Source organism: Paractinoplanes rhizophilus (assembly GCF_042664765.1).
Classification (GTDB): Bacteria; Actinomycetota; Actinomycetes; order Mycobacteriales; family Micromonosporaceae; genus Actinoplanes; species Actinoplanes rhizophilus.
This window is the reverse complement of sequence record NZ_JBHTBJ010000051.1, coordinates 1-48,644: the sequence shown is the minus strand read 5'-3', so window position 1 is coordinate 48,644 and position 48,644 is coordinate 1. Positions and strand designations below refer to the sequence as shown.

The window sequence follows — 48,644 nt, the reverse complement described above, 5'->3', positions numbered from 1 at the left end:
CTCGATCATCCAGTCTAGACACCTGAATGATCACCAGAAGGCCGCGTTCTTCTACGTACCCGCCAGAACCGGCGTGACTACCCTACAACCGACTATCCGGTCATACCTCGATCTTGCGAAAGCCCTGCCCTCTTTGCCGGGGCCGCGCCGGTGCCGTTGAAGCCGATATGGCCGACTCCAAGAGGACGCCCAAAATCACCAGCCATTGTCGTCGGTAATTCACCGGAGAAGGCCGACTGCCCTATCCATGAAAAGCGATAGACATCCGCTTGCGGACGGTGGGCCTACGCGGATTCGCCGGACCCGCTGTGGGCCGCTCGGTGTTGCTGGTGGACTTCCTCGGTGGTGACGCTGCTTACTGCGTCGGTCGCCGTCTTGCCTGCCGCTCCGCGCGGGGCTAACGTCGACCCTGAGATAAGTAACCACTTACTTACGTGGAGGGCTCGATGAGCACGCTGCAGGAACTGGGCAAGGAGAAGTGGCTGCTGCTGGAGACGCGCAAGCGGGACGGCACCTGGGTCGGCACGCCGGTGAACCTCGTGGTGGAGGACGGCCGCGGGTTCTTCAAGACCTACGTCCCGTCGGGGAAGGTCAAGCGGCTGCGGAACTTCCCGGAGGTGCGGATCGCGCCGTCCACCTATCGCGGGCGGGTCAAGGGCGCGCGCGTGGCGGGTCGGGCGACGCCGCTGGGCGGGGAGAGCCCCGAGGCAGCCCGGGCGGCGGAGTTGCTCGCTCGCAAGCATCCGCTGCTGCAGGGGCGGCTGGTGCCGGCCTACCACAAGCGCAAGGGGTTGAAGACGGTGTTCTACGAGCTGGCGCTGGAGCAGAGCTGACTTCGATCATGGCGGCCGCCATGGATCTGTTTATGCGCGACGAAGCTCAAGTCTGCCAGCGCTTCGCGGGTGGAACTTGTGCGCGGATTGCGGGGCGAGTGCTGCTGGCTCGCGGTGGCGGGCGCGCGCGGCGTCAAGCCCCGACGCCCGCCCTTCGCCGTATCAGCTGTTGAGGGCTCGGGTGATTGCGGCAGCGTCGAAATGGGCGGGGTCGAACTCGGCCGCCGACTCCAAGCCGAGCCACTCCAAGCGTTCCTCGTGCTCGGGGTGCGTAGGGTCGGCGAGGATTTCGACCAGCTCGTCGTAGCCCCACACCCCGCCGCAATCCTCGGGTGGAGCGGCGCGCCGCCCGCCGGTGCACCTCGGGTACGGGACGGCCGCTCGGTCCAGCACCTTCTCCACCGTGATCTCGTGGCTCCAGCTGTCGCCGAAGTCGTACGTGTAATGGAATTTGTCGCCGGCCGCCGGTGCCACCTGTTCCAGGGTGACCGGCGCCTCGGATCGGTGGCCCAGCTCCCGGTCGGCGATGCCGAAATCCCCGTACGCGGTCTCGAAGACGTGCATGTGCGCGTCCTCCCAGCCGAACGCCGTCTGAATGATGTCGTGCAGCCGGGCCAGGCTGGTGTCGGCGGGGAGTTCCAGGCGGCGCCAGATCGGTGGTTTCGTGTTCTTGAGGGCGACCTTGACCTGGTAGATCGGCGCCGGGCCGCTCGACTTCTTTCGTTTTGCGGGCAGCTTGGGCGTGGCGGCTCGGCCCCCGCGCCCAAGGGCCGGGAGTTGCTTCAGCAAGTCCAGCACGTCCAGCGGAGAGGACGCGTCCTCATGCGAGGCCGGTGGCCGCGGCGGGGTGGGCAGCGTGCGCATCCGGGCGCGCAGCAGAACCGCCAGCTGGTGATAGCCGGGCGTCTGCTCGTCCTCCTCTTCCAGCGCCTCCGGGCCCAGGTCCGCGTCGTGCACCGCGCGGGCGTCGAGGGCGCGTTCGACTTCCCAGCGGAACTCGGCCGGGTCGAGGTCTTCCGCTCGGATCTTCAGGCCGTTGCGGCTGCCGTCCTTCTGGATGGTGTCGAGGACGTCGTCCAGAAGCTCGGCGGGGAAGAGCGCGATGTTGGCCGCGGCGTGGCAGTCGGTGTGGTCGGCGTGCAGGAAGAAGCCGTGCGGGCGCCCGGCGCGCTCGAAGGTGCAGACGAGCATGGAGGCGGTGTCGCCGGCGTCCGCGAACCGGCGGCTCAGGCCGATCCGTACGGGTTCGCCGAGCTCGCGCGCCCAGGCCGGCGCCGGAACGCCGTCGCTCATCAGCTTCGCGGCGGCGTCGGCGGCCGCCGTGCCGTCGTCCAGCGCGCCGAGTGCGAGCAGCGCGGCCAGGGCCGGCCGGTCGCCATGCGCCGCCACGGCCGGCACGATGCCGTCGGCGAATGCCTCGGCGAAGCGGTCACCCGCAACACTGCCCGCGGAGAGGAACAGCGCTCCGAACAGTTCCGCCTCGAGCGGATCGTCCGCGTCGAGGAGGTCGGCGCCGCCCTGGACTATGCCGTCGATCAGCTCCTGCGGGTCCAGGTCCAGGTCTTCGCCCGAGCAGGCCGGGCAGTCGCAGGGGTCGGGCGGCAGCGGCGGCGCCACGCGCAGGATTCGCTGGCCAGTTTGCCGGGACTTGCCGCGTTTGCGGCCGCGACTCACGGGACTCATCGGCACATGCTCCACCGGGGACGCGCATCGTTGCAAATCGGCAGGGTAGGGTCGTAAGTGAATACTTACTTCGGGATCGAGGAGCGGGACTGAGCACCAAGGACACGATCGTGGCGGCCGCCATGGACCTCTTCGGGCGCCAGGGCTATCACGCCACGACGATCGCGCAGATCGAGGCGGCGGCCGGGCTGTCGGCCGGCGCGGGCGGCCTGTACCGGCATTTCAAGAGCAAGCGGGCCGTCCTCGAGGAGGGCCTGGAGCGGCAGGCCACGGCGGGCCGGCGGCTGTTGTCGTACCTGGACGGCGACGCGCTGCCGGACGGGCGGCGGGAGCGCTTCCTCGCGGTGGCCCGGGCCGGGCTGGCCCGGCTCGAGGAGGAACGCGATGTCAACCGGCTGCTGCTGCGCGACCTGGCGGCCTTTCCCGATCTGCTCGACCTGGTGCGCGAGCGCGAACTGCTGCGGATGCACCAGGCGGTGACCGCCTTCCTGCGGGCGGAGCTGCCGGACGAGCAGGACCCGCAGGCGGTTGCGGCCGTCGTGATGGCCGCGGTGAGTCATTACTGGATCATGGCTGACGTGTACGGCGGGAATCACCCGCACGAGGTCGATACTGAGCGTTTCCTGAGGGCCCTCGTGCGTCTTGTCGTACCCGAGGAGCAGGATGTGCCTACGAAAAGGTAGGCCACTGGAGGGGGAGTGTCGTGCGCGCTGTGTATCGGGTTCTCGCCATGCTGATCGCGATCGGTGTGGTGGTCCAGGCGGCGGCGATCGCCTACGCCCTGTTCGACATCCTGCACAAGACCGACGACGGTCAGGTCTTCACCAAGGACTCGGACAACGCCGGCATCGTCGTGCACGCGGTGGTCGGCGAGATGATCGTCCCGCTGATCTGCCTGCTGCTGCTGATCGTGTCGTTCTTCGCCGGCATCCCGGGCGGGGTCAAGTGGGCCGCGATCACGTTCGGCGTGATGGTGCTGCAGATCGTGCTCGCGTTCGTCGGGTTCCCGGTGCCGATCCTCGGCACGCTGCACGCGATCAACGCGTTCGTCCTGGCCGCGGTCGCCTCGATCGCGATGCGGCAGTCCCGGGTCGCCGGCACGCCACAGGCGAGCACGCCCGTCGCGGCCTGACCCGTGCGGCAATCTGTCAAGATCGCCATCGCCGTGGGAGCGACGGTGGCGATCCTCGGACCCCTGGGCTATTTCTGGCAGCAGAGCCTGATCCCGTCCACGTACGACATGGCGTCGATGGGCTTCCCCGACTACGGGGGCGGCCAGCAGGCCGGGCACGCGCACGGCGCGGGCGGGCTCGACGTCGCCACGCTGAAGGGCCCCTCGACCGGCGACCCCGACGTCACGGTGACCCTGACGGCCCGCGCCGAGAAGGGGAAATACACGCTCAACGGCGTGACGCCCGGCCCCGAGATCCGCGCCCAGAAGGGCCAGCTCGTCCAGGTGACGCTGGTCAACGACAACATCCCGGTCGGCATCACGCTGCACTGGCACGGCGTCGACGTGCCGAACGCGGAGGACGGCGTCGCCGGCATCACGCAGGACGCGGTGCCGCCCGGGAAGAGCTACGTCTACCGGTTCGTGGCGCAGGACGCCGGGACGTTCTGGTATCACTCCCATCAGGTGTCGCACGAGCAGGTGCGGCTCGGGTTGTTCGGCCCGCTGGTGGTCACCGAGCCGGTCTTCAGCGACGGCATCGACCAGGTCGCCCAGGTGCACACCTACGACGGCCGCCGGACGATCAACGGCGCGGCGGGGGAGTCGGCGCTGCCGGCCCACGCGGGCCAGGTGGTGCGCGCCCGGGTGATCAACACCGATGCCGGGCCGCTGCGGGCCTGGGTTTCCGGGGCGCCGTACCGGGTCGTGGCCATCGACGGGCGCGACGTGAGCGGCCCCACCGATATTTCGGGCAAATCCGTTACGGTCACGGCGGGCGGGCGGGTCGATCTCAGCTTCACCATGCCGGCCTCGGGCGCCGCGCGCGTCGACGTCGGCGCGGGGGTGGCGCTGGTCGCCGGCGGGCTCGCGGCCGGCAAGGAGCCGGCCGAGGTCGTCGACTTTCTTTCGTACGGCAAGAACGCGCCGCTCGGGTTCGATCCGGCCAGGGCCACGCGTAACTTCGACTACCGCATCGGGCGCCGCATCGGGTTCCTCGACGGCAAGCCCGGCTTCTGGTGGTCGATCAACGGGCACCTCTACCCGGACGTGCCGATGTTCATGGTCAGCACCGGCGACGTCGTGCGGATGACCATCGCCAACAGCAGCGGCGAGGTCCACCCGATGCACCTGCACGGACATCACGCGGTGGTGCTGAGCCGCAACGGGGTGGCCGCGAGCGGGAGCCCGTGGTGGATCGACTCGCTCGACGTGGGCGACGGGGACACGTACGAGATCGCCTTCGTGGCCGACAACCCCGGCATCTGGGTCGACCACTGCCACAACCTCAAGCACGCGGTCGACGGGCTGCTGGCCCACCTGGCGTACACGAACGTCTCCACCCCGTTCCGCATCGGCGGCGCGGCCGGCAACGCCCCCGAGTAACGGCTCGCTGCTTCCTGTGGGTGAGCAGAGCAAAGCAGTGACACCCGTCGCTGCTTCCTGTGGGTGAGCAGAGCAAAGCGCGGCTACCCCGTGAGCCGGTCGCCGCCGGTGACGGAACCGGGCGTCGGCCTTCACGGCTCAGAGGTACATGCCCGTCGCGGGGCTCGTGGTGGGAACCGTGACGGGCTGGGCGCCGGTGCGCAGCGCGTACAGCTCGGCCAGCGTCGCCCCCTCGGGCCCGATGCCGCGCGCCGAGCCCAGCCACGCGGTCGCCTCGGCGTAGGGCAGCCGCCCCACCTCGATGCTCGCCAGGCAGCGCCCCGGCCGGATCACCGCCGGGTGCAGCGACGCCAGGTCCTCGTTCGTCGTGATCGCGATCAGCGCGTTGCGGCCCTGGCCGAGCAGGCCGTCGGTCAGGTTGAGCAGGCGCGACAGCGACTGGCCCGCGCTCGCCTTGGCCTCGCCGCTGACCAGCTCGTCGCAATCCTCGAGCATCAGCAGGCGCCAGCGCGGCTCATCCTCGTCGCCGCCGCCGAGCGCCACGCTCATCAGGTAGGCCGGGTCGCTGAACAGCCGCTCGGGGTCCAGCACGCAGTCGACCTGGCACCACGAGCGCCACTGCTGCGCGAGCGCCCGCAGCGCCGTCGTCTTGCCCGTGCCCGGCTCGCCGTGCAGCAGCAGGAGCCGCCCGTTCACCACGCTGCCGTCGAGCGCCATCAGCCGCTCGAGCGTCTGCGCGACCGGCCGCGCGTAGTTCCCGCGGATCTTCTCCCAGGGCGCCGCGTCGATCTCTCGCTGCACACGTCGCGGTCCGTGCGGACCGAAATGCCAGAAGCCGATGGGTACGGAGTCGTTAGCGGGCGCCTGCTCCTCCACCGCGTCGGCCGTCGCCTTGTCCAGCACGGACTCGGCCAGCTCGGCCGTCACCGCCGTCACCGTGACCCGCGCGCGCCGGCTCTGCCGCCAGCGCGTGACGTGCAGCGTCCAGCCGTCGCCCACGCAGAGCCGCCCCTGCCCGTCATCCTCGACGGCGTCCCGCACCACGCGGGCGTCGTCGGTGCTCAGCGCGGCGTCGGCCAGGACGTTCTCGAGATACTTGCTGCGCCCGAACGGTTCCCGCCCGGTCACGAACGCGTCCAGCGCGAGCAGGTCGACGACATCCACCAGCCGGTCGCCGTCGTCGACGGACCCGGACAGCGGCAGCGTCATCGAAGCCGGCGGCACGGCCGCCTGCTCGACCGCGCGCCCGGCATGCCGGTCGACGGACTGATGGGGAGTGCGCATGGTGCCATGATCGGCCATCGATGCCCGTGGGGCAGCCGATTTTCCCGAGGTTTGCCCAAATCGGGAGCCGGCGGGCCCCGCGATCAGCCGGCAGTCTCCAATCGCTCGGCGAAGGCCATCAGATCGCGCCGCTCGATGGCGGCGGCCATCAGGTCGGGGAAGGCGTCGGGCGTACAGGCGAAGGCCGGCACCCCCAGCGCGGCCAGCGCCGCCGCGTTCTCGTGGTCGTAGGCCGGCGCACCCTCGTCGGAAAGCGCCAGCAGCACGACCACCTGGACGCCGGCCGCGGTCATCTCGGCCACCCGGCGCAGCATCTGCTCGCGGACGCCGCCCTCGTACAGGTCGCTGATCAGCACGAAGATGCTGTCCCGCGGCCGGGTGATCAGCTGCTGGCTGTAGGCGATGGCGCGGTTGATGTCGGTGCCGCCGCCGAGCTGCGTGCCGAACAGCACCTCGACCGGATCGCTGAGCTGCTCGGTGAGGTCGACCACGGCGGTGTCGAAGACGACCAGCGACGTCCGCAGCGACCGCATCGAGGCGAGCACGGCCGCGAACACGCCGGAGAACACCACGGACGACGCCATCGATCCGGACTGATCGACGCAGAGCACGACGTCGCGCTGCACGGCGGTGGTTCGCCGGCCGTAGCCGACGAGCCGCTCGGGGATGACCGTACCCAGCGAGGCCTGGTAGTGCTTGAGGTTGGCCCGGATCGTCCGGTCCCAGTCGATGTCCGCGTGGCGCGGCCGGTTGATGCGCGAGGCTCGGTTGAGCGCGCCGCTGACCGCCGCCCGCGTCTTCTGGGAGATGCGCTTCTCGAGCTGCTCGACGACCGTCCGCACCACCGCGCGGGCGGCCTCCTTGGTCTTGGCCGGCATCACGCGGTTGAGCGACAGCAGCGTCCCCACCAGGTGCACGTCGGGCTCGACGGCGGCCAGCATCTCGGGCTCGAGCAACAGCCGGGTCAGGTCGAGCCGCTCGATCGCGTCGGACTGCATGACCTGTACGACGGTGCTCGGGAAGTACTTGCGGATGTCGCCGAGCCAGCGCGCCACCTTGGGCGCGGACCCGCCGAGCCCGGCCGATCGCTTGCTGCCGGCTTCACTGTCACCCGGGCCGGCAGAGTCGTAGAGGGCAGCCATCGCGGCATCCATCTGCCCGTCGCGGCCTTCGGCCTTGCCGAGCGCCTCCTCGGCCGGCCCGCCGAGCACCATCCGCCAGCGCCGCGCCCGCTCCCGCGCCGGCTCGTGGGCGGGCGCCGATTGGTGGGTGGGGGCGGGCTCGGATGACATATCCGGAAAGTCGGTCACAGGTCCCTCCCCAGCAACGCACCCAGCGTCGGCAACACCAGGTCGGCGCGTGCCTCATCGAAGCCGAGACCCGACACGCTTCCGCCCGAGCGGCCTCCGGCGATCTTCTCGCCGATCGCGCGCCGCTCGCCGGACTCGAAGGCCCCGAACGTCCGGCGCAGCAGCGGCAGCACGTTGTCGAAAGCGTCCGCGGGGATGTCGGCCAGCCATCCGTCGAGCAGGTCGAGCAGGGCGTCGTCGTGCACCAGCAGCAAGCCGCCGCCGGAGAGGAAGCCCTCGACCCAGGCGGCGCCGTGCGCGGGCGGCGTGCCCACGGTCAGCGGCAGCCGCAACCGTCGCCGTGCCTCGGCCGCGTCCAGCCGTCCGGCGTCGAGCAGAAGCCGGGTGAGCCGCCCGGCCAGCAGCCCGTGGAGGTCGCCGCGCCCGGCCAGCGAGGCGAGCGTGGCCAGCCACCGCGAGCGCAGGTCGTCACCGCCCGGCGCCCCGGCCGCGGAGCCCGGAGCGTCGTGGACGGGCCCGGCCGCGGCGTGCATGTCGTCGGCGAGGAGGCCGACCGCGGCGTGGACCCCGTCGATCCGGTCGCGCAGCAGCTTGGCCGCCTCGTCGGAGAGCGAACCCACCGCCGACGGCAGGCCCGCGCAGACCCGGGTCAGCAGGCTCGCGGTCACCGCCGCCAGCCCCTGCACGTCGGTCTTCCGCACGTCGCCGTAGCGCAGCGTGCGCGCCAGCGCCGGGATCGCCGCCATCAGGTGCCCGACGTCGGCGTCGAGCGCGGCGCGCACGTCCAGCGCCGCCAGCACCGGCCCGTACGCGTCCGCGAGGTCGGCCAGCAGGCACGTCTCGACCAGCGCGGTCACCTCGGCCAGGGTTTCCGCGTCGTCGGCCGCCTTGGCGATTTTCGCCGTCGCGGCCGACGCCACCGTGGTGCCGTACATGCTGCCCTCGACCAAGCGCACCGCAAACTCCGGCTGCCAGCGCAGCTTCCACTCCTCGCGGAACGTGCCCAGGCCCCGGCTGCCGGCCACCGGCTCGCCCCACGGCAGGTCGAGCGTGCGCAACCGGTGCAACAGGCGGCTGCGCTTGAGGTCGGTCTCCTTGCGCAGGTCGAGGTCGAGGGCACGCTCCAGCGCCTCGGGCTTGAGGCGTACGGTGCGCTGCTGCGCGGCCAGATCCTTCGCCAGCGGGAGGGCCGGCATCTCCTCGGGCACGCCGCCCAGCCGCTCGCCGACCACCAGGCGCTTGTTGATCAGCTCGACCCGCAGCGGCTCGGCGTCGCACATCACCGCCTCGGCCGCCTCGGTGACCTCGGCCAGGCCGGCGAGCGGCCGGCCGCGCATCGTGGCGAGCGCCTCGGCGAGCCGGGTCGCCTCGATGATGTGGGCCGACGACGTGGGCACGCCCTCGGCGCGCAGCACCCCGGCCGCGTCCACCAGCCAGCGCGGCACGACCTCGTCGGCCGAGGTGAACAGGTGGTGGTACCAGCCGGGGGAGCGCACCCCCGCGCCGTAGCCGGACCAGGACGCGAGCCGCCCGTAGGTCCACGGCACCCAGGTGAACGAGACCTTCGCCTTCTTGCGCCCCTTGAGCAGCGCCGCGTCGTCCTTGACCGGAACCTTGCGGGTCAGCGCGGGCACGTGCCACGCCCCGCAGACCACCGCTATCTCGTCGTGCGTCCTGCGGACCTCGCGCAGCACCGTACGCATGTGGGCCTCGCGCAGCAGATCGGACGGATCCTCGGGCGACTCCTCGCGGATCGCCGTCATCGCCTCGGCGATCGCCTCGAAGGCCGGCATCCCGCGATGCTCGACCACGTCCTCCCACCAGCGCTCGGGGTCGTCGTACCCGGCCGCGGCGGCCAGCTCGCCGATCGGATCGACCGGGCGCTGCGGCGGATCGGGAGCCGCGTCGGGCGCCTGTCCTGCCGCGGGAGACGCGGAGAACCGATAACCGAACGGCAGATCGAAGAACCGCACCGGAACCCCGGCGGACACCGCCCACTTCAGCGCCTGCCACTCCGGCGAGAAGACCGCGAACGGCCAGAAGGCCGCCTGCCGCGGATCGTCCGCCGCGTAGCCGAGGAGCGCGACCGGCGGTTCCAGCGACGGCGACGAGACCCACCGGACGAGATCGTCGGCCTCCGGCGGTCCCTCGATCAGCAGCACCGACGGCCGCTGCTCCGCCAGGGACGCCACCACCGCCCGCGCCGACCCCGGCCCGTGGTGGCGGATCCCGTAGATCCGTTCAGGCATCGCGGGCGGCCCGGTAGAAGTCGATCCAGTCGGGCCGCTCCCGGACGACGGTTTCCAGGTATTCGCGCCAGACCAGGCCGTCCGACACCGGGTCCTTCACCACGGCGCCGACTATCCCGGCCGCCACGTCGCCCGGGTGCAGGCTGCCGTCGCCGAAGTGCGCCGCGAGGGCCATCCCGTTGGTGATCACCGAGATCGCCTCGGCGGTGGACAGCGTGCCGGTGGGCGACTTGAGCTTGGTGCGCCCGTCCTCGGTGAGCCCGGTGCGCAGCTCGCGGAAGACCGTCACCACCCGGCGGATCTCCTCGAGCGCGGTCGGCACCGCCGGCAGGTCGAGCGACGCGCCGAGCTGCGCCACCCGCCGCGCCACGATCTCGACCTCCTCGTCGGCGGACGCCGGCATCGGCAGCACCACGGTGTTGAACCGCCGCCGCAGCGCGCTGGACAGCTCGTTCACCCCGCGGTCGCGGTCGTTGGCCGTGGCGATCAGGTTGAACCCGCGCTGCGCCTGCACCTCGGTGTTGAGCTCGGGGACCGGCAGCGTCTTTTCCGACAGGATGGTGATCAGCGCGTCCTGAACGTCGGACGGCACCCGGGTGAGCTCCTCGAGCCGCGCGATCGCGCCGGTGCGCATGGCCCGCATGATCGGGCTGGGCACGAGCGCCGCGTCGGTCGGCCCCTCGGCGATCAGGCGCGCGTAGTTCCACCCGTAGCGAATCGCCTCCTCCGCCGTGCCCGCGGTGCCCTGGACCAGCAGCTTGGAGTCGCCCGAGATGGCCGCGGCCAGATGCTCCGACACCCACGTCTTGGCCGTGCCCGGCACGCCGAGCAGCAGGAGCGCGCGGTCGGTGGCGAGGGTGGCCACCGCGACCTCGATGAGCCGGCGCGATCCCACGTACTTGGGCGTGATCTTGGCGCCGTCGCCGAGCAGGTAGGTCACCACGGCCTGCGGGGAGAGCCGCCAGCCGGGCGGCCGGGGCCGGTCGTCGTCGCGGGCGAGCTGGGCCAGCTCCTCGGCGTACTGGTCCTCGGCGTGCGGGCGCAGAGCGGTCACTCGAACTCCTGAAACATCTCGTGGCGGAAGGTCAGCGTGCGGGCGAGCTCGGCGACCGGCCGCACCCGCGACTGGTCGGCCGGCTCCTGGTCGAGCTGGGCGGCGAGGCGGCCGACGGGCTCGGCGTACGCCGGGGGCATCGCGGGCGCGGCCGCCCGGCACAGCTCGCCGAGCTGCCAGCTGTGGCGATCGGTACGGGCCCGGTGGGCGATCGTCTCGAGCACGGTGGCCGAGAGCTCGTCGGGCCACCGGCCGGGGAGGATGGAGAGCAGCCGGTGGGCCATCGGGTCCTCGCGGCGCAGCGCGTCGGCGGCGAGCCGGCCGAGCTCTTCGGCCGGGAGCACCAGGTGCAGATCCCACCGGATCGACTCGCGCAGCGCGCCGGCCGCCTCGCGCAGCAGCACGGTCGCCCAGGCGGGGTCGTTCTGCGCGATCGCGGCCTTGGCCCAGCCCTGGAGCAGCGCCGACTCCCAGTCGCTGCCGCGCGCGAGCCGCAGCATGGTCTCCGGCGCCGGCCACGCGTCGAGCGGAGCGCCGGCCAGGACCTCCTCCAGCAGCCACGCGCTGACGCCCAGCCCGCGCGCCGGGGTGGCGGCCACGCCGTCCCGGCGCAGGCCGGCATCGAGCTCCTCCGGCGGCGTCACCACCAGCCGGCCACCGGGGTCGAGACGCACGGCCTCGGCCGCCCGCGCGGCCATCCGCTTGCCGAGCGACGAGCCGGGCAGGCCGCGCAACAGGTCGAGGGCGGCCTCGCGCACCTCCTTGCGCCGGTCGTCGAGCGCCCGCTCGAGGAACGCGTCGTCGGCCGGCGAGAGGCCGGTGCCGAGCGCGGCGACGAAGCGGGCGCGGTCGTCGGAGGACTCCTGCTGCCAGGAGGACTCCAGCAGCGCGAGACCCTCGGCCGGGTCGGCCCGGCGCAGCTCGATCAGGTAACCCAGCCGCTCCCCGATGGTGCCGGCCTCCCACACGGAAGGAGATGAGGCCGAGGTGGGCGGCGCGACCGTCTCGTCGCGCAGCCAGCGCCAATCGGCGCGCATCCCGGCCAGCCAGGCGCCGCGCCGGCCGGCCACCCGGGCGATCGCCGGGCGGATCAGCGCGTTGCGCCGGCCGGCGTCGAGCAGGGCGGGCAGCGCGACCGGCGGCACGTGGCCGCCCTTGGCCGCGGCGGCGTCGAGCCACTGGGACAACAGCTCGGCGGCGACCTGGGCGCCGCCGGGCACGCCGCCGCCGAGGATGCGGATCAGCCGGGCGCCGGCGGCCGCGGGCAGCGGGGGAGTGGGCTCGGCCGGCCCGGCCGGCACCGGCGCGTGCCCGGCGGCCGGGGTCACGCCGGCCGGGTGCCGGGCGAGCGCGATCGCCGCGTCGGCCAGCAGCGACCCGGTCGGCCACGGTCGGCGGTTGGTGCCGACCAGCGCGGCGGCGAGCAGGTCGGGCGGGAGCTCGGGGTGGCGGGTCCCGCCGGCGTCGGGAATGGGGGCGGCGGCTCGTACGTAAAGGCCGTCGGCCCAGGCGGCGAGCGGGCGCAGGCCGGCCGGCGACCACTCGGCCGCCACCGTCGCCGGGGCCGCGCCGGCCGCCGCGAGCAGCCACCACGGCTCGCGGTGTCCGGAGGCCAGCGGCAGGGCCGCGCCCGACTCGTCGACCAGCCAGCCGTCGTCGCTCGGCGTGACCCCGGCGAGCAGGACCGGTGCGTCATAGCGCCAGGGCTCGGCCGCGACCGTAGTGGCCCAGCCGGCGAGCGCCTCGGCGAGCGGCACCGCGCCGTCGGGCGCCTGGAACGGCTCGGCCGCGCTGGCCCGCTCGGCCACCAGGGCGCGCAGCGGCGCGGCGCCCGGATAGAACGTCAGGTCGCCGCGGAACTCGGTGCCGGGCACGAGGTCGGCCACCATCGGCTGGCCGGGCGCGGCGAACGTCAGGACCAGCGCGAACCGGCCGGTCGCCGCGCCGCGCAACCACGTGCGCCGGGTGGTCAGCGCGCCGTCGTCGATCTCGACCTGGCCGAGCACCTGCCAGCGGTCGGTGACCCGGGGGCCGGCCAGCACGTCCTCGGTGGCGACCGGGAAGCCGATCCGGGAGCGCACCGTCGCCGCCAGGCCGGGCGGCAGGTCGGCGAGGCGCTCATGACCGTCGACCAGCAACCGCAGCAGCGCCATCTCGCCGAGCAGCCGGTCGGCCCAATGCGGCCCGGCCCCCTGGCCGAACGACCCGGCACCCGGGCCGAACGAATAGATCAGCGTGCCGAGCCGGCGCACCGCGCCCGCTGCCGCCGGCGCCTGCGCATCGACCAGCCGGGCCGCCATCGCGTCGAACGGCTGCGGCCCGCCGCGCTGCGCCCCCGCCAGCCCCTGCCGGATCTGGTCGTCGAGCCACCGGCTCAGCTCGGCCATGCCGCCGGCGACCCGCGCGGCCCGCTGCTCGGCGCGGCGCGCGGCGGCCTCGGGATCGGGCGCGGACGCCGGACGGGACCGGCCGGCCGGGGACTCGGCCTGCGATCGGGCCGCCCGCGCGGCCTGCCACTCGAGGGCGAAGGCCGGCGCCTCCGAAGCGGGCAGCTCGGCCGACGCCCACCGCATCATCAGGCCCAGCGCATGCTTGCACGGAATCTTGCGACTCGGACACGAGCACCGGAACGCCGGCCCGGAGAGGTCGACACACACCTGATAGCTGCGGCACAGTCCCCAAAGGACGTCGTCGAGCCGCCCGGCGGCCGACCACGAGCCGGCCAGGGCATGCGCGGCCCGCACCGACGCGGCGTCGGGGGCCAGCGCCTCGACCTGGGGAAGGGACCATCGCTCAACGGGCACGAGGAAACCCTAGACGCGCCGTACGACACTTTCGGGCCGGCGGGGTCGATGATGATCACGCGAAAACCGATGATCACACGGGGAAGGACGAGGGGACAGCATGAAGGCGGTCATCTTCGGCGCGACCGGCATGGTCGGCCAGGGCGTGCTCCGGGAGAGCCTGCTGGCCCCGGACGTCGAGGAGGTGCTCGCGATCGGCCGCAGCGCCACCGGCGTCCGTCACCCCAAGCTGCACGAGCGTCACGTGGAGGACTTCACCGCGATCGACGGCCTGACCGGATACGACGCCTGCTTCTACTGCCTCGGCGTCAGCTCGGTCGGCATGGACGAAGCGGCCTACACCGAGATCTCCTACACCTACCCGATGGCGGCGGCCCGCGCGGTCGACCACGACGCGTGCTTCATCTACGTCTCCGGGGCGGGCACGAGCGCGACCAGCCGGCAGATGTGGGCACGGGTCAAGGCTCGCACCGAGCGCGAGATCATCGAGCTTCTCCCCAACGGGTACGCCGTGCGCCCGGGCATCATTCAGCCCACCCACGGCGTACGATCGAAAACTCGCCTTTACAACGCCATCTATACGGCGACCGCGCCACTGATCCCGGTGCTGGAAAAGGTGGCGCCCAAATATGTCACCACCTCCGATCGGCTCAGCCACGCCATGTTGCAGGTGGCCCGGGTCGGCTTCCCCCGGCGCATTCTGGAGAACATAGACCTCAGATAGCCCCGTGCCCGGCCGGCACCGGCTCCCGCGGCGGCCCGGGCGGCGTCCCGTCCCCGAACGGCCGGCCGCCGAGCGACTCCCGCCCGTGCGGCTCGAGCCAGTTCCGCAGGTCGGGGCCGTCCGGCACGATCCCGGTCGGGTTGATGTCGCGATGCACCACGTAGTAGTGCTTCTTGATGTCCACGAAGTCGATGGTGTCCCCGAAGCCGGGCGTCTGGAACAGATCCCGCGCGTACGCCCACAGCACCGGCATCTCGCTCAGCTTGCTGCGGTTGCACTTGAAGTGGCCGTGGTAGACGGCGTCGAACCGGGCGAGCGTCGTGAAAAGCCGTACGTCCGCCTCGGTGATCGTGTCTCCCACCAGATATCGATGACTCTGCAGATGCGCGGACAGTTTGTCGAGGCGGCCGAACAGGCGCTGATAGGCCTGCGAGTAAGCCTCCTGGGTGCCCGCGAAACCGGCCCGGTAGACCCCGTTGTTCACATCCGCGAACACGAACCGGTTCACCTTGTCGATCTCGTCGCGCAGCGCGACCGGATACAGCTCCGGCGCGCCCGGCCGGTGATATTTGGCCCATTCCAGCGACAGGTCGATGGTGATCTGCGCGAAGTCGTTCGTCACCACCTGGCCGGTCGGCACGTCGACGATCGCCGGCACCGTGATCCCCTTCGGGTAATCCGGGAACCGCTTGAGGAACGCCTCCTGCAGCCGCTCGATGCCCAGCACCGGATCGCGCCCGTCCGGGTCGAGGTCGAAGGTCCAGCTCCGCTTGTCGTGGGTCGGCCCGGCGACGCCCATCGACAGCACGTCCTCGAGCCCGAGCAGCCGCCGCACGATGATCGCCCGGTTGGCCCACGGGCACGCCCGGCTCACGATCAGCCGATACCGGCCCGGTTCGACCGGATAGCCGTCCCGGCCGTCCGCGGTGATCCGGGTGGTGATGTATTGCTGGTCCCGCTCGAACTCGCCGGACGGATTCACATAGGCCATGCCGTCCAATCTGACAGAGTTGCCGCGTATCGGCCAAGATTCGCCGGACCCGGACCCGGACCCGGACCGCCCAGACGCCGGCTCAGGCGGACTCCCGCAGCACCAGCGTCGGCTCGTAGATCACCGACGAGACCCGCATCCCGGGATCGTCGATCCGGGCCAGCAGCAACCGGGCGGCCTCGGCCGCCATGTCCTCCAGCGGATGCCGCACGGTCGTCAACGCGGGCGTCGCCGCCACCGCCGCGCTGCTGTCGTCGAAGCCCACGATCGCGATGTCCCGCGGCACGTGGCGGCCCGCCTCCCGCAGCGCCAGCAGCGCGCCCACCGCCATCAGGTCGTTCGCCACGAACACGCCGTCCAGCTCGGGATGCGACTCCAGCAGCGACCGCATCGCCGCCTCGCCGCTCTCCTGCGTGAAGTTGCCGGCCACGATCGGCACCCAGCCGTGCCCGTGCTTGGCCATGGTGCGCCGGAACCCCGAGATCCGGTCGTGGCTGGCCGGCACCTCGGCCGGCCCCGAGATCATCGCGATCCGCTGGCGCCCGCGCCCGAGCAGGTGCTGGGCCGCGAGCGAGGCGCCCGTCTCGTTCGCCAGGTCCACGTAGTCGATCGGCACCGGCTCACCCGGCCGCCCGATCATCACCGCCGGCACGCCACCCTCGGTGAGCATCCGCGGCAACGGATCGACCGCCGGAAGCGACAGCACGATCGCCCCGTCGGCCTGCCCGTTGCGCAGATCGCCGACCAGCCGCCGGCGCCCCTCCTCGGTCCCGACGATCTGCAACGCCAGCTGCACGCCGGTCTGCCGCAGCACGCTCATCAGCCCGCCGACGACCCGCCCGAAGTAGGGATCGGCGAAGAACCGCCCCATGAACGGATCGTCGTCGTGCGTCTCGGAATCCGACACCACGAGCGCCACCGTCCCCGTGCGCCGCGTGACCAGCGACCGGGCCAGCCGGTTCGGCACGTATCCGGTCTGCCCCACCGCCTCCCACACGACCTCGTGCAGCTGCGGGTCGACGTTGCGAATCCCGTTGATCACCCGCGAAACCGTCGCCCGCGACACTCCGGCCACCCGCGCCACGTCCTCCAGCGTCGGCAGCCGTTCGCCAACGGGGGCGCGTCCGCGTTCCATGCCCGCCTTTATAGCACAGAGGGAAAGCGCTCTCCGACAACGTCACGCTGGTTGCCGATCACCCTCTTTTCACGGGTACGCGTCCACCCCGTCCCGCCACATTTCGCCCGTCCCCGCCGCGCCGCCGCGACCAAGTGCCACGCAGGGCCGTAGCGCGCCTCTCGCGCGAGGCGGCACGCACCCTCCCCGCACGCGCGACCCCTCCCCGCACGCGCGACCCCTCCCCGCACGCGCGATCTTGATGAGTTGGCGCGTCCCGCGAGCGCCAACTCATCAGGGCTCCCCGCGTGCCCGCAGGCTGGTGCGCGGCGCGCCTCGAGGCGGCGAGATCTTGATAAGTTGCCGCGCGCCGCGAGCGCCAACTCATCAAGGCTCCCCGCGTGCGCACAGGCTGGTGCTCTTTGCGGAGCCGGCCGATCGAGGTGACCCCTAGGCTCCCCGCGTGCGCGCAGGCTGGTGCGCGGGGCGCCTCGAGGCGGCGAGATCTTGATTACTTGGCGCGCGCCGCGAGCGCCAACTCATCAAGGCTCTCCGCGTGCGCGCAGGCTGGTGCGTGGCGCGCCTCCAGGCGGCGCGACCTTGATAAGTTGCCGCGTCCCGCGAGCGCCAACTCATCAAGGCTCCCCGCGTCCCCGCAGGCTGGTGCGTGGCGCGCCTCCAGGCGGCGAGATCTTGATTACTTGGCGCGTCCCGCGAGCGCCAACTCATCAAGGCTCCCCGCGTGCCCGCAGGCGGTGCGCGGCGCGCCTCGAGGCGGCGCAGGCTGATGCGCCGGGTGGCTCGCGGCGGGGCGGCCTTGATGATTTGGGGCGCGCGGCGCGCCGGAACTTATCAAGGTTGCGACGGGATCGGTGGTTCCGGAACCGTCCCGGCGCATTGACGTGCGTGACATCGGGGCGTAACACTCGGAAAGCGCTCTCCAACCCATGCCGCCCGATGTTCCCCGCACTGGGCGGGTGCTACCCCCATCCCCGTGGAGAACTCTGGAGATCTGAGTGAACAGTCCAGCGAAACGCAGACCGAAATCGCGCATCCTCCTCGCCTCGACCGCCGTGGCCGCGCTCGCCGCCGCCCTGGCGATCGCCGGCGTCCAGGCCGCCCACGCCGCCGACACCCTCCTCTCGCAGGGCCGGCCCGCGCTGGCCTCCTCGACCGAGAACGGCGGCGCTCCGGCGGCCGCCGCCGTCGACGGCAACAACAGCACCCGCTGGGGCAGCGCCTGGAGCGACCCGCAGTGGCTGCGCGTCGATCTCGGCGGCACCGCCACGATCACCTCCGTCCAGCTGCAGTGGGAGGCCGCGTACGCCAAGGCGTACCAAATCCAGACCTCGAGCGACGGCAGCACCTGGACCACCATCGCGGCCAAGAGCAATGGCGCCGGCGGCGCCGAGACGCTCACCGTGAGCGGCTCCGGCCGCTATGTCCGGATGTACGGCACCCAGCGTGGCACCGGCTACGGCTACTCCCTGTACGAGTTCAAGGTCTACGGCACCCTGGTCAACCCACCGGCGAGCGACGGGCCCGGCTACGTCATGGCCAACCCGCCGGTCACCGGGGTGATCCCGTCCACGGCCGTCCCGCCCGACACCAACCCGCCCACCACGCACCACGAGTTCCAGGCCAACTGCTCGGTGAGCCGCTCCAACCTCAACGATGACCCGATCGTGTTCCCGAACATGCCGGGCGCCTCCCATTCGCACACGTTCATGGGCAACGTGACCACCTACGCCGGCACCACCCTCAACAGCCTGCAAGCGGGCGGCACGTCGTGCATCACACCCGGTGACAAGACCGGTTACTGGATGCCGACCCTGCTCAACGGCACCGCGGCGGTGCAGCCGGTCGGCCGCCAGGTCATCTACTACAAGAGCGGCGTGATCGACTACCGCAGCGTCCGTCCGTTCCCGCCCGGCCTGCGCTACGTCGTCGGCAGCCCGGCCGCCACGATCGACGACTTCCGCAATTCCCCGGGCGCCGTCGAGGGCTTCGAGTGCGGCAACCTCTCGTTCAACTGGGACATCCCGGCGAACTGCGCGGCCGGCACCCAGCTGAACGTGCGCATGCAGGCCCCGAGCTGCTGGGACGGCCTGCACCTGGACACGCCCGACCACAAGTCCCACATGGCGTACCCGGTGCTGGGCGTCTGCCCGATGAGCCACCCGGTGGCCGTCCCGATGATCGAGTTCAAGATGGCGTGGCCGGTCAGCGGGAACATGGCCAACGTCCACTTCTCCAGCGGCCGCGGATTCAGCTTCCACTACGACGTCTTCAACGCCTGGGACGTCCGGACGCTGGCGGCGCTGACCACCCACTGCATCAACGGTGGCCTCCAGTGCGACCCGCGCGGTTTCGACCTCTACAAGCCGGACCGCGGCGCTGCCCTCAACGAGAATTACGAGCTCCCGTAACCGGCCGAAGAAAGGGCGCCGCCGGAATGCGGCGGCGCCCTTTTCGGACACGTGAAGATGCGTTTCCCGGAAAGGCGTTCAGGAAAGTTGTTTCACGGTGGCCAGCGCCACTTCGCGCGTGCGCAGCACCTGCAGAGCCAGCGAGCGGGTCTGCGGCTCCACCCCGGATTTGTCCTCGCTGCCGGCCAGGCTCTGGCTCTGCTCGAGGTGCGCCTGCATAGCCTTCAGCACGGTCTTGTCGAAGACCTTGCCGACCTGCGCCGACGCGTCGGTGACCTGCTGCGGCGTGACCATGCCGGGCATCGGCATGCCCTTGTGCGGGTTCACCGCGGGCAGGCCGGCCTGGTCGTGCAGCGCGCGCAGCTCGGTGAGCTCGGCCTGGGTGAACGCCGCCACCTGCGCCGCCAGGGCCTGCACGTCGGGGCTGCCGCTGCGCTGCGGCACCAGATCGAGCAGGGGGAGCAGCTCCTCGTCCATGGCGATGTTGATCTGGATCCAGGCGAGGTCGGTGCCGCCGAACTCGGCCGCCGTGGTCGCCGCGGGGGTGTCGACCGGCTCGGGGGCGGCGTTGCGGCAGCCCGCGAGTCCCAGCGCCAGCACGCCGGCGAGCAGGACCCCGGCAAACATTTTCACGCCGGAGAGTCTGACTTTTCCGAGCCGTCATTGTCAATGATTCGATATTGATGAATGGCAACGCTCCCGTAACAATATCGCGGTTCCGTGGGAGCGCTCTCCCCGCAATTCGGCGTCGATGCAATCACCGGGTCCGCGAGTTGCTACGATCGAGAGCGATGCCGCAGCAGCGGACATCCCGGACGAGTGCGTGTCGTACCCGGCTCTGACAAGACGACCGCCGAAGAGGTGACTCGTCATGGCCTGGGTCGTGCTCGTCCTGTCCGGCCTCATGGAAACCGCGTGGGCGGTCTCGCTCGAACGCAGCGCCGGCTTCTCCCGCCCGATCCCCAGCGTGACGTTCCTGGTGACGCTCGCGCTCAGCATGGCCGGCCTGGCCTACGCTCTGCGCACGATCCCGATCGGCACCGGTTACGCGGTGTGGGTGGGCATCGGCGCGGTCGGCACCGCCGTGTTCGGCATGCTCGTGCTGGGCGAGCCGGCCACGCTGCCGCGCCTGTTGTGCCTGCTGCTCGTCGTCGCCGGCGTGGTCGGCCTGAAGGTCTTCCACTGAACGGCCCCAGGGTCTCGCACTCAACGGCCGGTCACCGGAAGCGGCCCCGCATCCGGTGGATGCGGGGCCACCGGTCAGAGGGCCACGTCCACGAGGCCGCCCTTGGTGCCGCGGGCCTGCAACGCCAGCCGGGCCGCTCGGCCGGTCCGCACCACCGCGTCGTCCTGGTCGCCGGCGCGGGCCACGGCGGCCGAGCGCTTGGCCCGCTTGATCCCGTCCTTGTCCTGCTCGACGGCGCGAGCCGCGGCGTCGCGGGCGGCGGTGTCCGCGACGAGCCGCCGCTGATATTTGAGAAGTTCCACGCGGGCGTTGGAGCCAACAGCGCCGATAGCCATCTCCCATCCCCCTTTGCTTGGGTAGCGATTCCGTTGCCGGTCACTATCGGCAAGGTTGCCTGCCGCCTGCGAACTCTCCGCCGGGAATCGGGGCGGGGCGGAGACCTCACAGCTCGAGGTCGACCCCGACCGCGTAGTGATCGGACGGGTAGACCCCGCCGCACGGGCGGTCGCCGGCCACGAACGCCCCGCGTACCGGCACCTGCTGGCCGCGCCGCCCGGGTCGCGCCAGCACGTGATCGATCCGCCGGTCGAGCAGGTGCGGCGCGTCATCCGGCGCGTACGGCACGGCCGAATCGAACGTCACGGCGCCGGGATCGGCGCCGGCCGCCGACCACAGATCGACCATCGACTCCAGCAGGGGGGCCAGCGCCGGCTGGTCGGTGGTCGCGTTCAGATCGGCGAGCAGGAGTACGGGCAGAGCACCGTCGAGCCGTTCGTCGGCCGCTATCGCCGCCAATTCCCGGCATTGCGCCGATCGGTCCCCGGCGTACCGCTCGTCCGGTTCGCTGCCGGACACGATCACGTGCAGTCGCCCGCGCGGATGGTCGAGGGTAGCGAGCAGAGCGAGGGGAACGGGCCCGCCCTTCCCCGGATTCGGCAGCTCGTGCGATTCGATAGCCACGATCGGCCAGCGGCTCAGCAGTCCCACCCCGAATCCGATGCCGGGCTGCTCGGCGTACGCGATCGGGGGAACGGACGACGGCGCCCAAGCGGCATGCATGCCGCAAGGGCCTGCCAAGCGGTGGGGTTGATCGGTGCCGTCGCCCGACCAGCTCTCCACGAGGCCGAGCACATCCGGCCGGTACGCCTCGACGGTGGCGGAAATGCTCTGCTCGCGTTCCCGCCAGTTACCGCCGAACCGCCACCACACATTCCAGACCATCACCCGCATCGATGTGATTTTCTCAGGCGTTCTGCCAGAGCCCGATCAGGTTGCCCTCGGTGTCGTGGAAGTAGGCGCTGAATCCCATCGTGCCGACCGGCTGCCGGCCGATCGCCACCTTGCCGCCGAGCTTCTCGATCCGGGCGAGCGCGTCGTCGAGGTCGTCGACCCCGATGGTGATGACCGGCGCGGTGATCGGCCCCTGCCGGTGCAGCATGCCGCCATTGATGCCACCCGGCTCCTTCGGGCGGCCCTGCTCGTCGGTCTCGGTGGTGGCGACCATCGTGTATTGGTACTGCGGCATCGAGTCGAGCCGCCACCCGAACGCCTCGCGATAGAACGTCGTGGCCCGCTCGCCGTCGTCGAACGGCACCTCGAAATGAACGACCTTGTCCATGGCTTGGCCTCCCGTTTCGGTTGTCACCGGCAGACTAGGCCGCCCAATGCTGCGACAGAAGTGGCCGGGGCGCCCCTTCCCCACGAGGGGCGCCCCGGCGGGCATTCAGCCGCGGTAGACGCCGAACTCCCACAGGGAATAGCCGTAGGCCGTCGCCCGCGCGGTGCCGTTGACCCGGACGTAGCGGCCGGTGCCGGAGACGTTGAGGTCGTCGAAGCCGCCGTCGCCGGCGGCCGTCGAGTAGATCGTCGTCCAGTTCGACCCGTCGGTGGAGGTCTGCACCTGGTAGCCGGTGGCGTAGGCCGCCTCCCACGCCAGCTGCACGTGGTTGAAGGACTGCGTCGAACCGAGGTCGACCTGCAGCCACGCGGTGTCGACCCACTCGCTGGCCCAGCGCGTGCCGTAGTCGCCGTCGGTGGCGTACTGCGGCAGCTGCGGCCCGTTGGTCCCGGTCGGCTGGTACGTCGAGGCCGTGGTGGTCCGGCCCCGGGCGAGGTTGGTGCCCGGCACAGTGGGCGGCACTACCCGGATCGACCGCTGCTCGATGCCGACGTTGCCGTGGCCGTCGAAGGCGTACACGTACACCTTCCAGACGCCGGTGGATTGCGGCGCCCGCGCCGTGAACGAGCCGTTCCCGTTGTCGGTGAAGGAGACGTTCGTCAGGCCGGTCCCACCGCTGATGTACTTGTCGGAGTACATCAGGTTGTAGCGGATCAGGTCACCTTGCGGGTCCGAAGCGGCCACGTTGACGGTGAATGTCCCGCCGGCCGGCACCGCGGTCTGGCTCGACACCGACATCGAGGAGATGACCGGCGGCGTATTGGCCGGCGTCGGTCCCGAATAGGCCTGCGCGAGCGAGTAGTAGCCGAGGCGCCGCCAGCCGCCGGTGAACGTGTTCAGCCAGACCCCGCCGAAATCGTTCTCCAGTCCGTAGTGGAACTCCGTCACGCCGAGCGCCACACCCGGGTGCGCGTTGATGGCGGCGACGCTGTTCGCGTACCCGTCACGCTTTTGCACGTCGGTCGGCTCCGTCGGCACCCCGTTGACGTCGTTGGGCACCTCCCATTCGCCGGCCGGACCGCCCTCGGTGACGATGTACGGCTTGGTGTATCCGCCGGCCACCCAGTCGTTGTAGACGTTGCCGATCGCGCCGTACGAGTTGACCGCCAGCAGGTCCAGATCCGGCGCGTACTGCTTGTAGTACGGCCACGCGCCGGTATACGCGTCGGTCGACGTCACCGGGTGACTCGGGTCGGCCGCGTGGATCGCCTGCGCCACCTGGTTCACGAATTTCGCGTACCCCACCCGGCGTGCCTCGACCTCGGCCGCCGACAGGCCGTGGTCCTGCATGGTGAGGATGACCTCGTTGCCGACGTCCCACATCAGCACGCCCGGATTGTTCTTCAGCGCGTTGACCCGGTTCACGATCTCGGCCTTCACCGAGTTCAGGTACGCGGTGTCGTTCACGTAGTCGGCGCCCTGGTTGAGCCAATGCCCGACGACCACCTTGATGCCCTGCTGTGCCGCCCGGTTCAGCAGCGCGGGCGTGTTGGCGTCGTCCACTCCCCAGATCCGGATCGTGTTGACGCCCATGTTCTTCAGGTCGCGCATGTATCCGTCGGCGGCGGCCTGCGGCGGCCCGTAGGTCAGCCCCTTGAGCCGGTAGGGCGCGCCGTTGACCTGCAGCTGCCAGTTGCCCTGCGTGCCGGTCACCCGCACCACGCTCGGCCCGCCCGGCGTGGCCGGATCGGTCATCGCGGCCGGCGTGGTCCCGGTCGCCCGCGACACGCTCACCGAGTCCACGCTGAGCACGCCGCCCGAGGTCGTCTCCGCGGTCGGCGTGGCGCGCCCGGCGATCGCGTCCGGCAGTGACCCGCCGATCGCGAGGTCGAAGCGCAGGAAGAACCCGTGGTGGACGGCGGCGTTCCAGGCCGTGACGCCCACCTGAGACTCGCGGACCACCCAGGTCTGCCGTCCGTCCAGGTAGAACCGGATCTCCTCGTCGGTCTTCGTCCGGTCGATCACCTGCGCGTACTCGTGGTAGCCGGTCTGGCAGCCGGCGCAGCTCGCCAGCCCCGAGGCCCGCCCGTTGTACTCCGCGCACGGACCGTCGGGCGCCGTGCCGCAGTGCAGCGTCTGCGACAACTGGCTGCGGCCGTTGACGTCGGTCATGATGTCGGTCTCGCCGACGCCCGGCCAGTTGTTGTAGTTCCCGCGATAGGCCGCGCCGGTGGCCCGGAATCCCGGCCAATATCCCAGCCCGTTGGCGACGTCGGGCTGCTTGAGGACCGCGCTGAATTTCGTCAGTGTCCCGGCGAGCGGCTCGAAATCGGTGCGCTGGGTCTCGATCCGCCCCGACGTCCACCGGCCGGCGCCGTCGCGAATCGCCTTGATGTTCAGCTTTCCGGTGCCGTCGAGAGAGACGTTGGCCGTGCTCGCCGACGCCGTTTCCACCTCGCCGGTGCCCCAGTTCGCGGCGCCGCCCGGATACGACGTTCCCGTGCGCAGCAGCCAGTTCGCGGTCGACGGCGAGGTGGTGGCCGGGCCGTCGAAGGTGTCCTGCCAGACCGCGGTGAAACCATCAGCGGGCGGCGTAGTCGGCGGCGTCGTGGGGGTCGTGCCGCCGCCGGTGAGGACCTGGAACTCCCACAGCGAGTAGCCGTAGCCGCCGGGACGCTGGGTGCCGTACATCCGGACGTAGCGCCCGGTGCCACTGACGGTGAGCGTCTCGGTGCCTCCGGCACCATTGCTGGTCGAGTAGATGGTGGTCCAGGCGGTGCCGTCCGGCGAGGTCTGGATCTGGTACGCCTTGCCGTACGCGCTCTCCCACTGCAGCACGACCTGGCAGATCGCCTGCGCCGAGCCCAGGTCCACGCGGATCCACTGCGGGTCGCTGAACTGGCTGGACCAGCGGGTTCCGGCGTTCCCGTCGGTCGCGTTGGCCGCCGCCACGTCCGCGCCCTCCTGCGAGGAGGCGGTGGTCGGCCGGCCCTGCGCGGCGTTGGTGGGCCCGCACGCGGTGGGCGTGCTCCCGGTCGAGCCGTAGACCTTGAACTCCCACAGGGAGTAGCCGTACCCGCCGGGACGCTGGGTGCCGTACATCCGGATGTAGCGCCCGGTGCCACTGACGGTGAGGGTCTCGGTGCCTCCGGCACCATTGCTGGTCGAGTAGATGGTGGTCCAGGCGGTGCCGTCCGGCGAGGTCTGGATCTGGTACGCCTTGCCGTACGCGCTCTCCCATTGCAGCACCACGGAGGTGATCGCCGCGGTGGCGCCCAGATCCACGCGGATCCACTGCGGATCGCTGAACTGCGAGGACCAGCGCGTGGCCGCGTTGCCGTCGGTCGCGTTCGCCGGCGCCACGTCCGCGCCCTCCTGGGACGAGGCGGTCGTGGGCTTGCCCTGCGAGAGGAGGGTGTCCGCGGCGTGCGCGCCGAGCTGCGCCACCGCGACGTAGGCGACGATGATCGCCATGATCAGAAGGGGGATGAGGCGCCGCCGGAGGTGGCGAGGCGGCGAGGAAGCCGTATTCACGGATAACTCCCGGGGATAGAGCGGTGGCGCGGGGAAAGCGCTCTCCGTCAGTTCGCGCAGTGTTACGCCCGCCTTTCAGCCGTGTCAATAGAACTCGACGGTTCCGGTCCGGACGCCCTCGGCAACCCGTGCAAATCAGACAAGGCCGTTGACATTCGTGCGTCGGCGGCGGCACAGTGGACCGCAGATTGGAGAGCGCTCTCCAAGCAGGCGATGTGACCGGCGGGCCGCACCCTCCCGCCGGTCACATCGGTCAGGAACTCATCAGCCCCGACTGATAGGCGAGGACCACCAGTTGCGCCCGATCGCGGGCACGCAGCTTGGTCATGGCCCGGTTGACGTGCGTCTTCGCGGTCGTCGGGCTGATCACCATCCGGCCCGCGATCTCGTCGTTGGACAGGCCCTGCGCGACCAGGGCGACGGCCTCGCGCTCCCGATTGGTCAGCTCCCGCAGCGCGACGCCCGGATCGGCGCGCGGCGGCTGGGTGACGTACCGGTCGATCAGCTTGCGGGTGATCGAGGGGGCGAGCAGCGCGTCGCCGCGCGCCGCGACGCGGATGGCGTGCAGGAAGTCCTCGGGCTCGATGTCCTTGACGAGGAACCCGGCCGCGCCGGCCCGCAACGCGTTGAAGACGTACTCGTCCAGGCCGTAGTTGGTCAGGATGACCACGTGCACGCCGGCCAGTTCCGGGTCGGCCGCGATCCGCCGGGTCGCCTCGATGCCGTCGACGACCGGCATCTGGATGTCGATCAGCGCGATGTCCGGCCGATGGCGCCGGGCCAGCGCCAGGCCGTCGCGGCCGTCGGACGCCTCGGCCACCACCTCGATGTCGTCCTCGACCTCGAGCAGCGCGCGGAATCCACTGCGGATGAGCGGCTGGTCGTCGACGAGCAGGACCCGGATCACGACGGGCGTCCGACGGGCAGCTCGGCCTGCACGCTGAAGCCACCCTCGCGGCGCGGCCCGGCGCGCAGCAGCCCGCCCAGGGCGGTCACCCGTTCCCGCATGCCGAGCAGGCCCACGCCGGGCACCGGCTGGGACGCCGGTGTGGCGTTGCCGTCGTCGTCCACCCGGATGGCCACCGCGTCGGGGCGGTAGTCGATCCGGACCGAGGCGGACGCGGCCGCCGCGTGCCGGGCGATGTTGGTCAGCGACTCCTGGACGATCCGATACCCGGTCCGGTCCACCGCGGCCGGCACGTCGGCCCGGTCGCCCTCGATCGTCAGGGTGGCGTCCAGACCGGTCGTGCGGGCCCGCCGCACCAGGTCGGGAACGTGCGCGAGCCCGCACGGCGCGGCCTTCTCGTCGTCGCGCAGCGCCTCCAGCGTCGCGCGGAGCTCGCGGGAGGCCTCGCGGCCGGCGTCGCGGATCGCCAGCAGCGCCGCCGGCACCTCCTCGCCCCGCTTCTGGGCCAGGTGGACGGCGGCCTCGGCCTGAATCTTGATCACCGAGATCTGGTGGGTGAGCGAGTCGTGCAGTTCCCGGGCGATGTGCAGCCGCTCCTCGTCGGCCCGGCGCAGCGCGCTCTCCTCGCGGGTGCGCTCGGCCTCGTCGGCGCGGCGCTCGGCCTGGCGCAACGCCTCGCCCGCCGCGCCGGCCGCGATCAGCCAGGCCAGCTCCAGCACGCCGCGGGCCTGCGCGAACGCCTCGCCGGTGGCCAGGCCGGAGACCATGGCCGCGAGCGGCAGGGTGACCAGCATGACCACGCTCGCCGCCACCGTGGCCCAGCGGCGCCCGGCGCGCATCGCCGCGTACACCGCGATCAGGTAGCCGATCGCGAACACGTCGAAGCCGATCGCCTGGTACCCCCACGCGCACAGCCCGGTGACCACCAGGACGGCGATCGGAAAGCGGCGGCGCGCGACGAGGGCCAGCCCGCCGGCCGCCAGCAACGCGTAGCCGAGCAGCCCGGCGCCGGTGGCCGGGCGGTGCTCGGCCGCCCCGGCGACCACCAGGATGGCCCCGGTTCCGGCGGCGATGAGCCAGTCGCCGATGCGTGCCCTGCCCATGGCCCGCACTTTAGCCGGACGCCCGCCCCGGACGAGTCGTGCGAGCGACGCAGCCCGGCCTACCGCGAACGCGGTACTTCCCGGCCGGCTGCCGCGCTCGCGATAGCGCGCAGCCACGCCGGCGGCAGACCGGGATGTCCGCGCCGGCACGGCGCCCGCCGGCGGTCCGGCGGTCTTACGTTGCCCGAACATTGACCGGCGACCGCCCCGGGCATGATGGAGCCGTGACCGACGCCCCCGCCAAGGGCCTGATCCTCGTGGTCGAGGACGAGCGCCCGATCGCCGACCTGGTGCGGCTCTATCTGAGCCGGGACGGCTTCGGCGTGCACGTCGAGCACGACGGCGCCGCGGGCCTGGCCGCCGCGCGGCGGCTGCGGCCGGTGGCCTGCATCCTCGACATCGCGCTTCCGGGCCTGGAGGGGACCGACATCGTACGCCGTCTGCGCGCCGACGGTGACTGGACGCCGGTCATCTTCCTCACCGCCCGGGACGACGAGGTGGACCGGATCCTCGGCCTCGAGCTGGGCGGCGACGACTACGTGACCAAGCCGTTCAGCCCGCGGGAGCTGGTGGCCCGGGTCAAGACGCTGCTCCGGCGGGCCGCGGGACCGCCGGACGGTGGCCGGCCCACCACCCTGGGCCCGGTCACCCTCGACCCCGGCCGCCGCGAGGTGACCGTGCACGGCGCCCCGCTGAGCCTGACCCCGACCGAGTTCGACCTGCTCGGCCACCTCCTCAAACGGCCCGGCCGGGTCTTCACCCGGGAGGAGCTGCTGGCCGGCGTCTGGGGGTACGCGCCGGCGGCCGGCACCCGCACGGTCGACGTGCACGTCGCCCAGGTGCGCGCCAAGCTGGGCGACGCGGCGCCGTTGATCCGCACGGTCCGCGGCGTCGGCTACACCGCCGATGCGTGAGGTCGCCGGTGACCGGGAGCCCGGCTTCTTCCGCACGCTGACCGGCCGGGTCGCGCTGGTCACGGCCGCGACCGCGGTGGTCGCCGTGATCGTGACGGCCCTGGTCGCGGTGCCGGTGGCGATCCGCTCGGTGAACACCCAGATCCGCGCCGAGCTGGTCGAGCAGAGCAAGATCGCGGTCGAGCTGCTGACCACCGAGCGGCAGGCGGCCCGTGAGCGCATCGTCATGGATCTGCGCGGCGAGGACGTCGAGGTCTATCTGGTACGCCGGGGCGTGGTCGACCGCTCCGGCCTGCCGCCCCGGGTGATCCAGCAGGTCGCCGCGGGCTCGGCGGTCGACACGCGGGCCCGGGTCGGCGGCCGCCCGTCGTTCGTCGTCGGCCGGCCCCTGAGCGGCCAGCGCAGCGGCGTCATCCTCACCCGCCCGGTCGCCACCGGCACCGCGGCCCGGGTGCTCGGCAGCACGTGGATCGCGATGCTCGCCGGGCTGCTCGGCGGGATCCTGGCGGGCGTGCTGCTGGCCCAGTTCATCGTGCGCCCGATCCGGCTGGCCGCGGGCGCGGCCGCCCGGCTGTCCGCCGGGGACAGGTCGGTGCGCATCCCGCGGCGCGGGTCGGCCGAGGCGGTCGAGCTCGCCGACGCGATCAACCAGCTCGCTACCGCATTGCAGGTCTCCGAGGGGCGTGAGCGGGACTTCCTCTTGAGCGTTTCGCATGAGCTCCGCACGCCGCTGGCCACCATCAAGGGGTACGCCGAGGCGCTGGCCGACGGTGTGGTGGCCGACGAGGGCGCCGCCAAGGCCGGGTCCACGATGCTCGCCGAGGCCGAGCGCCTGGACCGGCTGATCTCCGACCTGCTGGTGCTGGCCCGCCTGGAGGCCGCCGACCTGCCGCTCGACGTGGTCGCGGTCGACCTCGCCGAGCTGGTCGGCGCGGCGGGGGAGGCGTGGGCGGCCCGCTGCGGCGCGGACGGGCCGGTGCTGCGGGTCCAGCTGCCGGCCGCGCCGCTCGTGGTGGAGACGGATCCGGGCCGGATCCGGCAGGTGATCGACGGCCTGTGTGAGAACGCGGTGCGGGTCGTCCCGGCCGGGGCGCCGCTGGTGCTGGCCGTGCACGCCGGCCCGGCGGCCGCGGTGATCGAGGTGCGCGACGGCGGTCCCGGCTTCACCGACGAGGACCTCGAGGTGGTGTTCCAGCGGGGCGCGCTCAACCGCCGCTACCGGGGCATCCGCAAGGTCGGCAGCGGCCTCGGCCTGGCGCTGGCGGCGCGTCTGGTGGACCGGCTCGGCGGCCGGATCACCGCCGGGCACGCCCCCGAGGGCGGCGCGATGTTCACCGTGGAGCTTCCTTACCCAACCCGAACATTGCCCTGACGAACGCCTGGCGTACGCCGGGCAGAGTCGGCGCCATGAGACGAACCCTCCTGGCTCTCGGACTCGCCGGCGTGCTCGCCATGGCCGGCTGCGGGATCGGCGGCGGGACCGCCGCGCCCGCCGGCGCCACCACCGACGCCTCGTCCTCGGATGCCCTGTCCGCCGACGTCGCGACCGCGACGATCGCTCTTCAGCAGGTCGGCTTCGAGACCGGCCTGGCCGACGACCCGTCCCCGGCGGCGGGCGCGGGCCGCGGCGACGCCCCGCGCCGGGCGCTGCGCAAGTACCTGCGCCGGAACACCCTGCACGGCGAGGTGACGATCCAGACCAGGAAGCAGGGCGTGCGCACGGTCGTGGTGCAGCGCGGCTCGGTCACCGCGGTCGCCGCCGACAAGATCACCGTCAAGTCGTCCGACGGCGTCACGCTGAGCTGGGCCTACGGCGACAAGCTGCGCGTCGTGCAGGACCGGAAGACCGTCGAGACCTCGGCGCTGAAGACCGGTCAGGAGATCGGCATCGCCGGCGTCAAGGACGGCGACACGAACAACGCCCGCCTGATCGCGATCAAGAAGTAAGGCTGGGGTGCCGCGGCCCGTCTCCCCCGGGACGGGCCGCGGCGCTCAGCAATGCCCCGGGAGGAACGCCGCTCGACGGCGGAGCTCGCCGCTCACTGGAGGAACTCGCCGAGCGGAGAGAGCAGCAGCTTTCCCAGATCGGCGGCGATCCGGTCGAGGTGGGCGCGCTCCTTGTCGGTGGCCGACAGGTCGTGCCGCATGCCCCACAGCTTCTGCGCGTTGCGCCAGGCGACGTTGCGCGTGTAATCGACCGCCTCGCCCTGCCACCAGTCGTCGAGCCGGCCGTTCATCGTGTCGATCAGCAGCTGCCACTTGTCGAGGTAGCCGCGGCGCAGGCCCGGGATCGCCGCCGCGAAGATCTCGTTGATCTGCAGGTAGTCGTGGTGCTGGTCGCTGTCGTCGATCGGGTCGGAGCCCAGGTGGTCGAACGTGGTCACCAGCGCGAACGGCAGGTCGAAGTTGATGTGCGCGTTCACCCCAGCGCAGGCGGCGGGCAGCGGCCGGCAGTCCGGCCCGGGAATCCGGGTGAACAGCCCGGCCCAGACCCGGGGGCAGCGCGGGCTGGCCTCGGGGCCGGCCCAGGCGCGCAGCGCGTCGAAGTAGCGCGCCGCGAACTCGACATCCAGCCGGGCGAGGAACGCCGGGTCCTGGAACTTGCCCCCGTAGAGGCGCTCCAGCACGCTCTCGGTGATCGTCAGGTACAGCTTGTTGAAGTCGCAGAGCGGGTTCTCCTGCAGCAGCGGCGGCACGCGGCCCAGGATGTCCTGCAGCTTCGTCAGCTGGTCGACCACGGCGGGCACGTCGTCGGGGTGCGACTGCAGCAGGTCGGACATCTCCTGCCGCACCGGACCCCAGACCGACTGAGTCATCGGTTTCCTCCAGGTGCTGATCACTCGGAGGACCCCCTAGCACCGCCCGGCGGCGGTGGCCGCCGGGCGGTGCTCCCCCGTGGGGGAAGCCTCGCACCGACGGCTCGCGCACGGATCGGTAGAACTACGTATTCGCCGTACGTATATAACGAAAGGGTCACGCCGCGGTGAGATAGACCCGGCTGGCCTGCACCCTTGTGCGTACCTGGAGCTTGTCGAAGATGTGTCCGACGTGTACGCCGACCGTTCGCTCGCTGATGAACAGCCGCTCGCCGATCTCCCGGTTGGTCAGACCCTCGGCGACCGCGGCCAGTACCTCGCGCTCGCGCTGGGTCAGCACGGCCAGCCCGTCGTCCTGCGCGGCGGGCGGGCTCATCGGCTGGGTGTCGGCGTCGTCGGCCAGCGCCACCCGGAAGCGCTGCGCGGTCGAGACGATCTCGGCGGCGAACGGGCGCGCGCCCATCGCGGTCGCGGTCGCGTACGCCTCCCGCAGGGCCAGGATCGCCTGGGCCCGGCGGCTCTTGCGGGTCAGCGCCGCCTCGGCCCGGCGCAGCCGGGCGTAGGCGGCCGGATAGGGCTGGTTGCGCCGGTCCCACGCCACCGCGGCGCGCAGCCACGGCTCGGGGTCGTGCCGCTCCTCGACCCGGCTGATCTCGGCGTGGCACAGGTCGAGGTATCCGTCGACCACCGCGCGGACCGGGGTCGCGGCGCTGCCCACGCCCTCGGCCATCCGGTCGACGACGGTCCGCAGGCGACGGACCGCGCCCGGGTCGACCGGCTCGCCGGCCGCGCGGGCCTCGGCCTCGGCGCGCAGCCCGTGCCAGGCCAGCACGCCGAGCAGCACCAGGTCGTCGGAGCGGGTCTCGGTCAGGCCACGCTGCACGGCGGCCCGGGCCTGGGCGTGCCGGCCCTGCCACATCGCCAGGCCGGCGCGCAGGGTCAGCATCGGCAGCACGTGCCGGGCGCCGCCGCCGGCGAGGAGGGTGGCCACCGCGTCGAGATCGCGCTGGGCGGCGTCCACGTCGCCGAAGCCCACCCAGAGGCGGCAGCGGGCCAGCAGCAGCTCGACCGCGTCGGCGCCGGACGGCCGGTGCGCCATCGCGGCCTCGAGCACCTGGTCGGCCTCGGCCCACTGACCCACCCGGAACAGCCCGTTCCCGGCGATCGCCAGCAGGCGGGTCTGGTAGGTGCGGCCGGCCCCCAGCGCGGCCAGCCGTTCGGCGCCGCGCCGGGCGACGAGCACGCCCTCCTCGACGTTGTTGAGCGGGCCGGCCAGCAGCTCGGCCAGGTGAAGGTAGGCCACGCCCAGGTCGTCGGGCTGCCCGGAGCGCTCGGCGATGTCGACCGCGTGCCGGATCACCGCGAGGCCGGCGTCGGGGTCCTCGCGGAAGGCCGAGCTGAAGCCGAGGGCGGCGCTCGCGCGCACCAGATCCTGCGTGGAGCCGACGGCGGCCTGGTCGAGGGCCTCGGTGGCCCGCGCGTACGCGTCGGCGTAGCGGCCCAGGTGCAGCAGCAGCTCGGCCAGGTTGGCCGCGGCCGAGACCCGCTGCTGCGGGGTGCAGGCGGGCGAGTTGAGGGCGAGCTCGTATTCGGTCTCGGCGGTGGCCGAGCGGCCCGCGGCGGCCAGGTAGCGGGCGCGGCGCAGGTGCAGGTCGCACTCGCCGGGCGCCCCGGGGTGGCGGGCCAGCTCGGCCAGCCGGTCGAGGGCGCGCTGGTGCTCGCCGCAGCGGTGGGCCGTCTCGGCGGCGTGCGACAACAGCTCCGCCCGCGTCGTGCCGCCGCCGGCGCCCGGTCCGGCCGCCGGTCCGGCGATCCCGGGCGTGGCAGCCTCGTCGTCGCCGATCAGGTCGAGCGCCAGCGACCAGTGCCGATGCGCCTCGGCGTACCCGTACAATTTCTCGGCGCTTCTCGCCGCCGCGACCACCGACGGCAGTGCGCGGGCCGCCTCGCCGGCCCGCTGCCAGTGATGAGCGAGCCGGGCGTGATCGACAATGCCGCCCGCCTCCAGGGCCTCCGCGAAGCGGCGATGCAGCGCCGTGGCCTCGGCCGGCAGCACCTCGGCCTCGAGGATCTCGGCGACCAGCCGGTGCCGCAGCCGATAGCCGTCGGCGGCGCTCGCCACGAACCGGTGCGCCACCGCGGCCCGGATCGCCTCGAGGAGCTCGTCCTCGGCCAGCTTGGTGACCTTGGCCAGCACCTGGTGGTCGACCGGCTCGACGCCGGCCGCGACCGCGTGGACCACGGCATGCGCGTTCGCCGGGAGCTCGTCCACCCGGGACAGGAAGATCTCGCGCAGCGTGTCGGACAGCTCGATCCGGCCGTCGCGCAGGTCGCGGGCCAGCTCCTCGACCACGAACGGGTTGCCGCCGGAGCGCTTGTAGACGCGGTCGGAGTCCTCCGGCTCGATGCCGCCGGCGATCGCGGTGACCAGCTCGAGCGTCTGCTCGCGGTCGAGCGGGGCGAGGTCGACGACCTTGACCGAGCGCAGCCGGCGCAGCTCGGCCAGGACGCGGCGCAGCGGGTGGGCCCCGTGCAGGGCCTCGGCGCGCACCGCGGCCAGCATCGACAGGCGGATGCCGCCCAGGCCGGCGAGCAGGTAGAGCAGCAGCTGCCGGGTGCTGCGGTCGGCCCACTGCAGATCGTCGAGGACCAGCAGCAGGTGCTTGTCGCCGGCCACCGCGCGCAGGTCGCGGCTCACCCGGTCGAGCAGGGCGTCGGCGCCGGCGGTCTGGTCCCACTGCTGAAGATCGGGCTGGTATTGCCGCAGGGCCTGCAGGACCGGGTGCAACGGGGACGCGTCGCCGATGTCGAGGCAGGTTCCGGACAGCACGGCGTAACCCGCGTCACCCATCGCGCGGGCCGTCTCGCGCAGCAGCCGGCTCTTGCCGACGCCGCTCTCGCCGGTGACGAACACCGCCGCTGTGCCGCCGGGCCCGAGATTGCGCAGGTCGGACTGGACGTCGGCGAGCGTGTCGGTGCGCCCGACAAGCGGACCGTCGTCCCCCTCGTCGCTGGCCATGCAGGGCAGCCTAATGCGAAACGACCTAGCACGTTCTCGTCGGTTCGGTCTGTTCTGCGTCACAAAAATGACGGGCCGGTCCGCTGTCAGAGATACGTCGTTCTGACGATCCATCGGTGGACGGCGGCTGGCACCGTTCAGCACCGGGGCAAGCATTCGAGGGTTGTTCACGACCTACCGCGAACCCGAAGCAGGAGAGAGGTGGCGACGGCGTCTCCACCGTCGTGAGCAGCCCCCGACAATCTGGGGGAGTGTGACCATGACCGCGATCGCTATGGCGGAGCAGGAGCGGCGACAGACCGTCACGGTGTTGTTCATCGACATCGTGGGTTTCACCTCGTTAATCGATGATCTTGACTGTTCGGTCGTCCGGATGTTGCAACGGGACTATTTCTCCACTGTGTGCGATGTCGTCCGCGAGGGGGGCGGCGTGGTGGAGAAGTACGTCGGCGACGCGGTGATGGCCGTGTTCGGGGCCGGGCCCGAGGGGTTCGGCCCGCAAGCGGCCGCTTCGGCGGTGCGGGTGGGCCTGTCGGTCCAGGAGGCGTTGAGGGGGCAGCTCCTGGCCGGCAGGTTCGCGGTACGTACCCGGGTGGGGCTCGCGACCGGCGACGTGATCGTCGACCTCGCGGCCGCCCGGGAGTTCGGGCACGGGATGGTCAGCGGCAGCGTGGTCTCGACGGCGGCGCGGCTGCAGGCGTACGCGCCGCACGACACGGTCGTGGTGTGCGCGGCGACCCAGGCGGTCACCGACGAGCTGATCGCCTACCAGGAGCTGCCGCCGGTGCGGGTGGCCGGCAAGCCGTACCCGCTCGATCTGTGGCGGGCGCTGCAGCCGCAGCGGGTCCCGGCCGGCCGGCGTGAGCTCTGCGGGGTGGGCGCCGAGTAGGCCGTTCTCGGGTGTCGTGGCTCACCGCCCAGGGTATATGCGGCTATTATCCGGGATCTTCGTGACAGCCCCTCGGCTCGGTGCCGAGGAACTGTCGGAGGGTCCCGGTAGGCTCGCCGCGAATTGACCACCACCTAGGGCCGATGGGATGTGCCACCTCGTGACCGCGGAAATTCTGTACGGGGCTGACGACCTCACGCACCTCGAGGGGCTTGACGCCGTCCGGAAACGCCCGGGGATGTACATCGGCTCCACCGACAGCCGCGGCGTCAACCACCTGGCCAACGAGATCATCGACAACTGCACCGACGAGGGCGTGGCCGGCCACGCCACCAAGGTGTCGGTGATCCTGCACGCCGACGGGTCGGTCCAGGTCGACGACGACGGCCGCGGCATCCCGACCGACATCAACGCGAAATCCGGCCTCAACGGCGTCGAGCTGGTGCTCACCCGGCTGCACGCCGGCGGCAAGTTCGGCGGCTCGGGTTACAAGACCTCCGGCGGCCTGCACGGCGTCGGCGCCTCCGCGGTCAACGCGCTGTCGCTGCGCTTCGACGTGACGGTCAAGCGCGACGGCAAGGTCCACGAGATCTCGTTCCACCGCGGCGCCCCCGGCGTCTTCGACGGCCCCGGGCCGAATTCCCGCTTTCATCCCGAGTCGGGCCTGCGCGTCGTCCGCAAGATGAAGCGCGGCGAGCCCGGCGGCACCTCGATCCGGTACTGGTACGACGCGCGGTACTTCGAGACCGGCGCCCGGCTCGACGCCGACGCCGTCCGGGCCAAGCTGCGCAACACCGCGTTCCTGGTCCCCGGCGTGATGTACACGCTGCGCGACGAGACCGCCGAGGAGCCGGTCACCGAGAGCTTCCACTTCCCCCGCGGGCTGACCGACATGGTCGAGTTCCTCACCCACGCCGGCGACAAGCCGGTCTCCGGCATCCTGCTGGTCACCGGCGAGGGGACGTACAAGGAGAACGCCGCCGACGCCAACGGCGTCATGCAGTCCAACGTCGAGCGCCGCGCCGAGATCGAGGTCGCGTTCCGCTGGGGCACCGGCTACGAGCGCACCATCGAGTGCTTCACCAACACGATCCGCAACGTGCACGGCGGCACCCACCGCAAGGGCTTCGAGCGGGCGCTGGTGCGGGCGCTGACCGAGGCCATCCGCAACACCCGCGGCCTGCTGCGGCCCAAAGAGGACCCGCCGGTCCTCGACGACCTGATGGAGGGCATGACCGCGGTCGTCCACGTCCGGGTGCCCGAGCCGCAGTTCACCTCGCAGACCAAGGACGAGCTGTCCACGGCCGGGGTCACCCGGGTGATGCAGGCCCTGATCGAGGCCCACCTCAAGGAGTGGGTCGACGGCCGCAAGACCAAGACCGAGGCACGCACCGTCCTGCAAAAGGTGGTGGACGCCGCCCGCGTACGCCTCACCCAGAAGCAGCAGAAGGACGCGGCCCGCCGCAAGACCGCCCTCGAGGGCGCGTCGATGCCGCCCAAGCTGGTCGACTGCCGCGCCACCGGCATCGCGCAGTCGGAGCTGTTCATTGTCGAGGGCGACTCGGCACTCGGCTGCTTCACCGGCGACACGCGCGTCGCGCTCGCCTCCGGAGAGGCCCGCACCTTCGCCGACCTTGCCGCGGATTGGCAGCGGGGCATCACCCATTTCGGCTACACGACGAACAAGAACGGCCGCGTGGTTGTCGCCCCGCTGATCGAGCCGCGTCTAACCAAGCGTGATGCGCCCCTGGTGCGGATCACGCTGGACGGTGGAGAGGCCGTCCGGTGCACGCCCGACCACTTGTTCCGGCTCCGTGACGGTTCGTATCGCCGGGCTGACCAGCTGACGCCCGGCGATTCGCTGATGCCGCTCTACCGGTCGGTGTCGGCGAAGGCGCACGGCGACAACCTCGACGGGTACGAGAAGGTCTGGATGAACGATCGGGAGGAGTGGGTCTACACCCATTACCTCGCTGATGCGTTCAACCTTCGGCATGGCCTCGACCAGGCTGCGAACGGCAATGTCCGGCACCACATCGACTGCGACAAGCGAAACAACGACCCGCGCAATCTTCGCCGCATGACGTGGGCGGCCCACGCCGCCCTGCACGCGGCGATGTTGGACGAGAACCGGGAACGGATCGACGAGGGGCACGCGGAGCTGATGCGTACCCGCTTGCGGGAGGATCCCTCGCTGGTGGCCAAGCTCCACGCCGGCCGTGATGCCTACTTCCGCACCGTTTCCCGCGCTGAACGGGTCGACGCGCAGAACAACGGGCGTCGCCGTGCCGCCGTCAAACGGCTCAGCGCGTTCCTCTCGCTGCCCGACCAGGAGATCGCCGCTGCCTACAAGGCCGACCGGCTCGCCCGGGCGCGCACCGGGTTCAGCTGGGAGCGCCTGCTCGAGGCGTACGACGGTGACCTGACTCGACTGCGCGAGGCGGCGGAGCTGGTCAATCACAGCGTCGCGAGTGTCGAGACGCTGACGGAGACAGCGGACGTCTACGACCTCACCGTGGAGGGTTACCACAACTTCGCGTTGGAGCCAGGCGTCTTCGTCCACAACAGCGCCCGGATGGCGAGGTCGTCGGAATACCAGGCGCTGCTGCCGATTCGCGGCAAAATCCTCAACGTGCAGAAGGCAACTCTCCAGCAGGTCCTGGACAACGCCGAGTGCTCCGCGATCGTGCAGGTTCTCGGCGCCGGCTCGGGCCGCACTTTCGAACTGTCAGCCCTGCGGTACGGTCGCGTTCTCATCATGGCCGACGCAGACGTCGACGGTTCGCACATCCGGACCCTGCTGATCACGCTGTTCGCCCGCTACATGCGTCCGGTGATCGAGGCGGGCCGATTGTTCGCGGCCATGCCGCCGTTGCACAAGGTGTCCACCAAGGGGCGCAACTCACAAACGATCTTTACCTATACCCAGTCCGAGATGGAAAGCACCGTCGCGCGATTGGAGAAGAGCGGGAAGTCGGTGGTCAAACCGGTTCCGCGATTCAAGGGTCTGGGCGAGATGGATGCCGAGGAGCTCTGGGACACCACCATGAATCCGGCAACCCGAACCGTGCGGCGCATCACCATGAGTGACGTGGGGCGTGCCGAGGAAGTGCTGGAACTGCTTATGGGCGAGCGTGTCGAGCCGCGACGGAACTGGCTGATCGAATCGTCCGGCCGGATCGACGAAGAAGCGATCGACGCCTGACCGGCGTACCCGAAAGGACAGGAATATGGCACGCCGGCGGACCGACACCAAGCGGACCGATCTCGCGGCATTCGACCAGGCCGGAGCGCGCGTCCTGGACAACCCGCTGACCACCGAGGTTGAGGACTCGTACCTTGAGTACGCCTATTCGGTGATCCACTCGCGGGCATTGCCCGACGCGCGTGACGGCCTCAAACCCGTGCACCGCCGCATCCTGTGGTCGATGTCCGAGCAGGGCCACCGCCCCGATCGACCTTATGTGAAGTCTGCCCGAGTTGTCGGCGACGTGATGGGCAAATTTCATCCGCACGGAGATGTAGCGATTTATGATGCCTTAGTCCGTTTAGCGCAAGATTTCTCGCTCAATACCCCTTTAATTGACGGACACGGCAATTTTGGATCTCAAGACGATGGACCGGCTGCGGCGCGTTACACCGAAGCTCGGATGTCGCGCGAGGCGATGCTGCTGGTCGGGGAGCTGGGCGAGGGCACGGTCGACTTCAAGCCGACGTACGACGGCAACGACCTCGAGCCCAAGGTGCTGCCGGCCGCGTTCCCCAACCTGCTGGTCAACGGCACCTCCGGCATCGCGGTCGGGATGGCGACCAACATGATCCCGCACAATCTCGGCGAGGTCGTGGCGGCCGCCCGGCACCTGATCACCAACCCCGAGGCCGACCTCGACGCGCTCATGCGCTTCGTGCCCGGCCCCGACCTGCCCACCGGCGGCCAGTTGCTCGGGCTCGACGAGGTCCGCCGGGCCTACGAGACCGGCCGCGGCGTGGTGCGCATGCGGGCCAGGGCGCAGACCGGCCCGCTCGAGGGCGGTCGCGGCCGCCAGGCGATCACGGTGACCGAGCTGCCGTACGGCATCGGCACCGAGAAGATCATCGAGGCCATCACCGACGAGGTGAAGGGCAAGCTCATCGTCTCCGGGCCCAAACGCGGCCAGCGGCAGGCCGCCCGGCTGACCGGCATCGCCGACGTCAAGGACCTGACCGACCGCGAGCACGGCACCCGCCTGGTGATCGAGTGCAAGGTCGGCGTCAACCCGCAGGCCCTGCTCGCCGACCTCTATCGGCTCACCCCGCTCGAGACGTCGTTCGGCATCAACAACCTGGTGCTGGTCGACGGGCAGCCGCAGACGCTCGGGCTCAAGGCGCTGCTCGAGGTCTTCGTCAACCATCGATACGACGTGGTCACCCGGCGCACGCTGTTCCGGCGCACCAAGCGCCAGGACCGGCTGCACCTGGTCGACGGCCTGCTGATCGCCCTGATCGACATCGACCGGGTGGTCGCGATCATCCGGGGCAGCGACGACGCGGCCGCGGCCAAGGCGGCGCTGATGGCGGAGTTCGGCCTCTCCGACATCCAGGCGACGTACATCCTGGACACGCCGCTGCGGCGGCTCACCCGCTTCGACCGCATCGAGCTCGAGACCGAGCAGGAGCGGCTGCGCGCCGAGATCGCCGAGCTCTCCCACATCCTCGACAACGAGGACGTGCTCAAGCAGGTGGTGTCGGACGAGCTGGCCGAGGTCGCGTCCGAGTTCGGCGCGCCGCGGCGCACCACGCTGATCGGGGGCGACCTCAAGGAGGTCCTCGCCGCCTCGGCGCCGGCCGGCCCGCTCGAGGTCGCCGACGACCCGTGCCAGGTCATCCTCTCGGCCACCGGGCTGATCGCCCGCACGGCGGCCGAGAGCGAGGAGGCGCCCGAGGGGTCCCGCCGTCGCTCCGGCCGGGTCAAGCACGACGCCGTCCGGTCGATCGTCCACTCGACGGCGCGCGGCCGCATCCTGCTGGTCACCAGCCGCGGGCGCGCCTTCAAGACCGACGTGCTGACGCTGCCGGTGCTGCCCGAGCAGTCCGGCACGGTGTCGCTGCGCGGCGGCATGTCGGCCTCCGAGCTGGTCCCGCTGGAGAAGGGCGAGCGGGTGGTCGGCATCGCGCCGCTCGCCGACGGCTCGCCCGGCATCGCCATGGGCACCCGGCTCGGCGTGGTCAAGGTGTGCGCGCCCGAGTGGCCGGTGCGCTCCGACGAGTTCGAGGTGATCACCCTCAAGGACGGCGACGAGGTCGTGCAGGCCACCTGGCTGACCGACGGCAACGAGTCGCTGGCGTTCGTCACGTCGGACGCGTCGATGCTGCGCTTCCCGGCCAAGCTGGTGCGCCCGCAGGGCCTCAAGGGCGGCGGCATGGCCGGCATCAGCCTGTCGGCCGACGCCGAGGTCATCGCGTTCAACGTGGTCACCACCACCGACGCCGAGCACGGCGAGCCCATGGTGGTGACCTCCACCGGCACCCAGGTGAAGGTGACCCCGTTCGCGTCCTATCCCGCGAAGGGCCGCGCCACCGGCGGCGTCCGCGTCCAGCGCTTCCTCAAGGGCGAGTCCCGCCTGGCGGTCGCGTGGGTCGGCCCGCGCCCGATCGGCGCCAGCAGCACGGGCGACCCGGTCGAGCTCCCGGAGCCCGACTCCCGCCGGGACGGCTCGGGCGCCGCGGTCATCATGGGCCCGCAGATAGTCGGCCACCTGATCGAACGAGGCTGACGGCCTGGCCTGGCGGCACCGCGCGGCCCGGCCCGACAACGCGGTCCCGCCCGGGCCAGCGCGGGGGCCGGGCGGAGCGGAGCGGAGCGGCCGGGCGGAGCGGCCCGGCTTGGCGGCGCGATCCGCGGGGCGGAGCGGGGCGGTACCTGGGGACCGGGCGGCGGTACCTGAGAACGATGCGCCGGGGTGACGGCGCGGGCGATCTTTGGCCGCATGGTGATCCTTCTCAGCGACCCCCTGGTGTCGGCCGTGCCGGTGTGCGATGGCGGGGTTCCGTTCGTGCGGCTCGGCGCGGAGTTCGGGGCGGCTCGCGCCTGGGTGCGTGCCGACCTGGCCGAACGCCTCGGGTGGGCTCGGGAGGCGCTGCCCGCGGGGCTGTCGCTGCGGGTGGTGGAGGGGCATCGGGACCTCGCGCGCCAGGTGGAGATCATTGACGCGTACGCGGTGGAGCTGCGCGCCGCCGACCCGGGCCTGACCGACGCCGAGTTGCGGCGGCTGACCAGCCGGTTCGTGGCGCCGGTCGAGGTGGCGCCGCACGTGGCGGGCGCGGCCGTCGATCTGACGCTCGCGGGACCGGGCGGGGACCTCGACATGGGCACCCCGATCGACGCGACGCCGGAGGAGTCGGGCGGCGCGTGCTACTTCGCGGCCGGGAACGTGGGGGCCGAGGCGCGGGCCAACCGGATGCTGCTCGGACGCGTCTTGGGCGGCGCGGGCCTGGTGAACTACCCGACCGAGTGGTGGCACTGGAGCTACGGCGACCGGTACTGGGCGCTGATGACCGGGGCGCCCGCGGCGCTGCACGGCCCGGTCCGGGTGCGGGTGGACGCATGAGGGTGACGGCGCTGGAGGCGGGTGGCGGTGCGCGAGCCGGTGCGGCGCTGGAGGCGGGTGGTGGTGGTGCGCGAGCCGGTGCGGCGCTGGCGACGGGTGGCGTTGGGAGAGCCGGTGCGGCGACCTCCGGAGGGTCGGCGGCGCGGATCACGGTTGATCTGGGGGCGGTGGCGGACAACACGCGCACGCTGGCGGCCCGCGCCCGCGGTGCGGTGATGGCCGTGGTGAAGGCGGACGGGTTCGGGCACGGCGCGATCGGGGTGGCCCGGGCGGCGCTCGGCGCGGGAGCGACCTGGCTCGGCGTCACGGGGCTGGGCGAGGCGCTGGCGCTGCGGGCCGCGGGGCTCGACGGGCCGATGCTGAGCTGGCTCAACCCGCCGGGGGCCGACTTCCCGGCCGCGGTGGGACAGCGGGTCGATCTGGCGGTGCCGAGCCTGGCCCACCTGGCGGCGATGCCGCGAGGGGCGCGTATCCATCTGCACCTCGACACCGGGATGGCGCGGGACGGCGCCACCGCCGGCGAGTGGGTGGCGCTGTGCCGGGCGGCGCGCGAAGCCGAGCTGGGCGGGCGGGTCACGGTGGTCGGGGTGATGAGCCATCTCGCCGGGCCGGACACGCCGGCGGCGCTGCGGCGGTTCCGGGCGGGGCTCGAGATCGCGTACGCGATGGGGCTGCGTCCCCGGGTGCGGCATCTCGCCGCCACCGCCGCGACGTTGACGGCTCCGGAGACGCACTTCGATCTGGTCCGCACCGGGGCGGGGCTGGTCGGCATCGATCCGTCGGGCACGACGGCCTTGCGCGGGGCGATGACGCTCACCGCGCCGGTCGTCGAGGTGCGGCGGGTGGCGGCGGGGACGCCGGTCGGCTACGACCACACCTGGCGGGCGCCGCGGGACACGACGCTGGCGCTGCTGCCGGTGGGCTACGCCGATGGGCTCCCGCGCAGTGCCGGGCCGCGCGGCGAGGTGCTGCTCGGCGGTCGTCGCTGCCGGATAGCGGGCCGGATCTCGATGGACCAGGTCGTGGTCGACACCGGCCCCGGAGACGGCGCCCGCATCGGTGACATCGCCGTCGTCTTCGGGCCGGGGGATGGCGGGGAGCCGACCGTCACCGAGTGGGCCGGCTGGGCCGGCACGCTGCCGCACGAGATCGTCACCGGGCTGGGCAACCGGCCGCATCGGCACGTCGTCGGAGGGAACTGATCATGTCTCGGATTCGGGCGGCCGTCATCGGGGGCGGCGCCAACGGCGAGCACGACGTCTCGCTGGCCTCGGCGGCGGCGGTCACCGCGGCGCTCGACCCCGGCGCGTACGAGATCATCGGGTTGACCATCGGCCGGGACGGCGCCTGGCGGGACGCCGCCGGTGCGCCCCTCGGGCTGGCGTCGGCCGTGGAAAGGCTGCAGACCTGCGACGTGGCGCTGCCGATCGTGCACGGGCCCCGCGGCGAGGACGGCACGCTCGCCGCGTTGCTGGAGCTGGCCGGCGTGCCGTACGTCGGATCGGGTCTGAGGCCCGGAGCGCTGGCGATGGACAAATGGGTGACCAAGCTCATCGCTCAGGATCTTGGCATCGCAGTGGCGCCGGGGCGGCTGCTGACGGCGCGCACGGTGGCCGGGTACGCCTGGAGCGGGCCGGTCGTGGTCAAGCCGGTGGCGGCCGGGTCGAGCCTCGGTGTCGCGCTGGTGCGCCGGCCCGGCGACCTGGCCGGCGCGATGGCGGAAGCGCTGCGGCACGACGACCGCATCCTGATCGAACAGGTCATCGAGGGTCGCGAGATAGACATCGCGGTGCTGCGGAACCGGGACGAGGTGGTGGCCAGCCCCACGCTGGAGATCGTCACCGACGGGTTCTTCGACTATGCGGCCAAGTACGGCGGCGAGGCGACCAAGTTCCTGATCCCGGCGCCGATCGAGCCGGCCGTGACCGGGCGGATCGAGCGGGCGGCGACGGCCCTGTACGAGGCGCTGGGCTGCCGCGGGGTGGCCCGGTTCGACTTCTTCGTGACCGCGGCCGGGCCGGTGCTCAACGAGGTGAACACGATGCCGGGCTTCACGGCGCACTCGCAGGTCCCGAGGATGTTCGCGGCCGCCGGAATGCCGTACCCGCGGCTGCTCGACACGCTGATCGGCATAGCGTGTGGGCATGGGTGATCAGCCACATCGGTTGCCGGGCGGCGGCGAGGCGGTCGGTGCGATGGCCGGCGCGGCGGCCGTCCTGGTCTGCGGGCTGATCGAGGACCAGACCCAGCCGTGGCTCGGCAGCCCGGCGTGGCGGGTCCTGTTCTGGCTGGTCGTCCTGGGCACGGCGGCGGCGGTCGCGCTGATCCGCCGGGCGCCGGCGGTCTCGCTGGCGCTGGCCTGGCTGATCCCGATCTGCCAGGTTCTCGCCGGGACGGCGTTCCTGTTCACACAGATCGCGGTGCTGGCGGTCGCGTTCGGCGTCGCTCGCTGGGGCGGCCGGCTGACGCTCTGGGTGAGCGGGCTGTCGATCCCGGCGGGCTCGGCAGTGGCGGTGATCCTGCTGCAGGCCCACGGCGTACGGATCAACCTGCCGGTCGCCTCGTGGCAGCTGATCGCCGGCGCCGTGCACGGGCTCGGCATCGGCTGGCGGATCGGGGTGGCGCTGGTGTTCATGGCGCTGCTCGGCGCGCCCTGGCTGGCCGGCGTCGCGCTGCGCACCGCCGACCGGGCCCGCGCCGAGCTGGATCACGCCGCCCGGGAGCGCGCGCGGGCCGAGGAGACCGCCCGGATCCGGGACGCGCAGACCCGGCTGGCCCGGGACGTCCACGATGTCGTCGGGCATTCGCTGGCGGTGATCCTGGCCCAGGCCGAGTCGGGCCAGTACCTGCCGGACGACGACCCGGCGGCGCTCAAGTCGGCGCTCGCGACGATCGCGACCTCGGCCCGGACCTCGCTGCGGGAGGTGCGCGACGTGCTGTCGGCGACCCGGGATCCGGCCGACGACCTGGACAAGCTGATCGACAACGTGCGGACCGGCGGCCATGAGGTGGTGTCGGGCCAGGACGGCACGCCGCTTTCGCTGGGGGAGCAGGGGCAGGTCGCGGCCTACCGGGTGTTGCAGGAGATGCTCACCAACGCGATCCGGCACGGGCGGCGGGACAGCCCGGTGATCGTGCGACGGTCGTGGGTGGACGACGCGCTGGTCATCCAGGTGCGCAACGCGGCGGGCGGCGGCGCGGAGGGGACGGGGTCGGGGCTGGACGGCATGCGCGAGCGGCTGGCGGCGGTGGGCGGCACGCTCGACACCGGGCGGCGCGAGGACGTCTTCGTGGCCACGGCGCGGATCCCGGCGGCGCCATGAGCGACGACCCCAACGGCGGTCCCGAAGGCGGCGTGGGCGGCAACCCCCAAGGCGGCGTGGGCGGCGGTCCCGAAGGCGGCGTGGGCGGCAACCCCGGAGGCGGCACCCGAGGTGGCGTGGACGGCGGCATGAGCAGCGGCGCCCAAGGCGGGCCGGACGGCGACCCCCACCGCGGGGGCGAGATCGGGGTGCTGGTCGTCGACGATCAGGAGCTGTTCCGGGCCGGCGTCGTGGTGATCCTCAACGCGCAGGAGGGGATCCGGGTGGTCGGCCAGGCGGGGGACGGGCGGGACGCCGTACGGCTGGTTGATGATCTTGATCCTGATGTGGTCCTGATGGATCTGCGCATGCCGGGGATGGATGGCGTGGAGGCGACCCGCTTGATCTACGCGACGCCGCGGGCGCGGCCGGTGCGGGTGCTGGTGCTCACGACCTTCAACCTGGACGACCGGGCGGCCGCCGCGATCCGGCACGGCGCGAGCGGCTTCCTCCTGAAGGACACCACGCCGGGGCAGCTGGCCGACGCGGTCCGCAGTGTATACGCGGGCAACGCCGTGCTCGCCCCGACCGACCTGACCGCGCTGCTGGAGACGCAGTTCGCGGCGCAAGCGCCGGTGCCGGACGCCTATCTGTCGCTCAGCGAGAAGGAGCGAATGGTCTTCCGGGCCGTGGCCCGGGGCCTGTCGAACGCCGAGATCGCGGCCGAGATCTTCGCGAGCGAGTCCACAGTGAAGACGCACGTCGGCGCGATCCTGCGGAAGCTGTCGCTGCGTGACCGGGTGCAGATCGTGGTCTTCGCCCACGAGCACGGCCTGCTCGGATGAGCGGGCGAGCGGCGAGCGCGGCCTCATCGGATGAGGGGGCGACGGCGAGAGGTGGTGGGTCCGGTCGCCGCCGCCCGGCCGGGATGGGGGATTACTTGCTCGGCTCGGGGATGTCGCACTTGATCTTCGGGTTGACGCCCAGCCAGTTCAGCGGCCCGGCCACGATCGTCACCACGACGGTGCCGGCCTTGGCGCAGCTGGTGTCGCCGGTGTCCTTGAAGTAGCCGCGCTGGTAGGCGGCCACGCTGCCGAGCAGCAGCCAGATGATCAGGATGGCTGCGCCGATCGAGCCTGTGCGCATCGGGGGTCTCCTCGGTCGTGGGGATGACCGCGGGATACCCCGAGCGCGTCGATCTCTAAACGGACCCTACGTGCGTACCGCCTGGAGGGTGTAGGTCAGCGGCAACCTGTCCGGCTCCTCGTCGAGGACCCACTCGCCGTCCGGCAGCTCGTGCATGCGGCCGGGCAGCGCCTCCCACGGCACCGAGCGGTGCTCGATCAGCCCGGTCAGCGTCATGCCGGCGTCGAGCACGGCGGTGACCACCTCGCCGAGACCGTGGTTCCACTCGTGGGTGGTGCTGCCGCGCAGCTCGACGTCGGTCTCGACGTAGGAGCCGTCGGAGGTGAAGACCAGCGGCTCGGCCCGCTCGAAATACGGGTATCGCACCACCAGCGCGTCGGTGCGCTCGTCGTCGAGCGACCACAGCATCGGGTGGCCCTCGCGCAGGAAGAGCCGGCCGCCCGGCCGCAGCAGCGACGCGACCACCCGGGCCCAGCGCGCGATGTCGGGCAGCCAGCAGAGCGCCCCGACGCCGGTGTAGACGAAGTCGTAGCCGTCGCCCGCGACGGCGAGCGCGTCATACACGTCGGCCTGCACGAATCGGACGTCGGCATGAGCGCGAGCAGCGATGCTCCGGGCCTCGAACAGCGATTTGTCCGAGAAATCGAGGCCGGTCATCGTCGCGCCGAGCCGCGACAGGGACACCGTGTCGGTGCCGATGTGACACTGCAGGTGGATCCCGCGCTGACCGGCCAGCGAGCCGAGCCGCGGCCGATCGAAGGCGACGACCTGACTGAGCGCCGCCGGATCGGCCACGAGCGCGGCCACCGGATAGCCCGGCGAGGCGGCGTGGGCGGCGGCGCGCTCGTTCCAATGGCTCAGATTGACGTCGCGATAGTCGGTCACGGGGGCACCATAGACGCCCGGGGCGCCGAGCGCCGTAGAGTTTCGGGTCAGGTGACGGCGGCTGAGGGGGCACGAGGTTGGAGAGCAGGCGTACGACGGTGCGTGACGTGCGCCGGGCCAACCGGTCCAGCCTGCTCACCGACCTCTTCCACGGCGGCCTGCAGAGCCGCCAGCAGCTGGCCGCGACCACGGCGCTGAGCCAGGCCAGCGTCAGCAACCTGATCGGCGAGATGCTCGAGGAGGGCCTGGTCGAGGAGGCCGGCCTGGTCGGCTCGGACGGCGGCCGCCCGCGGGTGCTGCTGCGGGTCCGGCCCGGCTTCCGCTACGTGGTGGGCGCCGACGTGGCCGAGACCCGGGTGCTGGTCGAGCTCTACGACCTGTCGATGGCCCGACTGGCGGCGGCCGTGCTGGCGCACGACGACGACCCGGCCCAGGTGGCCGAGCGGTTGCTGACCGGGCTGGCCACGGTGATCGCCGAGGCCGGGGTGCAGGTCAAGGACGTTCTCGGGTACGGCGTCGGCGTGCCCGGCGTGGTCGGCCAGGACGGCGTGGTCGACTCGCAGTCGACCGGCTGGGACGCGGTGCCGCTCGGCGACATGCTGCGGGCCGGCACCAGCGTGCCCGTGTTCGTGGAGAACGGCGCCAAGACGTTCGGCCAGGCCGAGATGTGGTTCGGCGCGGCGCGCGGCGCGCGGCACGCGGTCATCATCATGATCGGTACGGGCGTGGGCGCGGCCGTGGTGATGGACGGCCGTGGCTACCGCGGCGCCAACAGCAACGCCGGCGAGTGGGGGCACACCACTTTGGTGTACGACGGCGAGCTGTGCCGCTGCGGCGCGCGCGGCTGCCTCGAGGCGTACATCGGCGCCGGCGGCATCTCCCGGCGCCTGGCCGCCGCCACCGGGCGGGCCGACACGCCCGGCCTGGTGGACGAGATGCTGGCCGCGACGCCGCCCGCGGCCGAGCCGGTGTTCGCCGAGACGGTCGGCTACCTGGGCGCCGGCATCGCCGACCTGATCAACCTGTTCAGCCCCGAGCGCATCGTGCTCGGCGGCGTCGCGGGCGCGCGCCTCGGCGAGCGCTTCCTGCCCGAGATCCGCGCGGCGGCGGCCCGGCACGCGCTGCGCCGCCCGTACAGCCGGACCAGCATCGACCTGTGCACGCTGGGGCCGGACGCGGTGGCCAAGGGGGCGGCGACGCTGCCGATCGCCCAGTTGCTGGCCGACGGGGGGCTGCCCGGACCGGAGGAGCCGATGATGGCCATGCCACCCCGGTCACGCCGGCCGAACGAGCGCAGCCGCCGCTGACCCCGACGCAGCGGCCGGGATTGTCGCTTTCGCGCCCGCGGCGACCTGCGGTCCTTCCCATCATGTGAGGTCCAGCGACCACCTGATGGGCAACGGTCCCGCATGGTGGTTGACCTTCCAGCATCTGGCCCGCGCGTCCACAATCCGGGTCGCTCTGAGAAGACATTTCCGAAATGTGCGCTTAAATTGCCGCCGCGGCGCATGATCCTCTTTCGACTTGATGAGCTGCTGTGCGCCGCGAGCCGCATGTCATCAAGATCGCGCCGCGCCGCGCCGCGGGGCAGGGCGAGGTGCGGGGCGAGGCGGGGCGCGGGGCGAGGCGGCGCGCGGGGCGAGGCGGCGCGCGGGGCGAGGCGGCGCGCGGGGTAGCGCGGGGCGCGGGCAGCGCGGGGTGCGAGCGGC

The 48,644-nt window shown here is 72.1% G+C and carries 37 protein-coding genes, 3 pseudogenes and 1 riboswitch; of the genes and pseudogenes, 21 read left to right on the top strand and 19 right to left on the bottom strand.

Annotated features, from left to right (window positions below; genetic code table 11):
- Positions 1-446: 446 nt before the first annotated feature.
- The gene (locus ACFQS1_RS36370; protein WP_378976821.1) at positions 447-833 is read left to right on the top strand and encodes a PPOX class F420-dependent oxidoreductase; all 387 of its coding nucleotides are present in this window, start codon (positions 447-449) and stop codon (positions 831-833) included.
- A gap of 162 nt (positions 834-995) precedes the next feature.
- On the opposite strand, the gene ACFQS1_RS36365 is transcribed toward ACFQS1_RS36370, so the two are convergent.
- Entirely contained in the window at positions 996-2,516 is a 1,521-nt protein-coding gene (locus ACFQS1_RS36365; RefSeq protein WP_378976819.1) for a plasmid pRiA4b ORF-3 family protein, read from the bottom strand.
- Positions 2,517-2,626: 110 nt separating this feature from the next.
- Here ACFQS1_RS36365 and ACFQS1_RS36360 point away from each other — a divergent pair, with 110 nt between their 5' ends.
- The 3 genes from ACFQS1_RS36360 to ACFQS1_RS36350 are packed head-to-tail and all read left to right on the top strand — an operon-like array spanning position 2,627 to position 5,070.
- A complete protein-coding gene (locus tag ACFQS1_RS36360) occupies positions 2,627-3,199 on the top strand; it encodes a TetR/AcrR family transcriptional regulator (protein ID WP_378976817.1) in 573 nt (190 codons plus the stop codon).
- A gap of 20 nt (positions 3,200-3,219) precedes the next feature.
- Positions 3,220-3,648: a hypothetical protein gene (locus ACFQS1_RS36355; RefSeq protein WP_378976815.1), complete on the top strand. Its 429-nt coding sequence runs from the start codon at positions 3,220-3,222 to the stop codon at positions 3,646-3,648.
- 45 nt (positions 3,649-3,693) lie between these two features.
- Positions 3,694-5,070 (top strand): multicopper oxidase family protein, encoded by a 1,377-nt coding sequence (locus tag ACFQS1_RS36350; RefSeq protein ID WP_378976813.1) that lies wholly within the window; start codon positions 3,694-3,696, stop codon positions 5,068-5,070.
- A gap of 138 nt (positions 5,071-5,208) precedes the next feature.
- Here the strand turns inward: ACFQS1_RS36350 and ACFQS1_RS36345 are convergent, their stop codons facing one another.
- The 5 genes from ACFQS1_RS36345 to ACFQS1_RS36325 form a co-directional block, all read right to left on the bottom strand.
- The gene (locus tag ACFQS1_RS36345) at positions 5,209-6,354 is read right to left on the bottom strand and encodes a DUF5925 domain-containing protein (protein ID WP_378976811.1); all 1,146 of its coding nucleotides are present in this window, start codon (positions 6,352-6,354) and stop codon (positions 5,209-5,211) included.
- A gap of 83 nt (positions 6,355-6,437) precedes the next feature.
- On the bottom strand, positions 6,438-7,646 hold the full coding sequence (locus ACFQS1_RS36340; RefSeq protein ID WP_378976809.1) for a VWA domain-containing protein: 1,209 nt from the start codon (positions 7,644-7,646) through the stop codon (positions 6,438-6,440).
- A 14-nt stretch (positions 7,647-7,660) separates the two neighbouring features.
- Positions 7,661-9,913, bottom strand: coding sequence for a DUF5682 family protein (locus tag ACFQS1_RS36335; protein WP_378976807.1), 2,253 nt, complete (start codon positions 9,911-9,913; stop codon positions 7,661-7,663).
- Positions 9,906-10,967 carry an ATP-binding protein gene (locus tag ACFQS1_RS36330; protein WP_378976805.1) on the bottom strand — a complete coding sequence of 354 codons (1,062 nt, stop codon included), beginning with the start codon at positions 10,965-10,967 and terminating at the stop codon, positions 9,906-9,908. The genes ACFQS1_RS36335 and ACFQS1_RS36330 overlap by 8 nt, the downstream gene beginning before the upstream one ends.
- A complete protein-coding gene (locus ACFQS1_RS36325; RefSeq protein ID WP_378976803.1) occupies positions 10,964-13,771 on the bottom strand; it encodes an SWIM zinc finger family protein in 2,808 nt (935 codons plus the stop codon). The genes ACFQS1_RS36330 and ACFQS1_RS36325 overlap by 4 nt, the downstream gene beginning before the upstream one ends.
- Before the next feature lie 100 nt (positions 13,772-13,871).
- On the opposite strand from ACFQS1_RS36325, the gene ACFQS1_RS36320 reads away from it, so the two are divergent.
- Positions 13,872-14,495, top strand: coding sequence for a Rossmann-fold NAD(P)-binding domain-containing protein (locus ACFQS1_RS36320; RefSeq protein ID WP_378976801.1), 624 nt, complete (start codon positions 13,872-13,874; stop codon positions 14,493-14,495).
- On the opposite strand, the gene ACFQS1_RS36315 is transcribed toward ACFQS1_RS36320, so the two are convergent.
- Together ACFQS1_RS36315 and ACFQS1_RS36310 are read right to left on the bottom strand one after the other, a co-directional pair.
- A complete protein-coding gene (locus tag ACFQS1_RS36315; protein WP_378976799.1) occupies positions 14,488-15,486 on the bottom strand; it encodes a glutathione S-transferase family protein in 999 nt (332 codons plus the stop codon). The two genes, ACFQS1_RS36320 and ACFQS1_RS36315, sit on opposite strands and share 8 nt — an antisense overlap.
- Before the next feature lie 82 nt (positions 15,487-15,568).
- On the bottom strand, positions 15,569-16,621 hold the full coding sequence (locus tag ACFQS1_RS36310) for a LacI family DNA-binding transcriptional regulator (RefSeq protein WP_378976797.1): 1,053 nt from the start codon (positions 16,619-16,621) through the stop codon (positions 15,569-15,571).
- A 1,052-nt stretch (positions 16,622-17,673) separates the two neighbouring features.
- Between ACFQS1_RS36310 and ACFQS1_RS36305 the strand changes: the two genes are divergently transcribed.
- Positions 17,674-19,029 carry a DUF1996 domain-containing protein gene (locus tag ACFQS1_RS36305; protein WP_378976795.1) on the top strand — a complete coding sequence of 452 codons (1,356 nt, stop codon included), beginning with the start codon at positions 17,674-17,676 and terminating at the stop codon, positions 19,027-19,029.
- Between the two features lie 78 nt (positions 19,030-19,107).
- Here ACFQS1_RS36305 and ACFQS1_RS36300 read toward each other — a convergent pair whose 3' ends face one another.
- Positions 19,108-19,656, bottom strand: a complete 549-nt coding sequence (locus tag ACFQS1_RS36300; RefSeq protein ID WP_378976825.1) for a DUF305 domain-containing protein — start codon at positions 19,654-19,656, stop codon at positions 19,108-19,110.
- A gap of 161 nt (positions 19,657-19,817) precedes the next feature.
- Positions 19,818-19,886, top strand: a riboswitch (guanidine-III (ykkC-III) riboswitch).
- A 14-nt stretch (positions 19,887-19,900) separates the two neighbouring features.
- Here ACFQS1_RS36300 and ACFQS1_RS36295 point away from each other — a divergent pair.
- Positions 19,901-20,215, top strand: coding sequence for a DMT family transporter (locus tag ACFQS1_RS36295; protein WP_378976793.1), 315 nt, complete (start codon positions 19,901-19,903; stop codon positions 20,213-20,215).
- 74 nt (positions 20,216-20,289) lie between these two features.
- Here ACFQS1_RS36295 and ACFQS1_RS36290 read toward each other — a convergent pair whose 3' ends face one another.
- From ACFQS1_RS36290 to ACFQS1_RS36265, 6 genes are all read right to left on the bottom strand, one after another.
- Complete coding sequence (locus tag ACFQS1_RS36290; RefSeq protein WP_378976791.1) at positions 20,290-20,517, bottom strand: hypothetical protein; 228 nt, start codon at positions 20,515-20,517, stop codon at positions 20,290-20,292.
- Positions 20,518-20,656: 139 nt separating this feature from the next.
- The gene (locus ACFQS1_RS36285) at positions 20,657-21,445 is read right to left on the bottom strand and encodes an endonuclease/exonuclease/phosphatase family protein (RefSeq protein ID WP_378976789.1); all 789 of its coding nucleotides are present in this window, start codon (positions 21,443-21,445) and stop codon (positions 20,657-20,659) included.
- A 13-nt stretch (positions 21,446-21,458) separates the two neighbouring features.
- The gene (locus ACFQS1_RS36280) at positions 21,459-21,833 is read right to left on the bottom strand and encodes a VOC family protein (RefSeq protein WP_378976787.1); all 375 of its coding nucleotides are present in this window, start codon (positions 21,831-21,833) and stop codon (positions 21,459-21,461) included.
- Between the two features lie 105 nt (positions 21,834-21,938).
- Positions 21,939-25,307 carry a galactose-binding domain-containing protein gene (locus ACFQS1_RS36275; RefSeq protein WP_378976785.1) on the bottom strand — a complete coding sequence of 1,123 codons (3,369 nt, stop codon included), beginning with the start codon at positions 25,305-25,307 and terminating at the stop codon, positions 21,939-21,941.
- A 313-nt stretch (positions 25,308-25,620) separates the two neighbouring features.
- Complete coding sequence (locus ACFQS1_RS36270; protein WP_378976783.1) at positions 25,621-26,274, bottom strand: response regulator; 654 nt, start codon at positions 26,272-26,274, stop codon at positions 25,621-25,623.
- Positions 26,271-27,377 carry a sensor histidine kinase gene (locus ACFQS1_RS36265; protein ID WP_378976781.1) on the bottom strand — a complete coding sequence of 369 codons (1,107 nt, stop codon included), beginning with the start codon at positions 27,375-27,377 and terminating at the stop codon, positions 26,271-26,273. The genes ACFQS1_RS36270 and ACFQS1_RS36265 overlap by 4 nt, the downstream gene beginning before the upstream one ends.
- 224 nt (positions 27,378-27,601) lie before the next feature.
- On the opposite strand from ACFQS1_RS36265, the gene ACFQS1_RS36260 reads away from it, so the two are divergent.
- From ACFQS1_RS36260 to ACFQS1_RS36250, 3 genes are read left to right on the top strand one after another with little or no spacing between them, the layout of a single operon-like run.
- Positions 27,602-28,291 (top strand): response regulator transcription factor, encoded by a 690-nt coding sequence (locus tag ACFQS1_RS36260; protein ID WP_378976779.1) that lies wholly within the window; start codon positions 27,602-27,604, stop codon positions 28,289-28,291.
- Positions 28,284-29,663 (top strand): sensor histidine kinase, encoded by a 1,380-nt coding sequence (locus tag ACFQS1_RS36255; RefSeq protein WP_378976777.1) that lies wholly within the window; start codon positions 28,284-28,286, stop codon positions 29,661-29,663. The genes ACFQS1_RS36260 and ACFQS1_RS36255 overlap by 8 nt, the downstream gene beginning before the upstream one ends.
- Before the next feature lie 35 nt (positions 29,664-29,698).
- Positions 29,699-30,238, top strand: coding sequence for a hypothetical protein (locus ACFQS1_RS36250; protein ID WP_378976775.1), 540 nt, complete (start codon positions 29,699-29,701; stop codon positions 30,236-30,238).
- 92 nt (positions 30,239-30,330) lie between these two features.
- On the opposite strand, the gene ACFQS1_RS36245 is transcribed toward ACFQS1_RS36250, so the two are convergent.
- Together ACFQS1_RS36245 and ACFQS1_RS36240 are read right to left on the bottom strand one after the other, a co-directional pair.
- Complete coding sequence (locus tag ACFQS1_RS36245; RefSeq protein WP_378976773.1) at positions 30,331-31,107, bottom strand: DUF5995 family protein; 777 nt, start codon at positions 31,105-31,107, stop codon at positions 30,331-30,333.
- Positions 31,108-31,264: 157 nt separating this feature from the next.
- On the bottom strand, positions 31,265-34,126 hold the full coding sequence (locus ACFQS1_RS36240; protein ID WP_378976771.1) for a helix-turn-helix transcriptional regulator: 2,862 nt from the start codon (positions 34,124-34,126) through the stop codon (positions 31,265-31,267).
- A gap of 259 nt (positions 34,127-34,385) precedes the next feature.
- Between ACFQS1_RS36240 and ACFQS1_RS36235 the strand changes: the two genes are divergently transcribed.
- From ACFQS1_RS36235 to ACFQS1_RS36190, 10 genes and pseudogenes are all read left to right on the top strand, one after another.
- Entirely contained in the window at positions 34,386-35,015 is a 630-nt protein-coding gene (locus tag ACFQS1_RS36235) for an adenylate/guanylate cyclase domain-containing protein (RefSeq protein ID WP_378976769.1), read from the top strand.
- 148 nt (positions 35,016-35,163) lie between these two features.
- Positions 35,164-36,588, top strand: a pseudogene (locus ACFQS1_RS36230) (ATP-binding protein); the annotation flags it as partial.
- A pseudogene (locus ACFQS1_RS36225) lies at positions 36,562-37,575 on the top strand (ATP-binding protein); the annotation flags it as partial. The pseudogenes ACFQS1_RS36230 and ACFQS1_RS36225, both read left to right, overlap by 27 nt.
- 6 nt (positions 37,576-37,581) lie before the next feature.
- Positions 37,582-38,220 (top strand): annotated as a pseudogene (locus ACFQS1_RS36220) (toprim domain-containing protein); the annotation flags it as partial.
- 25 nt (positions 38,221-38,245) lie between these two features.
- Positions 38,246-40,768, top strand: a complete 2,523-nt coding sequence (locus ACFQS1_RS36215; protein WP_378976767.1) for a DNA gyrase/topoisomerase IV subunit A — start codon at positions 38,246-38,248, stop codon at positions 40,766-40,768.
- A 213-nt stretch (positions 40,769-40,981) separates the two neighbouring features.
- Entirely contained in the window at positions 40,982-41,602 is a 621-nt protein-coding gene (locus ACFQS1_RS36210) for a M15 family metallopeptidase (protein ID WP_378976765.1), read from the top strand.
- A gap of 86 nt (positions 41,603-41,688) precedes the next feature.
- The gene (gene alr / locus ACFQS1_RS36205; protein WP_378976823.1) at positions 41,689-42,804 is read left to right on the top strand and encodes an alanine racemase; all 1,116 of its coding nucleotides are present in this window, start codon (positions 41,689-41,691) and stop codon (positions 42,802-42,804) included.
- 2 nt (positions 42,805-42,806) lie between these two features.
- Positions 42,807-43,754, top strand: a complete 948-nt coding sequence (locus ACFQS1_RS36200; RefSeq protein WP_378976763.1) for a D-alanine--D-alanine ligase family protein — start codon at positions 42,807-42,809, stop codon at positions 43,752-43,754.
- Entirely contained in the window at positions 43,747-44,925 is a 1,179-nt protein-coding gene (locus ACFQS1_RS36195) for a sensor histidine kinase (protein ID WP_378976761.1), read from the top strand. Before ACFQS1_RS36200 ends, ACFQS1_RS36195 begins: the two co-directional genes overlap by 8 nt.
- The gene (locus ACFQS1_RS36190) at positions 44,922-45,749 is read left to right on the top strand and encodes a response regulator (RefSeq protein WP_378976759.1); all 828 of its coding nucleotides are present in this window, start codon (positions 44,922-44,924) and stop codon (positions 45,747-45,749) included. The genes ACFQS1_RS36195 and ACFQS1_RS36190 overlap by 4 nt, the downstream gene beginning before the upstream one ends.
- A gap of 91 nt (positions 45,750-45,840) precedes the next feature.
- Here the strand turns inward: ACFQS1_RS36190 and ACFQS1_RS36185 are convergent, their stop codons facing one another.
- Both ACFQS1_RS36185 and ACFQS1_RS36180 read right to left on the bottom strand, forming a co-directional pair.
- Positions 45,841-46,050: a hypothetical protein gene (locus ACFQS1_RS36185; RefSeq protein ID WP_378976757.1), complete on the bottom strand. Its 210-nt coding sequence runs from the start codon at positions 46,048-46,050 to the stop codon at positions 45,841-45,843.
- A gap of 66 nt (positions 46,051-46,116) precedes the next feature.
- Complete coding sequence (locus tag ACFQS1_RS36180; RefSeq protein WP_378976755.1) at positions 46,117-46,935, bottom strand: class I SAM-dependent methyltransferase; 819 nt, start codon at positions 46,933-46,935, stop codon at positions 46,117-46,119.
- 98 nt (positions 46,936-47,033) lie between these two features.
- Between ACFQS1_RS36180 and ACFQS1_RS36175 the strand changes: the two genes are divergently transcribed.
- The gene (locus ACFQS1_RS36175; RefSeq protein ID WP_378976753.1) at positions 47,034-48,242 is read left to right on the top strand and encodes an ROK family protein; all 1,209 of its coding nucleotides are present in this window, start codon (positions 47,034-47,036) and stop codon (positions 48,240-48,242) included.
- Positions 48,243-48,644 lie beyond the last annotated feature (402 nt).

Excerpts from the sequence above, each read along its gene's own strand:
- ACFQS1_RS36370 (WP_378976821.1), top strand. The coding sequence starts at position 447 with ATGAGCACGCTGCAGGAACTGGGCAAGGAGAAGTGGCTGCTGCTGGAG.
- ACFQS1_RS36365 (WP_378976819.1), bottom strand. The coding sequence starts at position 2,516 with ATGAGTCCCGTGAGTCGCGGCCGCAAACGCGGCAAGTCCCGGCAAACT.
- ACFQS1_RS36345 (WP_378976811.1), bottom strand. The coding sequence starts at position 6,354 with ATGCGCACTCCCCATCAGTCCGTCGACCGGCATGCCGGGCGCGCGGTC.
- ACFQS1_RS36340 (WP_378976809.1), bottom strand. The coding sequence starts at position 7,646 with ATGTCATCCGAGCCCGCCCCCACCCACCAATCGGCGCCCGCCCACGAG.
- ACFQS1_RS36335 (WP_378976807.1), bottom strand. The coding sequence starts at position 9,913 with ATGCCTGAACGGATCTACGGGATCCGCCACCACGGGCCGGGGTCGGCG.
- ACFQS1_RS36320 (WP_378976801.1), top strand. The coding sequence starts at position 13,872 with ATGAAGGCGGTCATCTTCGGCGCGACCGGCATGGTCGGCCAGGGCGTG.
- ACFQS1_RS36315 (WP_378976799.1), bottom strand. The coding sequence starts at position 15,486 with ATGGCCTATGTGAATCCGTCCGGCGAGTTCGAGCGGGACCAGCAATAC.
- ACFQS1_RS36310 (WP_378976797.1), bottom strand. The coding sequence starts at position 16,621 with ATGGAACGCGGACGCGCCCCCGTTGGCGAACGGCTGCCGACGCTGGAG.
- ACFQS1_RS36300 (WP_378976825.1), bottom strand. The coding sequence starts at position 19,656 with ATGTTTGCCGGGGTCCTGCTCGCCGGCGTGCTGGCGCTGGGACTCGCG.
- ACFQS1_RS36295 (WP_378976793.1), top strand. The coding sequence starts at position 19,901 with ATGGCCTGGGTCGTGCTCGTCCTGTCCGGCCTCATGGAAACCGCGTGG.
- ACFQS1_RS36285 (WP_378976789.1), bottom strand. The coding sequence starts at position 21,445 with ATGCGGGTGATGGTCTGGAATGTGTGGTGGCGGTTCGGCGGTAACTGG.
- ACFQS1_RS36280 (WP_378976787.1), bottom strand. The coding sequence starts at position 21,833 with ATGGACAAGGTCGTTCATTTCGAGGTGCCGTTCGACGACGGCGAGCGG.
- ACFQS1_RS36275 (WP_378976785.1), bottom strand. The coding sequence starts at position 25,307 with ATGGCGATCATCGTCGCCTACGTCGCGGTGGCGCAGCTCGGCGCGCAC.
- ACFQS1_RS36265 (WP_378976781.1), bottom strand. The coding sequence starts at position 27,377 with ATGGGCAGGGCACGCATCGGCGACTGGCTCATCGCCGCCGGAACCGGG.
- ACFQS1_RS36255 (WP_378976777.1), top strand. The coding sequence starts at position 28,284 with ATGCGTGAGGTCGCCGGTGACCGGGAGCCCGGCTTCTTCCGCACGCTG.
- ACFQS1_RS36250 (WP_378976775.1), top strand. The coding sequence starts at position 29,699 with ATGAGACGAACCCTCCTGGCTCTCGGACTCGCCGGCGTGCTCGCCATG.
- ACFQS1_RS36245 (WP_378976773.1), bottom strand. The coding sequence starts at position 31,107 with ATGACTCAGTCGGTCTGGGGTCCGGTGCGGCAGGAGATGTCCGACCTG.
- ACFQS1_RS36240 (WP_378976771.1), bottom strand. The coding sequence starts at position 34,126 with ATGGCCAGCGACGAGGGGGACGACGGTCCGCTTGTCGGGCGCACCGAC.
- ACFQS1_RS36235 (WP_378976769.1), top strand. The coding sequence starts at position 34,386 with ATGACCGCGATCGCTATGGCGGAGCAGGAGCGGCGACAGACCGTCACG.
- ACFQS1_RS36215 (WP_378976767.1), top strand. The coding sequence starts at position 38,246 with ATGGCACGCCGGCGGACCGACACCAAGCGGACCGATCTCGCGGCATTC.
- ACFQS1_RS36210 (WP_378976765.1), top strand. The coding sequence starts at position 40,982 with ATGGTGATCCTTCTCAGCGACCCCCTGGTGTCGGCCGTGCCGGTGTGC.
- ACFQS1_RS36200 (WP_378976763.1), top strand. The coding sequence starts at position 42,807 with ATGTCTCGGATTCGGGCGGCCGTCATCGGGGGCGGCGCCAACGGCGAG.
- ACFQS1_RS36195 (WP_378976761.1), top strand. The coding sequence starts at position 43,747 with ATGGGTGATCAGCCACATCGGTTGCCGGGCGGCGGCGAGGCGGTCGGT.
- ACFQS1_RS36190 (WP_378976759.1), top strand. The coding sequence starts at position 44,922 with ATGAGCGACGACCCCAACGGCGGTCCCGAAGGCGGCGTGGGCGGCAAC.
- ACFQS1_RS36185 (WP_378976757.1), bottom strand. The coding sequence starts at position 46,050 with ATGCGCACAGGCTCGATCGGCGCAGCCATCCTGATCATCTGGCTGCTG.